Genomic DNA, 55,889 nt, shown 5'->3' with positions numbered 1-55,889 from the left:
CCGCGTCGAACTCTCCCCCCTTGATGGCCCGCACGAAGACGGTATCCGAGGGCACGGGGCCGGTCACGTTAATCCCTTGGGATTTGGCGATTTCGATGGCGGGCGCGATCACCTCGTCATCCTCGTGGCCAAAGTTGCCGCCATCCCCGGCATGCGGGTTGAGCGCGGCCACGCCGATGCGCGGATTGGGGATGCCCGCAGCGGTCATCACGTCCGAGGTGAGTTGCAGGCTGTTGGCCACCCGCTCTGTGGTGATCGTGGCCGCGACCTTGCTCAGCGGGATGTGCGAGGTCACCCGGGCGTTCCACACCTCGTCGAGCACGTTGAATTCGCGGCCCGACTGCTCGGCCTCGATCACCGCGTCGACGAAACCGATTTCGTCGACGTAGCTCGACCGGGCGAGGCGCATCGAATGCTTGTTGAACGGGGTGAAGGCGCAGACACCCGCGATCCCGGCCTTGCCGAGCAGCAGCGCGGTGGCGAAGTTCTGCAGCGAGGCGCGGCCCCCGGCCTCCGAGGATTTGCCCGGCGGCACCGCGGCCGGATCGCAGTTGCCCAGATCGAGCAGAACCGATCCTGCGGGCAGGGGCTTTGCGAGATCCGCGGTGGAGATCACCGGCAGATCGACCTTCACCCCGGCGACCTGCGCGCCCTTTGCCAGCAGCCGTGCATCCCCGATGACGATCAGGTCGCCAAGGTTCGCCTGCGCGTCCGCCACGATCTTCGCGGCCAGTTCAGGCCCGATCCCGGCGGCATCCCCGATCGCCAATGCGACTCGCATATTCGATTCTCCTCCACATGTATTTTGTATATTTTGTTTTCCGATACGGTATCGCATGGCAAGGAAAAACTTGCTAACCTATGAAAAAGAGCAATCCCGGAGGTGTCATGGACCTGTCGTCTTCCTCGGCCATGCCATTGCAAATAAAGAAGGAATCCCTGCACGATCAGGTCGCGAACCGGATCCGGGATTTGATCATCGAGGGCTATCTCGAGCCCGGCAGCCGCATCGACGAGGTGCAGCTTCTGGAGCAGTTGGGCGTGTCACGCACCCCGTTCCGCGAGGCGTTGCGCACGCTGGCGGCCGAGGGGCTGATCGTCATCCAGCCGTCGCGGGGGGCGACCGTGCGCAAGCTCTCGCCGCAGGATGTGTTCTCCATGCTCGAGGTGCTGGGGCATCTCGAAAAGCTCGCGGGGCAGACCGCCTGCGCGCGGGCCAGCGACGAGGACATCGCCGGGATGCGGGCGCTGCACGAGGAGATGCTGGGCTACTACCGCAAGCGCGACCGGCTGCCCTATTACAAGCTCAACCAGGAATTCCACTCGCGTCTCGCGGCGCTTTCGGGAAATGAGACGCTGCAGGAGATCCAGCAGAATATCCAGGGACGGCTCAAGCGCATCCGTTTCGTCGGCAATGGCACCGAGGACTATTGGGCCGAGGCGGTCGCCGAGCACGAGCAGATGATCGCCGCGCTGGAGGCGCGCGACGGCGACCGGTTGGGCGAGGTCATGTCGCGCCACCTGACCAATACGTGGGACCGGGTGAAGGACTCGCTCTGAGCGGTAGCGGTCCCAGAGGACTTTGCGGGGACTTACCAGAAGCCGCGGTGGCCCTCGGCGACCTCTTCCTCGATCTCGGCGAAGGGGCCCCGGGTCTCGACCCGGCGCTGCCCCGCCTCGAACACCGCCTCGCAGGGCAGGTCGAGCGTCAGGTTCTCGGGATTGTCGCCGGTGAGCACGGCGAGGCGCTTCTCGGTCATGCCGTAGACCACCGTCCCGATACCGGCCCAGTAGCAGGCCCCAGCGCACATGCAACAGGGTTCGACCGAAGTATAGAGCGTGCAGCCCTCGAGGAATTCCGGCGTGTAGAGGCGGCTCGCCTCCTGCGCGACCAGCAGCTCGGCATGTGCGACGCCCTTGCCCTGCTGGTAGGCATTGCCTTGGCGGAGCAGCACCGCGCCATCCGGTCCCGTCAGCAGCGCGCCGAAGGGATGGTTGCCTGCCGCGCGGCTCTCCTGCGCAATGCGGATGGTTTCCCGCAGATGGCCGAGATCGATGTCTTTCATGTGGACCCCTTGTGTCTGTGCCGCGAGCATAGCGTCTCGCGCGGTGCGAGGGGGACGGAATCTCGCGCGCGGCCCGTTCGGAAACTGCGCGCGGTGGCTGCGGGTCCCGCCCCGCTTTGGCATGACACGCGTACTGCGACGGTTTAGCCTCATCAGGATTGAGCCGGTTTCCGGAGATGTTTTGATGAAGACGATTGTACGCTGCCTTGTCGGCCTCCTGGCCGCGCTATCCCTGACCGCACCCGCCGTGAGCGCCGAGGAACAGGCGCCCTTCTGGGTACGGGGGGCACAGATCTCGCCCGACGGGTCCACCATCGCCTTCACCTACCGGGGCCAGATATGGATCGTGCCCAGCGAGGGCGGCGAGGCCGTGCCGCTCACGGAGCGGCAGTTCCGCAGCACTTCTCCGGTCTGGTCGCCGGACAGCTCCCGCATCGCCTTTGCCTCTGATCGATTCAACCTGGCCGACGTTTTCGTCATGCCGGTCGCGGGCGGCGAGATCACCCGGCTGACCCGGCATTCCGGTGCCGAGCACCCGCTGGCCTTCAGCGCCGATGGCGCCGAGGTCCTCTTCTCCGCGGACCGGCTCGGCACGCCGACCGCAGATCACCTGACCGGGCTCGGACTGATCGCGGGCGTGGTGATGCGCGTGTCGGTCACGGGCGGGCGCCCCCGGCTGGTGATGCCCCTGCCCAGCGGGCAGCTCGACGTCAGCCCCGATGGCCGGACGCTGGCCTATGTCGACCGCACCTCTCCCGAGGTGCCCTGGCGCAAGCGCGAGATTTCGGACGGGACCAGCGATATCTGGCTGTACGACATCCAGGCCGGCACACACCGCCGCTTCACGCGCTACCGCGGCAGCGACCGCAGCCCGGCCTTCTCGGCGGACGGTTCAGAGCTTTTCTGGGCGACCGAGATGCCCGAGGCTGGGATCGGCGATCCGGACGCGGCGCCCGAGACCTTCAACATCTGGCGCATGCCGCTGGCAGGCGAAGGGGCGCCCACCCGCGTGACCTCGCACGACCGGCTGCCCGTGCGCTTCGTTTCAGCAGCCGATGACGGCACGCTGGCCTATACCTATGACACGCAAATTTGGCGGCTGGACCCCGGGGCGGCGGCCCCGGTTCAGGTGCCGCTGCGCATCCGGCAGGGCACGCTGCTCAAGGGCGAGGTCTATGGCGATCTCGGGGATCAGATCACCGAGACGTCGGTGTCTCCCGACGGCAGCGAGCTGGCCGTGGTGGCGCGCGGTGACATCTTCGTGCTGTCGCCGCTGTCGGGCGAGGTCCGCCGCATCACCGACACCCCGCAGGCCGAGCGATCGGTCAGCTATGGTCCGGACGGGCGCCGCCTGCTCTATGCTGCCGAGCGCGAGGGGGACTGGGACATCTACCAGACCGCCCTGACCCGAGAGGAAGACGAAAACTTCCTCTCGGCGCTGGCACTGGAGGAGGTGCAGCTTATCGACACCGGAACCGACGCGCTGCAGCCGGCCTATGCTCCGGACGGCATCAGGATTGCCTATCGCGACGACCGCAACGCCATCCGCATCTGGGACAGCAGGACGGGCGAGAGCTCCGAGATCCTGCCCGACAGTGCCACCTATTTCTACGGCGAGGCGGAGTTCGACTTCGCGTGGTCGCCGGACGGGCGGTACATCCTCACCACCACCGGTTTCGGCTCGGCCAATACCGAGGTGGAGCTGATCGAGACCACGGGCGCGCACCTGCGCCACAATCTCTCGGATTCCGGCTTCGGAGATCACGGTGCGGGTTTCAGCCCCGATGGCTCGGTGGTGTTCTGGGCCACCGACCGTTTCTCGGAACGCAACCTCGACGAGAATGGCGGCACGCAGGACGTGATGGCCGCCTATCTGACACCCGAGGGCTACCTGCAGCGCGAACTGGGCGAAGCGGCCCCGATCCCGCCCACCGGCGCCGAGCCCTCATCCGAGGGCAAGGAAGAGGCGGCGCCTCCGCTCGAACCCGACTTCGAGGGGTTGCCCTACCGTCGCAGCCGCATCACAGGCGCATCGGTCGTGCCAGTCCTGGCCGAGATGACCCCGGACAATGCGGGGATGGTGCTGGTCACCTTCCAGCCGACGATCGGTGTGCTGACAGGCTCGGTGATCGACATGGCCTCGCGCCACCCGCGACAGGTCTTCGCGACCTCGCCGGCGGGCATCGTCGACATCGCGATAAGCCCGGACCGGGGAACGCTGTATCTCATGCACGCGGATGGGGTCGAGATCGTCGATGTGGCCAGCGGCGCCAGCGCCCCGGTTCCGTTCAGCCTGCAGGCCAGCTACGATCCGGTGGCCGAGATGGAGTATCTCTTCGAGCACCATTGGCGTTTCGTGCAGTCGAAGTTCTACGACGCCGGCATGCACGGGGTGGATTGGCCGGGGGTACGCGACATCTACGCCCGTTACCTGCCGCATCTGTCGCATTGGGAGGATTTCGCCGAGCTGATGGCCGAGATGCTGGGGGAGCTGAACGCCTCGCATCTGAACACCCGCTTTGCATCGGACAGCCCGAGCTGGGACAGCACCGCCGAGCTGGGGCTCTATTACGACACGTTGCACGAGGGCCCCGGAGTGCGCATTGCGGCGACGCTGCCGGGCGGTCCGGCGGCACTGCTCGGCCCGTCCTTGGCCGAAGGCGCGGTGATCCTCGCGGTGGATGGCGAGGAGATCGGACCGGAGGCGGATATCACCCCGCTGCTGAACCGCCGGGCGGGCGATCTGTTGCGGCTGACCGTGCAGCCGGCAGATGGCGGCGCAGCCAGAGATATGACCCTGCGCGCCGCGCCGCCCGGCACCGAGCCCGAGCTGGCCTATGCCCATTGGGTCACCACCCGTCGCGCCATGGTCGAGGAGCTCTCCGGGGGGCGTCTCGGCTATACCCACGTGCGGAGCATGGATGATGCGTCCTTCCGGCAGGTCTATTCCGACCTGATGGGCAAGGCGCGTGACAAGGAGGGGGCCATCGTCGATCAGCGCTTCAACTTCGGCGGCTTCCTGCACGACCAGCTCACCGCCTTCCTCACCGGGAGCCGGCATTCGGGGCTGGTGACCCGCAACGGCGTCGACCTCGGGACCACGCCTTACACCCGCTGGGCAAAGCCCACGGCGCTGGTGGTGAACAGCTGGGACTACTCGGATGCCTCGGTGTTTCCCTACTACTACATCCACGAGGGCCTCGGCCCCTCGGTCGGTGACATGGTGCCGGGCACCGGCACGGCGGTGCTGCGCCCGCCACTGCTCGAGCCGCGGTTGGTGCTGGGCGTGCCGCAGCTCGGCTTTCGGACGGTCGAGGGCGACTTCTTCGAGAACCGCGAGATCGTGCCGGAGGAGATCGTCCGCGTCACCCCGGAGGACATCGAGGCGGGGCGGGACCCGCAGCTCGCGGCCGCGGTTGCGGCGCTTCTGCGCGACATCGATGACTAGCGCCCGGGCCTAGCGGGCAAAGACCTCTGCGGTGATCGCCCGCGCCAGCGCCGCATCCACCGGCTGACCGTTGAGCAGCCGGTACCAGAAGGCGCCGTGGACGAAGGCCGAGAGCATCTCGGGGTCGCGCGTCTTGCCCAGCTCGCCGCGTGCCTGCGCCCGGCGCAGCAGGTCCGTCACGATCTGCTCCCTCGGCAGTACGAAGCGCTCGCGAAAGGCGGTGCGAAATGCCGTGTCCTCCTGTGCCGCCGCGATCAGGGCGCGCAGGGGATCGCCGTCCACGGCCAGATGATCGAACACCTCGACAAGGAAGGCCTCGAGCTGCGCGGCACAGGTCTCGCCGGTATCGGCGGGTGGGATCGTGGAAAAGCGCCCGGTCTCCTCGAAGACCGCGTCAAGCACCAGGTCGGCCTTGGTGTTCCAGCGGTTGTAGAGCGTCTGGCGCGCCACGCCCGCGGCGCTGGCAATGGCGGCGATGGAGACCTTGGCGTAGCCCCGCTCACGCACCAGCTGAAGCGCCGCAAGCTTCAGTGACCGCCCGGCAGCGGCGTCCACCGGCCGGCCTCCCTGCTTTTTCTCCCCGCTCATGCACAGCTCCTGTCTACCTCCGCACAGGGCGGGTGCATTGATTTATAGACTGCAGTCTATTAACTGTTCCTCATCCCATCATAGAGCGCCTCGCCCCGACGTGGAACGGGCTCGGGCCCAAGCCGCAGGACATGGCATGCAGACAGAACAGCTTACCGCCCGGCGCGCCACGGCGATCACCGCCGTGCTTGGCCTGTTGTCGATCTTCCCGCCGCTGGCGACCGACATGTATCTCTCCGCCATGGGGGACCTGGCCGCGGCAATGCATGCCGAGCAGTCCGCCGCCGAACTTTCGTTGTCGATTTTCTTTCTCGGGCTCTGCCTTGGTCAGCTGATGATGGGGCCGCTGATCGACGGCTACGGGCGCAAGGGGCCGCTGCTGGCGGGCACGGCGCTCTTCGCGGTGACCTCGCTCATCCTGCCGACGCTGCACGACATCGCGGTGTTCAACGGGCTGCGCTTCCTGCAGGCGATCGGCGCGAGCGTTGGCATGGTGGTCGGCCGGGCCGTGGTCAACGACCTCTACGAGGGCCAGCGGGCAGCGAAGGCGATGACCGTGCTGGTCATGCTGCTGACCATTGGCCCGATCGTTTCGCCGACTCTGGGCAGCTTGCTGCTGGAAGCCTTCGGCTGGCGCTCGATCTTCGTCTTCATGGCCGGGGTGAGCCTGCTCGCCCTCGGCCTGTCGCTGTCGCTGGTCCCCGAGACGCTGCCGAAGGCGCGGCGCACGGCGCGCCCGTTCCGCTCGGGCATGCGGACCGCGGCGGCCTTGCTGTCGCGCCGGGAGTTCCTCAGGGCGGCGCTGGTCGCGGGCCTGGTGCAGGGCGGGATGTTTGCCTTCATCACCGGCTCCTCCGGCGTCTTCCAGGGGGTCTACGGCCTGAGTTCGCTGGCCTATGGCCTCGTCTTCGCGCTGATCGCGGCGGCGCTCGTGCTGTTCGGCCAGATCAACAACCTGCTGCTCGACTCTTATCCACCCGCGCAGATCCTGCGCCGGGGACTGCCGGTTTTCGGCCTGCTGACGCTCGCGCTCGTGCTTGTGTCGGGCAGATCGCCGGTCTGGCTGTTCGTGCCGCTCCTCTGGGGTGCTGTCGGGATGATCGGCTTGCTGTCGGCGAATGCCATGACGCTGGCCATGTCCGAGGCCCGGGACGGCGCGGGAATGGGCTCTGCGGTGCTTGGGGCCATCCAGTTCGGTATCGCCTTCACCGTTTCGGGCTGCGTGGCGCTGGGGGGCACGGGCACGCCGCTTCCTATGAGCCTCGGGCTGCTTCTGCCGGCGATCCTCGCGCTGGGTCTGTCACTGGTGGGGCGCCGCCGCCCTGAGGGTGGCATGCCCGATGCCGGCGACGCCCAGCCCCCGAGTGCCTGAGGCGGCGGGCCTGTTCGTCTGAGCACCCGTCGCCTGAACTTGCGCGATCGGGTCGGAATTCGGACCTTTTCACGCAGGCGTCACCGCGTGGCGCCGGGCTTTCACGCTCGGTTCACGCCGCCTCTGCAAATTCACTTAACGTAAGGTTAACTGTCGATCCGACCGCGGGTCGTGCGCTGCAGAGGAGGGGAGGTCATGACAGATCGGACCGAAATGGACAGGCCGAAATTCCGGGTAATCACCGGAGGCCGCCGTCGCGGCGGAGCCGTGGCGCCCTGCCTGATGCTGCCGCCGCCTCCGGACATGGGGCCATCGGAACTTGCCGCCGAGATCGCCGAACTCTACGCGCTCGCTTTGATCCGTGACGTGCCCTTTGCGGCGTTGAAGGACCCGCACCACGCGGTCTGGGTCGACGGCAGCACCCGGTTCACGCTGCATGAGCTGCTGTGCGAGATGCGCAGCCTGGCCTGGTACGACACGCGCGGGGGCATTCTGTCCGCGCAGACGGTGTCGGATGCGGCGCTGCAGCGCCGTGCGCAGCGGCTCAATGGCGAGGGCCAGCTGACGCTGAACGGCTTGTTCCGCGGTGTGGTCCCTGGGCAGGCTGCCAAGGGGCCGCTGTCGCTCTACCACTGGATCGACCGGAGCGCCCCCGAGCAGCGCGAGATCGCTGGCGCAGCCCCGGACGCGGAGGCACCGATGTCCGCCTGGGTGGAGTGGGTGGCGCGGCAGTCCGGCGCGGTGCTGGCGATGCCGACCGCCACGGCAGATGACCTGTCGCCGCTTGCCACGCCGCGCCAGCTTGTCGCGCGGCTGCAGGACAGCCATCCGTGCCGCATCCACTACAACGCCGCCCTGATGCTGCTGGCGCGGGGCACCGCCTTCGATCCGGGTCTGGGGGCGGGTCTCTGGCCGGAGGGCGAGGATGACCCCGTCACCGCGCAGCGCGTGCTGGCGCTGATGACCGAAGCGGCGGACCGGGCCTTCGAGGCGGTGATGCGCCGTCAGGCGCGGGCTGACCGGCTCAGCCCTCCGGCGGTGACGGCGGCGCGGCTCGGCGGCCTTCTGGCGCGCAGCGAACTCCGTGCCGAGGGCGGCGAGCAGCTGCGCGAAGTCGCCGATGAGCTGCAGACCTACGCGCCGAACCTCCTGCATTGGATCACCCGGCTGAACCGGCAGTCGCCGAACGGCCTGCGCGGTGCCATGCGCTACCTCCTGCCGGATATGTCCCCCGACGAGATCCCGCCCCAGCCCTCGGACTGCGCCCTGCAAGTGGTCGTCGCGGGCGCGCTCTCGACGCTGTTCAAGGCGCTCTTTGACACCCGGCCCGCGCCGCGGCTGCGCATGGCGACCGACCCCGAGCCGGGCGTCGACATCGGTGCGGAGGCAGATCGGCTCGCGGCGGACATCGCCCTGTCGCGCACTCTGAGCGGCGCGCAGCTTCCGGCGGAGACGCACCAGAATCTGCGCATCGGCGAGGCATTGGCGTTGCAGGTGCTCCAGGGCTGGATGCTCACGCTGGGACACGGCGTGTCGATGGACCTGGTCGATTTCGACGGCGGCGCCCTGCGGCTCGAGAGCCACCCGCGACACGCTGGCGACATGGCTGTGGCGCTGCGCCGCGACGGCCGCCCGGTCCGCTTTCCGATGGTGGCCGAGCGGGCGAGCGTCCATCTCGCGGTGATCTGAGATGCGCTTGATGCCGATCAAGGCGCGGCGGCAGACGGGGCGGCATGGTCGGGGGTGAAAGGAGCCCCGATCATGCAAACCATTCTCTTTCTCGCCGCAATGGTGACTCTCGCGCTGCCGCTCCGCGCTGCCGTCGCACAGGAGGTCGACCGGGGCGGGGCGCTCTACGTCGCCCATTGTGCTACCTGCCACGGCCTCGACGGGCGCGGTGACGGTCCCATGGCCGGCGTGTTGATGATCAAGCCGGTCAACCTGACCGAACTCGCGGCGGCGAATGGCGGGGCGTTTCCGCTTGAACGCGTGGTCAAGCGGATCGACGGGCGCGACCCGCTGGTCAGCCATGGCTCGCCGATGCCGGTCTACGGGCAGTTCTTCGATTTCGACGCCGAGGCAGCGCTTTCGGGAGAAGTTCCCACGGTGCAGCCGGTTGCCGACCTGGTGAGCTACCTGCAGGGGCTGCAACGCGCCGAGTGATGCGCGGAAAGGCGCCCTGTCATGCAAAAAGTCGCGGCCGGATGGTGGAACCGCGCCGCGGCCCTGGGGGTTTTATCGGTACATGAAACCTCAGGAGGACCCGTCATGAACTGGGACCAGATCGAAGGCAACTGGAAGGAACTGAAAGGCAAGGCCCGCGAGCAATGGGGTGAGCTGACCGACGATGAGGTTCAGCAGGCCAAAGGCGATCGCGAGCAGCTTGCCGGCCTGATCCAGAAGAAATACGGCATCGCCAAGGAAGAGGCCGAAGAGCAGGTCGCGGCCTGGCAGAAACAGCTCTGATCCAGCGCCAAGACCCGTAAACGCAACGTCGGCGGGGCCATCCGGTCCCGCTTTTTGCTGCGCGTGTCAGTGGCAGATGTTCTCGATCTCCGCGTCCTTCCAAGGGATGATCACATCGGTGCCGCCGAGCGCGTCATCCAGCCCGGCGATGGGCATCGCCTCGGAGATCATTGCCCGCAGTCGCGCGGTGCGCGGCGCCTCGGGATCGAGCAGCTGGCAGCAGACGTATTCCTCGACGATCGCCCCCTGCTGCTCGTAGCCGTGATCGAGGAAACGGGCCGTGGTGTCGGGGTCGATCAGGTAGGGATCCGCATGGGTCTGGTGCTCGGTGGCGGCCTTGAGCGGGCTGTAGCCGGTGAGCTTGCGGTTCTGCCATTGCCAGACGTGGGTCATCTCATGCGCAAAGAGCATCGCCGCGTAGAGGTTCACCCGCTCGGGGTAGCGCGGCAGGTAGTCGTCGAGATAGACGTCCTCCCGATAGAAGATGTGGTTGAACAGGGTCAGAGCGGCGGGAGAGACGGTGACCGTCTCACCCTTGGACGGCGGCCAGATGCGCTCGGTGCAGGCGAGGCGCGGGCGGATCGGGCGCTCGAACGTCACCGCGCGCGAGGCCAGTCCGTCATGGAAGCGCACCCGGCTCTGATCGAGCTGCGGCCCTTGCATGGCGTCGAGGAAATCGGACTCGTTCGGGGTGAGCGGACGGCCGCAGGCGGCAAGGGTGAGCAGGAGCACCAGGCTGAACAGGATACGCATGTGGACAGGCTGAGCCGTTTTTCCGGATGTGTTCAAGGGGATTACTCCGCGGACGCGAAGCTGGGACCGGGCAGGGCGGAGATCTCGAGGATGAGCTTCTTCTTCACGGCATCGGCAAATTTCGTGCTGATGTCGGCGGTAACGACGAAGGCGCCTATGCCGCCGATGATGTGCTCTTCGTAGAGCTGTTCGAGGTTGGCGTGGGCGCGGCCAGGGTCGTCGCGGCGCAGGATCGGTAGGGCGTTGATCGTCACCCCGGCCTCGAGCACCTGGGCGCGCGCCTCCTCGATGCTGGGCCCGGCCCAGCTGTTGGCGCTGTCGCCCGAGAAGTCGATGACCCGGCGCCAGCCCTCGATGTCGTTCTCCTCCATCAGGCGCAGCCCCTCCAGCAGCGCCGAGCCGATGGCGTTGCGCCCGTATGCCTGGCGCGGCTCGTCCAGCAGCGCGGCGGCAAAGTCCCTGGCGGCCTCGGGGCTATCGATCAGCGTCCAGTCGACCACCTGCGCCTGGTTCGCCGCCCATTCCACGTAGGTCACCGCGATATGGCCGTAGGCGGTGCCGGCGATCACCGCGAGCACCTCGGGGTCGGTGATCGCCTGCGCGTAGCCCTCGCGCTGGAACTGCAGCTCGCCGGGGGTGATGGAGCCCGACGCGTCGGCCAGCAGCACGAGTTCAAGATCGGTGTCCTGAGCGAGGGCAGGGGTGGCAAGGCAGGCAAGGATCAGGCTCGGTAAGCGGGCGCGCATCGATGACTCCTTGCGTTGCAGGCAGTTACCTCAGCCTGCCATCGCTCGGCCGCAAAAGAAAGTCACAGGCCCGTAAGACACGGCAAGATTGCGCCACGGGTCCGGATGCGGCAGTCTGGGAACATGCCGCCGGCCCCGGTTCCCGGGGTATGGCCCGGGAACGCGGGTCGCCGGCTGAAAGGATCACCGCGGGACACGCCAGATGACCAGCCCCGAGAAATCGCTGCTCGCCGCGGAGCTCGTGCTCGGCCTGCTGCCTCCGCAGGAGCAGGCAGATGGGCTGCGCGCCGTGGCCCGCGATCCCGAACTCGCGGGGGAAATGGCGTTCTGGCAGAGCCGCTTCATCGGCTTCATGGGGCCGGTCGAGGAAGAGGTGCCCTCTCCGCAGGTCTTCGACGCGCTGCAGGCGCGGCTGTTCGGCGAGGCCCCGCGGCGTAGCTTCTGGCAGGAGATCTTGGCCCCGGAAAACCGCGGCCTGCTGGTGCTGGTCCTCGCGGTTAAGCTGGGTGTGCTCGCGCTGCTGCTTTACGCGCTTTTCTGAGCCGGGGTCGCGGCGCCGCCAAGGTCGCCGCCAAGCGCGCGGCCCAGTGTCATCCAGATCGCGACGGCTGCCACCACCGTGGCGAGCAGGGCGACCACGAGCAGGTCGAGCCTGCCGGATACGCCGTTCGTCAGCGCGTAGAGTACAAGGGCGAAAAGCGGGATATGCGCCAGCACGAAGCTGGTGATCTGGAGGCGCAGGAGCGTCGATTTGGTCATGGGCTAGGTGTTCGTCTGTCGTGAATGGAACACCCATAGGGTGTGCCATCCGCGGGCGGAAAACAACCTTTTCGGATACAGGTTTCCCGCCGCGCGGTGTGACGCTGGGTCAGACGTCCAGTTCTTCCACGAAACGGGCGTTTTCCTGGATGTACTGGAAGCGCAGCTCGGGCTTCTTGCCCATCAGCCGTTCCACCAGATCACCGGTCTCGCCGGGCTCGTCCTCGTCGATGGTCACGCGGATCAGCTTGCGCGTCGCCGGATCCATCGTCGTTTCCTTCAGGTCCTTGGCATCCATCTCGCCGAGACCCTTGAAGCGCTGCACGTCGATCTTGCCCTTGCCGCCGAGCCCCTTGGCCAGCATCAGCTCTTTCTCGGCATCGTCGGCGACGTAGATGCGCCGCGCGCCCTGGGTCAGCCGGTAGAGCGGCGGGCAGGCAAGGTAGAGGTGGCCATTGTCGATCAGCGGCCGCATCTGGGTGAAGAAGAAGGTCATGAGCAGCGAGGCGATATGGGCGCCGTCGACGTCCGCATCGGTCATGATGATGATCTTCTCGTAGCGCAGATCGTCAATGTTGAATTTGGTGCCGAGGCCGACGCCGAGCGCCTCGCAGAGGTCGCGGATCTCGGCGTTGGAGCCGAGCTTGTTCGACGCCGCGCCCAGAACGTTGAGGATCTTGCCCTTCAGCGGCAGCAGCGCCTGCGTCTCGCGGAAGCGCGCGCCCTTTGCCGAGCCGCCGGCCGAGTCGCCCTCGACGATGAACAGCTCGGTGCCCTCGCGGCTCTTGGCGGTACAGTCGGTCAGCTTGCCCGGCAGGCGCAGCTTCTTGGTGGCCGACTTGCGGGCGGTTTCTTTTTCCTGCCGGCGGCGCAGCCGCTCCTCGGCGCGAAGCACGAGGAAGTCGAGGATCGCGCCGGCCGACTTGGTGTCGGAGGCCAGCCAGTTGTCGAAGTGGTCGCGCACCGCGCCCTCGACGAGGCGCTGTGCCTCGGTGGTGGCGAGGCGGTCCTTGGTCTGGCCGACGAATTCGGGCTCGCGGATGAAGCAGGACACCAGCGCGCAGCCGCCGGTCATCAGGTCATCGCGGGTGATGTTGTTGGCCTTCTTGTTGTTGACCAGCTCGCCGTAGGCGCGGATGCCCTTGAGGATCGCGGCCCAGAAGCCGGCCTCGTGGGTGCCACCCTCTGGGGTGGGGACGGTGTTACAGTAGGACTGGATGAACCCGTCACGCGAGGGCGTCCAGTTGATTGCCCATTCCACCTTGCCCGGCGCGTTGAACTTCTCGCGGAAGTCGACGGTGCCCGAGAAGGGCTTGTCGGCATAGGTGCTGGCGGTGCCCAGAGTCTCGGTCAGGTAATCGGCGAGGCCGCCGGGGAAGTGGAAGGTCGCTTCCATCGGCGTGTCGCCGTCGGGGATGGCGGATTTCCAGCGGATCTCGACGCCCGAGAACAGATACGCCTTGGAGCGCACCATCTTCAGCATGCGCGCGGGCTTGTAGCGGTGGTGGCCGAAGATTTCCTCGTCGGCGTGGAAGGTTACCGTGGTGCCGCGGCGGTTCGGGGCAGCGCCGACCTTTTCGACCGGGCCCTGCGGGATGCCGCGCGAGAAACGCTGCTCGAAGAGCTCCTTGTTGCGCGCCACCTGCACGACCATGGAATCCGACAGCGCGTTCACCACCGACGCGCCGACGCCGTGCAGGCCGCCCGAGGTCTCGTAGGCGTCGCCCGAGAATTTGCCGCCCGCGTGCAGGGTGCACAGGATCACCTCGAGCGCCGACTTGCCCGGGAACTTGGGGTGGGGGTCGATCGGGATGCCGCGACCGTTGTCGCGGATGCTGACCGAGTAATCCGCGTGGAGCTCAACCTCGATGCGGTTGGCGTGTCCGGCGACGGCCTCGTCCATCGAGTTGTCGAGGATCTCGGCAACCATGTGGTGCAGGGCCCGCTCGTCGGTGCCGCCGATGTACATGCCGGGGCGTTTGCGGACCGGCTCGAGCCCCTCGAGAACCTCGATCGAGGAGGCGTCGTAAGAGGCGGCTTCGGTTGCGGCGAGGAGGTCGTCGGCCATGTGTTGCTGCTCGTTCCCGGATTCTGGTTGGCCCCGAGTATGGCAGAGCGAGGCTGGCTGGAAAAGCCCCGCACCCCATCATCATGGGGATGACGCTGTGGATCAGGCCGGATCTTGTGGTTGCATGCTGGACCAATGGGCGCCCATGGCGACGATGCAGGAGGTCCCGGAGGCATAGGCGATGACCATGGTCCAGTTGTCGCGCGGGTCGAGCCAGAGCTCGAGCACCTCGTCGGGGCTGCGCAGGCCGGTGGAGGCAAGTGTCGCCCCCTGCTGCCGTTTCAGCCGCTGGGTCATGCGCGGCGAGGGCTCGCAGATCACCTCGGCGATCGGGGATTGCGCCATCGCAGGTCCAGAGCCGACACCCCCGCCGAGAGCCGAGAGGAGGCCCGCAAGCAAAGCCGGAATGGGAATCGGAACGCTGCGCCACATGCATCAGAGTGTAACGCTTTCATGACGAAATCCCTAACGCCGTGGATCGGCGGTGCATCTGCAGGCCCAGACATAACAAAAGCCCGGCCTCGCGAGGAGGCCGGGCCGGTGTTGCTGGGCGGTGCCCTGCAATCGCCTGGATCAGAAGCGGTAGTTCAGCGAGACGTTGAACTGGGTGTTCTTCAGGTCCATGTCGTCGGCGTCGTCGAAATCGGTGAACTCGTTGTAGATCACCTCGGTGCCGACGGTCCAGTTGTCGGTCAGGAAGGTCTCGGTGCCGACGCCTGCGAAGTAGCCGTTGGAGTCGCCGGCGTCATCGGTGAAGGCCTTGGCGTAGCCGCCGGTGCCGTAGACCATGGTGTCACCCATGTCGTAGCCGAGACGTGCGCCAGCGCGCATGATGGCATCCATGTCACCTGCGTCGCCGAGGTCTGCGTCGGTCCAGTCGTACTGGAGACCACCGCCGAGAACCCAATCGCCGAAGTCATAGTCGTAGTACGACTTCAGGCCGTAGGTCATCGCCTCTTCATAGTCGTCCGGGGTGCCGTCGGTGTCGAACGAGCCGTAGCCCAGCTGAACGCCGCCGGAGAAGCCGGTCCAGTCGCGGCCGGTGGCGACGGGGACGGGAACCGGGGTCACGACGGGCTCGACCACGGTCGGCTCGAGGCTGCCGGCGAAGGCGGGGAGGGCCACGGAACCTGCAAGCAGGGCGGGGAGGGCGATACGAGCGAATTTCATAGGGTCTGCTCCATATTCTTCGTGTTTCGTCATGTGTTGTCCATGCTCGCTTCGGAGCGTGTGACTGAGGATACAACCAAACTTTCGTCCGGAACGATCCACACATAGTGGTCACATGAACGTGCTGTGGCGGAACCACCACGAAAATCGACCGCTCGGAGGGGGCTCGGCCAAATGCAGCCTGAGCGTGCGCTGAAACCGGCAGAAACTGGCTCATGATTGCAGAGGGTTGGAACCTTTTTCGATCACGTTACGCTACGGAAATGTCAGACTTCACACGGCCGCGTGAATGGGTTGGGGCGTTTGCAGGTGGCGGGATACCTTGCGTGCGCGACTCACGGACATGCTAGGCGCGGGTTCCACGCGCGCCGCCAGGAACCAGGATCCTTCGCCAAGCTGGGTGCGCGCCGATACCACGCCCAGATGGTAAGACCGGAAGGAGCCACCCATGCGCCGCAATCCGGCTGAGATGACGAGGGTCGCGTGGATCAGCGTTCAACAGGCGGTGGACGCAATGGAGAGGGTCGCGCGACCTCATGCGCTCGGAACTGGTCGAGGAGCAGGCTCGCAAAGAGCGCACCCGCTGGGGTGAAGCGCAGAACGATATCGTACGGGCCGAAATGGCGCCGGACCCGACGCGACATTTGAATGGGCGAGGGCGTGTGAAAAATTCGAAACCACAGTGGTTTGGGTCCCGCCCATAGAAAGAATTCTTCTTTGATTTGCCGAGAATCTAGCGCGGATTTCTGCTTGGGTGGGAGGTTGGGGAAGATTTTGTGGATTTGCTCTAATCTCTGTGGCTCAATAAATGGGGCGGGACATATCATTTGGTGGAGATGAAATTGAAAGCCTTGACTATCATACTTGTCGTCTATTTGCTTGCAGGGAGTTTGAGTGCGCAGCAATCTTGTGACGCTCTGGCGCCGACCCCGAGTCAGGATGTATCCGAATCTTTTAAGGGTGAAATTGAGGGGGAGTTGAAGGGGGTGATAGGGAAGATCGCTGGTGGCGCGCTCGATATAGATGGCGAGTATTCAATAATTGAAAGCGATACTTTGTATAAGTATGGTGATAGTCATAGAGTATATGTTTGGCAGAGAATAATTTACCTCGCCTGCGTAAGTCCGGACATCGATATTGATCTTAACAAACTCTTTGAGCTCTATCTGATTGGTCCGACTTCCACAGAGGATGGTGCTGCTCTGAAGGATAGGATGCTGCGCGGTCTGATTGTTTCAGACGATCTGCCCGTGCCGGGTGATAGCTATTCAAACGAATGGTTGGGGGAGAAGGAGTTCATCAGTATCCCCGAAAAAGTGTTCTTTGGGAGTGAGATTCTGCAGGGAAGTTTTGAACGCTACCGGCGGCTTAGATTTGATGCTTTCGAAGAGTCCAATGGGTATGTAGATGAATCTGGCGTTATGGTCGCCGTTTCAAAGACATATTATTGCAGGACCCCTACTAAGCCACCAGTTTGCGAGTTTCACTATAATCGCTGGAGAAGTTCACTCAGCGATATGCTCGGAGTTGGAGTTGGAAGCGATTCGAATATGAGGTTCCCAGTTTCTGGAGGTGAAGGGCGGCAAGGATCTGTGCCAGCTCACGTGTCCGCGGTGCTGTTTTTCGGGAGTCCTTGGCGGGCAAGGCTTCAATTTGCCAGAAGCGAAGCAGATCCGCGAATTTCGGCATGGGTTACCTTATTGATAACTCGAGAAATATGAAAAAAGTTACATATGTTTTCGTGCCGCGAGTATTGTCTTTCCCTGAGGTCATCAAGGACGTGGCGATGCATTCCGCACCAATTCCCGCACCACACATTCCGGCCCCTCGCCGCCCAGCTCCTTCCGCCCCAATTCTCGCCATTCTGCCTCGTCAAAGGCCGGGAAGAAGGCATCCGCGCCGTCGATCTTCAGATCGACCTCGGTGACCAGCAGCCGGTCGGCGCGGGGCAGCAGGCCCTCGTACACCGACGTCCCGCCCATGCCATAGACGCGGAAATAGCCCTCGGCGCGGGCCAATTCCAAAGCCTCCTCGAGCGAACCCACGACGTGCTCGGTCAGCGAGGTGTCTCGCGAGACCACGATATTCAGGCGGTTCTTCAGCGGCTTGACCGGCAGGCTCTCCCAGGTGCGGCGGCCCATGATGAGCGCGCCGCCCGAGGTCTCGCGCTGGAACATCTTCAGATCCTCGGGCTTGAACCAGGGGATGTCATTGTCCCGGCCGATGGCGCCGTTCTTTGCGCGGGCGACGATCAGGGTCAGCATCAGACCGCCACCGGCGCCTTGATCCCGGGCTCGGGCGCATAGTTCTCGATGATGAAATCCTCGAAGCGGAAATCGAAGAGCGAAGGCACGTCGCGGGCCAGCTTCAGTTGCGGCAGCGCGTGGGGCGTGCGCGCGAGTTGCGTTTCCACCTGCTCGAGGTGGTTGAGGTAGATATGCGCGTCGCCGATCGAATGGATGAAATCGCCGGGCTCGTAGCCAGTCACATGCGCGAGCATCACCGTCAGCAGCGCGTAGGAGGCGATGTTGAACGGCACGCCGAGGAACATGTCCGCGGAACGCTGGTAGAGCTGCAGGTGCAGCTTGCCGCCGATGATGCGCACCTGCCAGAGCGTGTGGCAGGGCGGCAGGGCCATCTCGCCGATCTCGCCGGGGTTCCAGGCCGAAACGATGAGCCGGCGGCTGTCGGGGCTGGTCTTGATCATCTCGACCAGCTGGGCGATCTGGTCGACCTCGCCGAGCAGCACGCGGGAGGCACCGTCGTCGCCGATCTCCTTGCGGATGGTGGGAAAGTGCCGCCACTGGTGACCGTAGACCGGGCCGAGATCGCCGTTCTCGTCGGCCCACTCATCCCAGATCGAGACACCGTTGTCCTTGAGATACTTGATGTTGGTGTCGCCGGCGAGGAACCAGAGCAGCTCGTGGATGATCGAGCGCAGGTGCAGCTTCTTGGTGGTGACCAGCGGGAAGCCTTCGGCGAGCGGGTAGCGGCACTGCATCCCGAAATAGGAGATGGTGCCTGTGCCGGTGCGGTCGGTCGAGCGGGTGCCGAGATCGCGCACGGTGCGCAGGGCGTCGAGATACTGGCGCATGGGGCCTCCGGGCTGGTCAAATTGTCCCTCAGGGATAGCGGATCGGCGCGGCGAGGCAAAGCAGGTAACCGCGTCTGTAGGGCAGTTTTTGGCAAGATGTTGGGGCTGCTCCGCGAAATGAAGCGAGATGATGTGGCGCGCGGAAAAGATTGATCGAAGGGCCGTTCTTCCCGTAGCCTTCGGGGGTGGCACGCGGACGGGATCCGGGGGCAATTTTTATGAGAACACTTTGTATTTCGATGACATTCTTGCTGCTGTTGACGGCCTGTGGTGGTGGCGGCGACGGCGAGAACCCCTTGCAGGATGACGAGGAGTGCATCCGCGACAACCCGCTGCAGGACTGTGAGGACCCGGATGCCAGCGGCGGCGGGACAACCGCCAGCGGCGTCCCGGAGGAGCTGTCCGGTTCTCTCGCCCGCTTCAGCTTTGCCTCGGACATGCGGAGCGTGACCGTCACCATCAACGGCCTCGATTCCGGCAGTGCCGATGCGGTCTACGCACGTAACGACGCGCTCACCGCAGCTCTGGGGCTGGACGAGTACATCGCCTATTCGCTGCAGGAAGATCCGCTCGACCGGTTCTTCATGGCGTTGGGGGCAACCAGTTCCGACGGCAGCGTCGCGGCGGCGGCGGTGGGCTCTGGTGGCCAGTTCGGCGCGCAGTATCAGGGCGGCACCTATGCCCGCGACGGCGGTTACGATCCGCCCGGCGTGGGCGAGGATCAGCTCGTCACCTACGTCGGCGACTACGCCGCGATCACCAACCTCAGCACGCGGGACGGGACAGAGCTCAAGGACCCGGGGACGCTGCCGCCGGGGTATGACGAGCTCGACCTGCCGGGGCAGCCGGCGATGATCCGGGGGGCGATCTTTCTCAACGTGAGCTTCGTCGACAACGAGGTGAACGGGCAGATCTTCAACCGCGATGTCATCGACCCCCGGAACACAAGCACGACGCAGCGGGTGAACGACGTGATGCTGCAGCTGGCGCAGATCGACTCCGGCGGAGAATTCCTCGGCAGCGCGGTCAACGCCTCGGGGGATTCCCCGTCCATCAGCGGCTCTTACGGCGGGATCTTCGGCGGCAGCGATGCCGCCTATGTCGCGGGCCTGACCAACCTCGAGTGGGACGCGACCGGGGTGCTGGGGGCCTCGGGGGGGACGGCGGAAGAGGTCGGCATGTTCGTTCTCACGCAATGTGGCAAGCCCGGTGCCGTCGCAGCGCTCTGCCCGTAGCGCAGGGGGCGGGGTCACCGGCATGACTCGGGGGCTGTGCCTTTGGCTGGCCTTGGCGCTTGCCGCACCGTCGCTGCGCGCTGAGCCTGAGAGTTCGACTGCAGCGGTTTCCGCCGAGGCGGCCTCGGCACTCGCGGGGATGACGCTCGGCACGACGCAGCTGCGCATCGCGGCGCTGCAGGCGGTGCAGGCCGGGCAGTTCGGCTTGGCCATCGAGCTGGGCGGGCTGCTGCTGAGGGCCGATCCGACCGATCCCTATGGCCATTTCGTCATCGCCCAGGCAGAGCTGCGGGGCGGCAATGCGGCCAGCGCCCGCAGGGCAGCGCGGCAGGCGCTGCGCTATGCCCGCAGCGATGTGCAGCGGCACGAGGCGGCGCGGGTGATGGCGGCGGCCTATGCGCTCGACGAGCGCTATTTCCTGTCGCAGATCTGGATGCGCCGGGCGCTGATCGACGCCCCCGACGGCGCTTTCGAAGAGCGCGCAGGGCGCGAGTACAGGGCGATGCGCGGGATGGCCCGCTTCGGCCTGTCGCTGGAGCTGACCGTCGCGCCCTCGTCGAACGTCAACGGCGGTGCCTCCGAGGAGATCAGCACGGTGGACGGGCTGCCGCTGGTCGGCATCCTTTCGCCCTCGGCGCAGGCGCTTTCTGGGACAGAGGCGCGCGGCGCGATCTCGCTGGGATATGCGCTGCACCGGGGGCCGACGTCGGAGACGGCCCTGCGCGGCTACGCCACCGCCCGCCGGGTCTGGCTCAGCCCCGAGGCGCAGGACAAGGCCCCCGGGGTGGAGAACTCGGATCTCGCCTCCTCCTCGCTCGAGGTCGGGATCCAGCACCGGCGCAGTCTGGGCGAGGCCGGACCTGTCATCTCGGCCAGCGCCACGATTGGCCGGTCCTGGTACGGCGGACCGCGGGCCTACGATTACACCCGCACGGCGCTTGGTCTCGTGCAGCCGCTGGGCACCAGCACCGCGCTCAGCGGCGGGGTGTCCTGGCAGCACCAGCGCGATGCGGACAGCGCCTTCAACGACGTCGAAACGGTCGGCTATCAACTGGGCGTGATCCACGACCTTGGCGCGCCGGGCACGGTGTCGGCGTTCCTGATCGGCGGCGCGGCGGAGTCGGACAATGGCCAGATCACCCGCGACACTCGTGGGCTGCGCCTCGGATATGCGCCGGCGGACCCCGTGGGGCCGGTGCGGCTGGCCTTCGAGCTGTCGGCCTTCGAACACCGGTTTCCCGACTATCGTGTGCTTTTTCCAGTGCCCGGCGGACGCGAGGACCGGGTCCGGCGCGCCGGGGTCGAGGTAGTCTTCGAGCGGCTCGACTACGCCGGCTTCGTGCCGGTGCTCGACCTCAGCGCCGAGCGTTCCGAGAGCAACGTGAGCCGCTTCGAGACGGAAACCCTCGCCGTCAGTCTCGGCTTCAAATCGCGCTTCTGAATGTGAAGTCTCGACAAGTGGGCGGGGCCTGCTAGCCTAGTGTCCAAAGACTCCAAGACTACGAGGAAAGGGCAAGAAATGCCGATCCGCTACCTGCACACCATGGTCCGCGTGAAGGACCTGGATGCCTCGATCGCCTTTTACGAACTTCTGGGGCTGAAGGAACGTCGCCGGACCGAGAGCGAGAAGGGCCGGTTCACCCTCGTCTTCCTCTGCCCGCCCGAGCAGGACGACGGCACCGCCGATGTCGAGCTGACCTACAACTGGGACGGTGACGATGGGCTGCCCTCGGATTCGCGCCACTTCGGCCATCTCGCCTATTCCGTGCCCGATATCTACGAGGCCTGCCAGACACTCATGGATGCAGGCGTGACGATCAATCGCCCGCCGCGTGACGGTCACATGGCTTTTGTCCGTTCGCCGGACAACGTCTCGATTGAGTTGCTGCAGCAGGGCGATGCCAAGGAGCCTGCCGAACCCTGGGCAAGCATGCCCAACACCGGCCACTGGTGAGCGGGTGGGCGCGCGTCTCGCCGCTGCCCTGAGCGTGGGGCTGGGCCTCTGGTCCGGCTCCGCCGCCTTGGCGCAGGAGACGCCGTGCCGGCTGGCACTCTTGCTGGCGCTTGACGTGTCCTCCTCGGTCGATGACCAGGAGTATCGTCTTCAAAAAGAGGGACTTGCGGGCGCGCTGCGCGACCCCGACGTGCGCCGCGCAATCCTCGATGGCGGCGGGCTGGTTGCGCTCTCTGCCTATGAATGGAGCGGCCGCAACCAGTCGCAACTGGTGCTGGACTGGGTGCTGCTGCAGGACGAGGCGGCGATCGACGCCGCTGTGGTGCGCCTGCTGAGCGCGCCGCGCAGCTACAACCGCTATCCCACCGCCATGGGTTACGCGCTGGGCTTCGGCGCGGGCATTCTCGAGGCGGCACCCGCCTGCGAGCGGCAGGTGATCGACGTGTCGGGCGATGGCATCACCAACGACGGCTTCCGCCCGCAGCAGGCCTATTCGCATTACCCCTTCGAAGGGGTGACGGTGAACGGACTGGCGGTGATGGGCTCGGACCCGCGGGTCGTCGAATATTTCGAGGGCGAGGTGCGGCACGGGCCGGGAGCCTTCGTCGAGATCGCCTCGGGCTACGAGGATTTCCTGCGCGCCATGTCGCGCAAGCTGTTCCGCGAACTGAACGACATGATGGTGGGCGAATTGGTGCCCATCCCGGGGCCGGCCGCGCCCGAGGTCACCGAGCTGCGCTGAGCGCCGCTTGGCGTGTCCCGGGGTCGCGCCTATATCTGCGGCAACTGCCTGCTTTCGGAGAGATGCCATGGGATATGCGAAGACGGCCCTGCTGATGGCCGCGATGACCGCCCTGTTCATGGGGCTCGGCTACCTGATCGGCGGCAGCTCGGGCATGGTGATCGCGCTGATCTTCGCCGGGGGGATGAACGCCTTCACCTGGTGGAATTCCGACAAGATGGTTCTGCGCATGCATGGCGCGCAGCCGCTCTCGCCGGGGGACCGCTTCGGGCTGCACGACATGGTGGCAGAGCTGGCGCGCAATGCCGGGCTGCCGATGCCCAGGGTCTACCTGATGGACAACCCGCAGCCCAATGCCTTTGCCACCGGGCGCAACCCGCAGAATGCCGCCGTGGCAGTGACCTCGGGCCTGATGCGGAGCCTCTCGCGCGAGGAACTTGCCGGGGTGGTGGCGCATGAGCTGGCGCATATCCGCAACCACGACACGGCGATCATGACGGTCACCGCGACCTTCGCGGGGGCAATCTCGATGCTGGCCAATTTTGCCTTCTTCTTCGGTGGCTCGCGCGATGAGAACCGCATGGGGATCGTCGGCACGCTGGCGATGATGTTCCTCGCGCCGATGGCGGCGGGCCTGGTGCAGATGGCGATCAGCCGGACGCGCGAATACGCCGCCGACAAGGCCGGTGCGGAGATCTGCGGCAACCCGCTGTGGCTGGCCTCGGCGCTGGCGCAGATCCAGCGCGGTGCGGCGCGGATCGACAACCTGCGGGCCGAGGCAAACCCGGCCACCGCCCACATGTTCATCATCAACCCGCTGCACATGCACAAGCGTGACAACCTTTTCGCCACTCACCCGGCGACCGAGAACCGCATCGCGGCGCTGCAGAAACTGGCCGCGCAGGGCGGCTATGGCCAGCAGCGCCCCGTGCATCAGCCTCGCAGCGGCGATGACTGGGCCGGCTCGGGCAGCGAGTTCGCCGGGCGCTTCGAGGGGCGCGAGGTGATCGAGGATGATCCGGCCCGTCCCAGCGTTGCGGGCCGTCCGCGCCCCGTGCGCCGCAAGCGCCGTGAAGAGGGGCGTGACGAGGGCGAGGGGCCGTGGAGCTGAGCCCTGTGTGGGGATGAAGTTTAGTAGATGTAGCGGATCTGGTCGGTCCAGAAGCGTTCGAGACGGCGCAGCCCGCTGTTGACGTCCTCGAGACCCTGAAGGTCGACGATCTGCCGGGCCTCCAGCCCCTCGGAGTGGCGGTGGAACAGCTCGTCCACCAGAGTACGGATATTGCGGCCCTTCTCGGTCAGGCGCACGCGCACCGAGCGGCGGTCAATCTCGCACCTCTGGTGGTGCATGTAGCCCATGTCGACCAGCTTCTTGAGATTGTAGCTGACGTTCGAGCCCTGGTAGTAGCCGCGCGATTTCAGCTCGCCGGCCGTCACCTCGTTGTCGCCGATGTTGAACAGCAGCAGCGCCTGCACGGCGTTGATCTCGAGGATGTTGACGCGTTCGAACTCGTCCTTGATCACGTCGAGCAGCAATCGGTGCAGCCGTTCGAGCAACGACAGGGTTTCGAGATAGCCCGCCACGTAACCGGTGACAGGTTTCCTTCCAAGGGGGGCGTGGATGCTCATGACTGTCTCCGCCAGAACCGAATGACCGAAGGTTCTGGCGGGAAAAGACCAAGAATAGGTTAAATCTAGGCAGATGTGCCGAAAAGCGCGGAGACCGCGCGCGCCGAAAATGCGCAAGTCCCCCGCGGGCCGGATCAGCCGTTCGCGGCGACCTTTGCGATCTCGGCGATCAGCGGGCGCAATTCCTCGGGCGCGGGGCGCTGGCCGGAGATCCACTGGTAGAGATCGGGGTCATATTCGTCGAGCAGCGCCTCGTAGGCGTCGAGCTCGGTCGCGGTCATCGTGTCGAGGCGCGCGTCGGTGTAGCGCACGAGGATGATGTCCATCTCCTTGGTGCCGCGGCGCATGGAGCGCATGCGGAGCCGCTTGAGACGGTTCTCGCGGGTCTCGCCGGTGATCTCACCCGTGGTTTCAGCGGTCATCTCTCAGGCCCCTTCCTTGAGCATCTTGCGCAACTTCTTCTCGAGGCGGCCGAGACGCTCGCCTGCTGCGCGCATTTCGCCGCGCAGGGCGCGAAGTTCAAGCAGCGTTTCGTCGAAGTCCGGGGAAAGCTGTGGCGCGTCTTCATCCGGGGCCGACAACCCGTCGCCCTCGCCGGTGATCAGCCAGACCATCGGCACGTTGAGCAGCCCGGCCAGCATCTGCAGCCGGTTGGCGCGCGGCTCGGACAGGTCATTCTCCCAGCCCTGGAGCGTTTTCAGCCGCACGCCCAGCCGTTTGGCCAGCGCCTCCTGGTCCATGCCCGCAGTCTCGCGCGAGGCGGCCAGACGGTCGCCAAAGGTTGCCGCATCCGGGCCGTACCAGTCGTTGTCGTCCATCGTGACTCTCCTTTCGCGGCTTTCGTGCCACCGGGTCCGGCGACGCGGGGGAAGCCGCTTGAACGGTGTCGGGGCGCAGCCTATGACATGAGGCGCAGCAATACAAACGGTGCCCCAATGCCCTTTCTCTCCGAGACCCTCTCCCGCGTGAAACCCTCGCCGACCGTGGCGGTGACCCAGCTTGCCAACGAGCTGAAGGCGGCCGGGAAGGACGTGATCGGCCTTGGTGCCGGCGAGCCGGATTTCGACACGCCCGATCACATCAAGGCCGCGGCCAAGGCCGCCATCGACGCGGGCAAGACCAAGTACACCGCCCCCGATGGCATCATCGAGCTGAAGCAGGCGATCTGCGCCAAGTTCGAGCGCGAGAACGGGCTGAGCTACAAGCCGTCGCAGATCTCGGTCTCGACCGGCGGCAAGCAGGTGCTGTTCAACGCCTTCATGGCGACGCTGAACCCGGGCGACGAGGTGGTCATCCCCGCGCCCTACTGGGTGAGCTACCCGGACATGGTGAAGCTGGGGCAGGGCGAGCCGGTGATCATCGAGGGCGCGCCCGAGATGGGCTACAAGATCACGCCCGAGCAGCTCGAGGCGGCGATCACCCCGAAGACCAAGTGGTTCCTGTTCAACTCGCCGTCGAACCCCACCGGCGCGGGCTACTCGCGCGCCGAGCTGAAGGCGCTGACCGACGTGCTGATGAAGCACCCGCACGTCTGGATCATGTCCGACGACATGTACGAGCACCTCGCCTATGACGGCTTCGAGTTCTGCACTCCGGCGGAGGTCGAGCCGGCGCTCTACGAGCGCACGCTGACCTGCAACGGCGTGTCGAAGGCCTACGCGATGACCGGCTGGCGTATCGGTTACGCCGGCGGGCCGGAGCCGCTGATCGCCGCCATGCGCAAGATCCAGTCGCAGAGCACCACCAACCCCTGCTCGATCAGCCAGTGGGCGGCGGTCGAGGCGCTGAACGGGCCGCAGGAGTTCCTCGGCGAGTGGGTCGAGGTGTTCAAGCGCCGCCGCAACCTCGTGGTCGAGGCGCTGAACGCCATCGACGGCATCGAATGCCCGACCCCGGAGGGCGCTTTCTACGTCTACCCGACGATCGGCGGGTTGCTGGGCAAGACCTCGGCGGGCGGCAAGAAGATCGACACCGACGAGGATTTCGCCACGGCGCTGCTGGAAGAGAACGGCGTGGCCGTGGTCTTCGGCGCGGCCTTCGGTTTGTCGCCGGCGTTCCGCATCTCCTACGCCACCTCGGACGCAGCGCTGACCGAGGCCTGCGAGCGCATCGCGGCCTTCTGCAAAGGTCTGAAGTAATGGCCGGGGCGCTGCCGGAGTTCTTCTTCCGCACCCGCGACAACGGGGCCCTCGTGTTCCGTGTGGACGGCGAGAACCGGCAGCGCCGCATCGAGATGACCCAGATCGCCGTGGTCAACCTCGGCAAGCGCGAGGTGCGCCCGCACGGGGCGCATGTCCTCACCCCCGAGGAGACGCAGGCGATCACCGAGTGGATGGAGGCGCGCATCGCGCTTCTGGCGCGGCGCGGTGTCGACGAGATCCACCGGACCGTCGACCAGCTCAACCTCGCCGCGCAATGGGCGCAGTCGAAGGCCAGCGACGAGGAGCTGGACGCGGTGACCGACACGCTGCTGCTGGCCATGCACGACCTGCGCGGCGTGCTGGTGCGGCGGCGGGCCGAGAAATTCCGCCGCGAGGGCTGAGCGCCGGGCGCCGTGGCGCGCGCTCAGATTGCCCCGGACCGCCAGTCGTGGAAGCTTTCGGTGAAGCGCGCCCGGATCCAGTCGTAGACTGCGCGTACCTCCTCGCCGGGCTGGCGGGACATCATCCTCAGCATGTAGCCGCGCGGGCTTTCCTGCTCGTCGGGCAGGGCCGCGACCAAGGCGCCGGTCTCCAGCCGGCTGTCGATCAGCCCGCGCCAGCCGAGCGCCACGCCCAGCCCCTTTTCCGCTGCCTGTATCACATGGTCGTAGCTGTTGAAGCTGAGGCGGTCGCCGCCGCCGCGCGCCCCGGCGCCGGGGTCGAGCTGCGCCAGCCAGCTGGCCCAGGTGAACCATGGTGGCGTGCCTGCGGCGGTGAGCTCGATCAGCGGCAGGGCGCGTAGCTGTGCAGGGTCCAGCAGGTCGGGGTTCTCGGCGTGGAACCCGGGGCTGCAGACCGCCATCACCCGTTCGGCAAAGAGGCAGCATTCGCTCTCGGTCGCGTCGCGCTGCGGCTCCATGCGGATCATCAGATCGACCTCGGGGCCGGGATCGGCCTCGGGTAGCTGCCGGGTCAGCAGCGAGATGCCGAGGTCCGGGAAGGCGGCGCAGAGCGAGGGAAAGACCGGCAGGAAGCGCAGCCCGGCAAAGGCCAGATCGGTCTCGATGACGACCGTGCGGCGACGGACGGGCCGCTGGAAACGGGCAAAGCCGGCGGCGGCCTCGGGCAGATGCGGCACCAGCGCGGCGCGCAGCTCCTGCCCGGCGCGGGTCAGCGTGATGCCGCGCCGCTCGCGTTTCAGCAGCACCCGGCCAAGCGCCTCCTCGAGCGATTTCATCCGCTGGCTCAGTCGCGGCTGTGACAGGCCTGCCAGCTCCGCCGCGCGCGAAAGCTGTCCGCAATCGGCCACCAGCAGGAAGAGACTGAGGTCGGCGCTGTAGCGGGCGAATGTGCCATAAGGATTGTCAATATCAGGCATAAGTCGATTTCGCGGTTCATTTGACCGAAAGTCAACTACTCTTCACGAAACTTATATCACGACACCCAACGCCTTCGCCGTCCGAGCCGCACCCGACCGGGGCGCGCCGCGCGGCGCTGTGCGAGACACGCCCGCCCGCCGGCGGGCGCCAAGACGCGTGGAAAGGACAGCGCAGCGCATGAGCGACAAGAGCCGCCCCAATATCCTGATCTTCATGGTCGACCAGCTGAACGGGACGCTGTTCCCGGACGGGCCTGCAGACTGGCTCCATGCGCCTAACCTCAAGGCGCTGGCGGCGCGCTCCACCCGCTTTCGCAATGCCTACACCGCCTCGCCGCTCTGCGCGCCGGGGCGGGCGAGCTACATGTCGGGCCAGCTGCCCTCGCGCACCGGGGTCTATGACAATGCTGCCGAGTTCGCCTCGTCGATCCCCACCTACGCCCACCACCTGCGCCGCGCGGGCTACCAGACCTGCCTTTCGGGCAAGATGCATTTCGTCGGCCCGGACCAGCTGCACGGCTTCGAGGAACGGCTGACCACCGACATCTACCCGCCCGACTTCGGCTGGACCCCGGACTACCGCAAGCCCGGCGAGCGCATCGACTGGTGGTACCACAACATGGGCTCGGTCACCGGCTCGGGCGTGGCCGAGATCTCCAACCAGATGGAGTATGACGACGAGGTTGCCTACAACGCCACGCGCAAGGTCTACGACCTCGGCCGTGGCCACGACGCGCGCCCGTGGTGCCTGACCGTCAGCTTCACCCACCCGCATGATCCCTACGTGGCGCGGCGCAAGTACTGGGATCTCTACGAGGAGTGCGAGCACCTGCTGCCCGAGGTCGGGCCGATCCCCTACGACGAGCACGACCCGCATTCCAAACGCATCTTCGACGCCAACGACTGGCGCAGCTTCAACCTGACCGAGGATGACGTGCGCCGCTCGCGCCGTGCCTATTTCGCCAATATCTCCTACCTCGACGACAAGATCGGCGAGGTCATGGAGGCGCTGCGCGGCACCCGGCAGGAGGAGAACACCATCATCCTGCTGGTCTCGGACCATGGCGACATGCTGGGAGCGCGTGGCCTTTGGTTCAAGATGTCCTTCTTCGAGGGCTCGGCCCGGGTGCCGCTGATGATCGCCGCGCCGCAGATGCAGCCGGGGCGCGTCGACACGCCGGTCAGCAACATCGACGTCTGCTCGACGCTCTGCGACCTCGCGGGCGTGCCGATGGACGAGATCGCGCCCTGGACCGACGGCGAGAGCCTCGTGCCCTTGGGGCAGGGCGGAGCGCGGGGCACGCCGGTGGCGATGGAATACGCCGCCGAGGCCTCCTACGCGCCGCTGGTCTGCCTGCGACAGGGCCGCTGGAAGTACATCCGCTGCGCGCTAGATCCCGACCAGCTCTACGATCTTCAGGCGGACCCGGATGAACTGACCAACCTCGCGGACGACCCGCAGCACTCGGACACGCTGGAGACCTTCCGCACCGCCGCCGACGCCCGCTGGGACCTCGCGCGCTTCGACGCCGAGGTGCGCCAGAGCCAGGCGCGGCGCTGGATCGTCTACGAGGCGCTGCGCAACGGCAACTATTACCCCTGGGACTTCCAGCCGCTGCAGAAGGCCTCGGAGCGCTACATGCGCAACCACATGGATCTCAACGTCGTCGAGGAGAACGCACGGTTCCCCCGGGGCGAATGACCCGCGCGACCTCCCCCGCGCGCAAGACACCCGGCCGCCCTTAGGGCGCAGCGGCTGGGATCAACCCAAAGCCCGAACAACAGGGACAGACACGTATGGAAAAAATCAAACCTCCCCTCTCGGACCTGCCGATCAAGACGGCGGACAAGGGCTTCTACAACGGCTTCTCACTCGACGTGACGGTGACTTCCAAGCTCGCGGTGGGCGGGCTGGTGCTCTGGGCCGTCGCCTTCCCCGAGCAGGCCGGCGGCGTGCTCGGCGGGCTGAACACCTTCATCCTCGCCAACTTCGCCAGCTGGTACATCTACGTGATGGCCTTCTTCGTGATCGTCTGCCTGGCGCTGGCGGCCTGGCCGGCGGCGGGCAAGCTCCGGCTCGGCCATGACGACGAACGCCCCGAGTTCGACAACTTCTCTTGGTTTTCCATGATGTTCGGCGCGGGCATTGGGGTCGGCATGCTGACCTGGGCCGTCGCCGAGCCGATCTACCACTTCCGCAACAACCCCGAGGTGATCCAGGGGCTGGCCGACGGCGAGAGCATGAACAACTTCATGAACGCCTACAAGTACAGCTACCTGCACTGGGGCTTCTCGGCTTGGTCCTCCTATGCCATCGCCGGGCTGGCGCTGGGGTATTTCACCTACCGCCGCGGCCTGCCGCTGACCATCCGCTCGTCGCTGACGCCGCTTTTCGGCAAGGCGCTCTCCGGCCCGCTCGGACACCTCGTCGACATCGTGGCGGTGATCGCCACCATCCTCGGCGTGGCGCAGACGCTGGGCTTCGGCGTCGAACAGTTCGTCGCGGGCATGAGCAAGATTGGCATCGGTGACTGGCTGGTGACCGAAGAGGGCAACGCCTCCTCCGCCGGCATCGTCGTCGCGCTGGTGGTTATCATGGGCGCCTCGACGCTCTCGGCGCTCTCGGGCGTGGGCAAAGGCATCAAGTGGCTGTCCAACATCAACATGGCTCTGTCGATCTTCCTGCTCGCCTTCCTGATGATCTTCGGCTCCACCTGGTTCGGCATGCAGGCGCTGTTCATGGGGATGATCGACTACATCATCGCGCTGCCCAAGATGCTGTTCACCGTCTACCGCCCCGACGGCTCCGAGACCGGCGACGCGCTCTCGGGCTGGCAGGGTGCCTGGACGGTGTTCTACTGGGCCTGGTGGGTTGCCTTTGCGCCCTTCGTCGGCCTGTTCCTCGCACGCATCTCGCGGGGCCGGACCATCCGCGAGTTCGTGCTGGGCGCGATGATCGTGCCGTCGATCATGTGCTTCGTCTGGTTCTCCTTCGCCGGTGGCACCGCCATCGACATGGAACTCTCGGGAATCGCGAACGGCGAGATCTTCGCCTCCACCGATGGCGCCAAGATCTTCACCATGACCGGCATCATGCTGGGCGATGTGCTGGGCTGGTGCATGGCGGTGATCATCGTGATCCTGCTGATGACCTATCTCGTCACCTCGGCCGACTCGGCGGTGCTGATCGTCAACACGATCAACGCGGCGGGCGACGAGGGCCCGAAAGCCCGCCCGCACATCATCTTCTGGGGCGTGACGCTGGGCGTCGTGGTCGGGGCGCTGCTGCTGGTCGGCGGGCTGACCGCGATCCAGACAGCCATGGTGATCGGCGCGCTGCCCTTCTCGGTGGTGATGCTGCTGATGTGCTTCGGTCTGTTCAAGGCGATCTACCGCGACGGCCTGCGGGCGCGGCACGGCGTGCCTTCGGTGACCGTGGAGATGCCGCCGGCCGAGTGAGGGCGACGCGGTTCGGGGGCCCGGCTGGTGCAGAGATGCACCGGCCGGTGCCGTTTCTACCAGCCCGCCTGCAGGGACAATGCGGGGACGGTCCCCGAGATTATTTCCGGCTGGGCCGCATCGGGCGGTAAATGCGGCATAAATTTGACAAGTCCCTGCCACCTGCTAGCTTTCCTCACGGTCCCCGGTGGACTGCTATGCGAGGGATAGGATGCGAGTTTTCGATGTTTGCGCCGCGGTTGCGGCAGTTGCGATGACCACCGGCGCGGCATTGGCCGGCAGTCAGGGCTATCCGGGCGACATGTACATGCCGGGCTCGGCGGGCTTCGTGGCGGGGGGCACCGGTGGCCAGCCCTTGGTACAGGCCTATCCCGGCGGCAACATGTGCACCAACGGTCGGCAGCCGGTGATCGTCGGCGGCGAGATCAGCTGCGGCGTGCCCACGGGCGGCACCTACTACAACCCACCCAATCGCGTCTCGCGCGGCACCATGGCGCCGCTGCCCCGGGCCTATGCGCCGGCGGGTGAGAAAGGCGTCGCCAACCCGTAAGCGCCAAGGTCATACGGACTTGGCTTTTTCCGGCGAGCCGCGTATACGCGCGGCTTGAACCAATTCCGGGAAACATCGCCATGCAGGGCAGTGCCAATCTCAACATCATGATCAAGGCCGCGCGCAAGGCGGGCCGGTCGCTGGTCAAGGACTTCCGCGAGGTCGAAAACCTTCAGGTTTCGATGAAGGGCGCCGGCGACTTCGTGTCGCGCGCCGACATCGCCGCCGAGAAGATCCTCAAGGACGAGCTCCTTGGCGCGCGTCCGACCTACGGCTGGCTCGGTGAAGAGGGCGGCGGCCAGGACGGCGAGGATCCGACCCGTCGCTGGATCGTCGATCCGCTGGATGGCACCACCAACTTCCTGCACGGCCTGCCGCATTGGGCGATCTCCATCGCGCTCGAGCACAAGGGCAAGATCGTCGCCGGCGTGGTCTTCGACCCCGCCAAGGACGAGATGTTCTACGCCGAGAAGGGCGCCGGCGCCTGGCTCAACGACTCGCGCCGCCTGCGCGTCTCGGGCCGTCACCGGATGATCGAGGCGATCTTCGCCACCGGCGTGCCCTTCGCCGCCAAGAAGACCCTGCCGGCGACCCTCAAGGATCTCGCCCGCCTGATGCCCGAATGCGCCGGCGTGCGGCGCTGGGGCTCGGCGGCGCTCGACCTGGCCTACGTGGCCGCGGGCCGCTACGACGGCTACTGGGAGCGCGAGCTGAACATCTGGGACATCGCCGCGGGCGGGCTCATCGCCTCCGAGGCCGGTGCGCTGGTCGAAGGCATCCGCGAGGACCAGGACCCCTACGAGACCGGCTCGATCCTCTGCGCAAGCAACAACATCTTCGATCCCTTCGCCAAGACCATCCGCGAACTCTGAGCGCGGCAAGGATCGCAGACAGTCGAAAGCCCGGGTGCCCCTGCGCACGCCGGGCTTTTTCTGTTGCGCGAGGCCGGTGGGGCGCTGCACCGCGCCCGCTTTCACGGCAATGACGGCGCTCGGAGCGGCGCTGAGGGCATGTGCAAATGCAGCGGCACGCTTCTTCCAGTGAAGATCGCTGGTGACCCTTCCCATGGCCCGGGAGAGCCCGGATTGGCGTCCTGGTTCACCCGTGCACGCGGCTCGGGGGCTGCAACTTTGTATAGTTCCGCCGAAGGCTTCAGCTCGCTGTGCGCGTGACCCAGACAGGCTCGATGCCTGCCTGCTCGAAGCGCAGCGGCGCTGGTGGGATCACGAGAGAAACGGCACTGCTTTTCGCAGACAGGCGCTGCGCCAAGAAAGCAGCCCGCGGGACAAGGTGTCGACAGCCGCTGCGGTCCTGGTCGGCCGGCCAGTGATTGTCGTGGGCTGGGAGCGGTGGGCGCAAGCGAACGTCGATCCGCGGGTGATCCGAGGGCCCGCGAATGGCTCGCCTTGCCCTCGAAGTCCGTTGTCGTCGCCAAGGCCGGCCTCTCGCCCTTTGACATGCACCGGGAATTCCGGACTTTGGGGTGGAAAAGTCAAATGCCGTCCCGAGGCCCTGCTCTGCGGCGGCGGCATTTGCGCAAGGCGGCGGGCGCGCCGCAACGCGACCACCCAGAGGCTCCTTGGCCCGCAAGCGCAGCCTACGCCCTTCTTCTCTTTGAAAATACGCCCGCCGGAGGCGGTCCTGCCCGTGCCTCCCGCTCAGCGGTCCGAGGGATGGTTCACCCCGTCCGACCAGGCGATCGGCTCGTGCTCGGCCGGGTTCACCCCCTCGATGCCGCCCATGTTCACCCCGAACTCGTTCGGGTTCGAGCGACGCCGGTGGTACATGTAGATGCCGCAGACCGAGCAGAAGTAATGCTGCGCGGTGTTGGTGCCGAACTGGTAGAGCGTCATCGTCTCGGCACCCTTCACCACCTCGACCCCGTCCTTCGGCGCGGTCACCGCCGCGGCGCCGCGGCGGCGGCAGAAGGAGCAGTCGCAGCGGCGGGCGGTGTTCAGCCCATCGCTCAGCGTCACCCGCAGCTCGCAGGCGCCGCAGTGGCAGGTGACCTTCACCGGCCCGTCCGTCAGTGTCTCGACCATGGACCCTTCCTTCCGTTCTGGCGGGCTCCGGCGCGCGGGATATGGGTGCGGCCGATGGCGTAGTTGGCTGCGGGATGCGGCGGCACGCCGTGGGTGCGGTTCCAGAAGGCCGGGCCGCCGCGCGCCAGCCAGACCGGGGCGATCATCACGAGGCCCGCGACGAAGCCGCCCACATGCGCCCAGTAGGCAACGCCGCCCTCGGCCCCGGCGCTGCCGATGCCGCTGAAGATCTGCATGCCGAACCAGACCGCCAGCAACAGCCAGGCGGGGATCGGCAGCACCTTGAAGATGATGATCAGGATGATGAGGATATCGACCCGCGCCTTCGGGAAAAGCAGCAGGTAGGCCCCCATTACCCCGGCGATCGCCCCAGAAGCGCCGACCGTGGGCACCGCAGAGCCGGGGTCGGCAACATATTGCAGCAGCGCCGCCGCGACGCCCGAGGCGAGGTAGAACAGCAGGTAGCGCAGGTGCCCGAGCATGTCCTCGATATTGTCCCCGAAGATGAACAGGAACAGCATGTTGCCGAAGAGGTGCATGAAACCGCCATGCAGGAACATCGAGGTGAGGATGCCGGTGTAGCCGTAGCCTTCCGAGATATGCGACGGGAAGAGCGCCCACCGCTCGAAGAAGGCATCGAGCGCCCGGGGGTCGCTGAACAGCGACCAGTACCCGAGGAAGATCACCGTGTTGGCGATGATCAGCGCGTAGGTGACATAGGGCGTGCGCCCCGAGGGGTTGTGGTCGCGGATCGGAAACATGCAAGGCAGAGTGGCGCGCAGGGTTCTGGCGTCAAGTGCGGATCGTGTCGGGGCCCGGAAAAGCCTTCCGGAAAAGGTGGTCGTGTCATTTCCCTGCGGGCGAGCCGTCCCCGCGGGGACGGCAATCGGCGGGGGCACCGCGGGTGTTGCGCTGGTGTCTTGTCCCCGCTGGGAGGGGCGGTCTGGCGAGACCCTCCGCCCGTGTGTCCCCGCAGGGACGCGTCACGCCGCGGGGAGGCGGAGTGCCTGTCCGCGGCGGGAAGCGTGACGGCACTGGCCGGCCTCAGACTTCCTGTCCCCGCGGGGACGCGTGGTCTCGGAGGGCTTTGACCAGCGCCGCGACCTGCGCGGCATTGTCTTCCGCCGGGCTGCCGTCCGGGCGCTCGATGTTGTTCTCAAAGCCGATGCGCATCCCGCCGCCCAGCTCGGCGGCACGCAGCAAGCAGGCCTGCTCGCTGCGGCCGAAGGCGCAGGCGGCCCATTGCACGTCCTCGGGCAGGGCTGAGGCAGCCGCGAGGAAGCCGTCCAGCTCCTCGGGGCGGGCGAGGGTGGGCGGCGCGTAGCGGCCAAGCACGAAGAGCACCTGTCGCGGGGCCGGGATCAACCCCTCTGCCCAGAGCGACGCCAGCCGGGTCACCTGATCGGGTGCGTAGAGAATGTGCTGCAGCGCGATGCCGGCCTCCTCGGTCTCGGCGTAGAAGCGTTGCGCCTCGGCATCGGGGCCGGGGTCCGGCCACATCTCGCGCAGAGCGACGGAGACGCCCTCGGGCTGCACGTCGCGCACCAGCGCGCGCTGTTCGGCGGGGCTGTAGCGGCCCACAGCCTCTGTGGTGATCTGCACGGGCATCTCGGGGAGGACGCGGGCCATCTCGGCGAGCAGTTCGCGGTAGAGCCCGGCGTCGAGCACGTGGTGGGCCTCGGAGTCGCGGACGTGGGCGTGCAGGGCTTCCGCCCCGGCTTGATGTGCGGCCGTTGCTGCAGCAACGGTCTGCGCCACGGTCTCGGGCAGGGCAGGGTGGTCGGCGCGCGTGCGGCGCGCGCCGTTCGGGGCCAGCATGATGCGCGGCAGCGCGGCCAGTCGGCTCATGCGGCAATCGCCCGGTCTATCGCCCGCGAGAGCTTGCCCACCAGCTCGCCGATCTGCTCTTCGGAGATGATGAAGGGCGGGGCGAGCAACACGTGGTCGCCGTGCTTGCCGTCGAGCGTGCCGCCCGCCGGGTAGCAGATCAGCCCCTCGTCCATGGCGAAGCGCTTCACCTTAGCGTTGATCTTCAGCGCCGGGTCGAAGGGCGTCTTGGCATCGCGGTCGGCCACCAGTTCGACGCCGCGGAACAGCCCGCGGCCGCGGATGTCGCCGACGTGCGGGTGCTGGCCGAGCGTGTCAGTCAGCGCGGCCTGAAGATACGCGCCGCGTGCGCGTACCTGCGGCAGCAGGTTCCGCCCGAGGATGGCGGTCAGCACCGCGCGCCCGGCGGCGGCGGCCAGCGGGTGGCCGTGGTAGGTGTGGCCGTGCTGGAACGCGCCCGAGCCTTCCGCGATCGCCTCGTAGATCTGCGCGGTGCAGAGCATCGCGCCGATCGGCATGTAGCCCGCGCCGAGCCCCTTGGCGATGGTGACGATGTCGGGCGAGACCCCGTCCTGCTCGCAGGCAAAGAGCGTGCCGGTGCGGCCCATGCCGCACATTACCTCGTCGAGGATCAGCAGCACGCCGTGGCGATCGCAGATCTCGCGGATGCGCTTGAAATACCCCTCAACCGCCGGGACGGCGCCTGCCGTCGCTCCGACGACGGGCTCGGCGATGAAGGCCATCACGCTCTCCGCCCCGAGCCGCTGGATCTCGGCTTCGAGCTCGTCCGCCGCGCGCAGCCCGTAGGCCTCGGCGCTTTCGCCCTCTTCGCGCAGGCGGTACTCGTAGCAGGGCGCGATATGCGAGGTCTCGACCAGCAGCGGCGCGTATTTCTCGCGCCGCCAGGCGTTGCCGCCGGCGGCCAGCGCGCCGAGCGTGTTGCCGTGGTAGCTCTGGCGGCGGGCGATGACCCGGTGGCGCTGCGGCTGGCCGGTCTCGAGGAAATACTGGCGGGCGAGCTTGATCGCCGCCTCGACGGACTCCGAGCCGCCGGACAGCAGGTAGACCCGGTCGATGCCCTCGGGGGCGTGTTCGACCAGCAGGTCGGCGAGGCTTTCGGCGGCCTCCGAGGTGAAGAAACCGGTGTGGGCAAAGGCCAGCTGGTCGAGCTGGGCGTGGATCGCGGCACGCACGTCCGGGTCCGAATGCCCGAGGCAGGACACCGCAGCGCCGCCGGAGCCGTCGAGGTAGACGCGCCCTTCGGCGTCATGGATATAGCATCCCTCGCCGCGCACCGCCCTTGGCAGCTGCGCGTTGGAGCGTCCGAAGACATGTCCCATTCAAAGTTCTCCGATTATTCGCCGCGCACGACGAAGACAGACTGTTTGGCATGGCGGACCACCCGGGCGGCGTTCGGCCCCAGCAGGTAGTCGGCAAGCTCCGGGGTGTGCGACGAGAGCACGATGGCATCGACCTTCAGCTTGTCCGCCGCGTTCAAGATCTGGTCGTAGATGCGACCGTGCATGACATGCGGGTGCACCTCCACCGCGTCCGGTACATTGGCATTCACCCAGTCCTTGAGCTTGCCGCCGACTTCCTTGAGGGCGCCTTTCTCGAAGCCCTCCTTGAAGTAGCCCGAGACGACGGACATGCCGAAGTCGGGCACCACGGTCGCCACATGCAGCACCATGCCCTCGCCACCGAGCTGCAGCGCGGTGGGCAGCGCCTTGCTCCAGCTTGCGGGGGCCGAGAGGTCGATGGGAAGCAGGATCGTCTTGTACATCACGAGGCTCCTCAGAAGGCCGGCACGGTCTGGCGGCGGCGTTGCATCAGGATCACCAGCCCCAGCAGCAGCAGGGCGGGGATGTAGAAGACCTGCGCCGGCAGCCGGTCCTGTGGGACGAGCACCGAGGCGAGCTGCACCGGCTCATCGGCGTAGAAGTCGAAGTTCGCCAGCTTCTCGGCCGTGGGGGTGCCGAACATCGGCTCGTCGAGCTTCACCACGTCGCCCTCGGGGAAGAGCATCAGGCCGGAGTTGTCGATCCGCTCCTGCGCAGTCGCCCCATGGGCGTCCATGACCAGCGTGGTCGAGGCGGTCTGCCCGGTGTTGAAGTCCGGCCCGGCGATCTCCAGCCGGATGCGGCTGCCCTCGGGCAGGTCGGCGAGGACCTGCTCGAACTCCGCTGGCGGGATGTTGTGGAACGGGCTCTGCACCATGTTCAGCCAGACGTTGGGCACGAAGAGGGTGAAGGCCACGAGCAGCAGCGCGGCGCTTTCCCAGATCCGCGACCGGGCGAGGAAGTAGCCCTGTGTCGCGGCGGCAAAGAGCAGCATGGCGAAGGTGGCGACCACGAAGACGAAGGCCGCGTGCGCCACGCCCGAGGCGGTGCCGAGATCGACCCCGTAGAGGATCAGCGTCGGGTTGAAGATGAAGAGGAAGGGCAGGGCGACGGTCCGCAGGCTGTAGAAGAAGGCGGTGAAACCGGTCTTGATCGGATCGCCTCCCGAGACCGCCGCGGCGGCAAAGGACGCGAGGCCCACGGGCGGCGTCACGTCAGCCATGATGCCAAAGTAGAAGACGAAGAGGTGGGCCGCGATCAGCGGCACGATCAGCCCCTCCTGCGCCCCGAGCGAGACCACCACGTTGGCCATCAGCGAGGAGACCACGATGTAGTTGGCGGTGGTCGGAAGCCCCATGCCGAGGATCAGCGAGAAGAGACCCACGAGGATCAGCATGATGATCAGGCTGCCGCCCGAGAGCTGCTCGACGAGGCCGGCAAGCTCGGTGCCGATCGGCGTCTTGGTGACCGTGGCGACGATGATCCCCGCCGCCGCCGTGGCGACGCCGATGCCGATCATGTTGCGCGCCCCGGCGATGAGCCCGTCGATCAGGTCGTGCCAGCCGTTGCGGAACTCCTCGGCCATGCGGGCGCCCTCGCCGCGCATGATCGCCTTGAGCGGACGCTGGGTGATGATGATCAGCAGCATCAGCGCGGTGGCGTAGAAGGCGGATTTGGCGGGACTCTGGCGTTCGACCATGAGGAACCACACCAGCACGATGATCGGCAGGATGTAGTGCAGGCCGGTGGCATAGACCTCGCCGACGGTGGGCAGCTTGATGTTGGGATCGCTGGGGTCGTCCACCTCGAGGTCGGGGCGGCGCGCGGCGATGGCCAGGAGCCAGAGATAGACCGCCGCCAGCACCAGCATCATGATCGGGCCCGAGAGCCCGGGGGCGACCGACTTCAGCGCACCCACCGAGTAGATCAGCGCGGTGAAGCCCGCACCCGCCACGGCGAAGCCGATGAAGAACTTGAGGATCATGCCGGAGAAGGACTTCGCCTGCCCGAGCGCCGGCATGTTCTTCTTCAGCGCCTCGAGGTGCACGATGTAGACCAGCGCGATGTAGGAGATCACCGCCGGAATGAAGGCGTGCTTGATCACCTCGACGTAGGAGATCCCGATGAACTCGACCATCAGGAAGGCGGCGGCGCCCATCACCGGCGGCATGATCTGCCCGTTCACCGAGGAGGCGACCTCGACCGAACCGGCCTGTTCGCTGGTGAAGCCGACGCGTTTCATCAGCGGGATGGTGAAGGTGCCGGTGGTCACCACATTGGCGATCGACGAGCCCGAGATCAGGCCAGTCATGGCGGAGCCAACGACGGCAGCTTTCGCGGGACCGCCGCGCAGGTGGCCGAGCCCGGCGAAGGCGAGCTTGATGAAGTAGTTGCCGGCGCCTGCCTTATCCAGCAGCGAGCCGAAGAGCACGAAGAGGAAGACGAAGGCGGTCGAGACCCCGAGCGGGATGCCGAAGACCCCGGCGGTGTCGAGCCATTGCGCGTTGATCAGCGCGGTGAACGACAGGCCCTCGTGCTCGATCAGCTCGGGGATCAGCCAGCCGGTGCCCATGTAGGCATAGAGCAGGAAGAGCGCGCCGACGATGGTCAGCGCGGGCCCGAGCGCGCGGCGGCTGGCCTCGAGCAGGATCAGCAGGCCCACGGCGCCGATGATCACCTGGAACTGCGTCGGCAGGCCCGAGCGGGCGGTCATCGCCAGATGGTCGGAGAACAGGAAGACGTAGAAGGCGCAGAAGCCGCCGACGGCCATGAGGATCCAATCGGTGAGCGGCACGCGGTCGCGCGGCGAGGATTTCAGCGCCGGGTAGGCGAGGAAGGCCAGCAGGATTGCAAAGGTCAGGTGGATGGGCCGGGTCTGCGACGAGTTGAGCGCCGGGAAGACATCGGCGAACCAGAGCTGCGGCTGGGCGATCCAGAGCTGGAACAGCGACCAGGCCAGCGCCAGCCCGGCGATCAGCATCGCGACGGCGCGATTGGTCGGCGCGCGGGCACCGCTGTCGGTGCTGGCAACGAGATCCTGAAGCTCTTCGTCGCTGAACTGGCGACCGCCGTGGTCTTGTCCGCCCTGCTGTGGATTGTCGGTCATGCTGCGCGCCCCTCTGATGCCGCCTTCCTTGAAAGCCCGGGCGCTAGATCAGCGCCCGGGCCGGGTGTCACACGCTGTCGCGCGGGCTTACTCCATCAGGCCCGCTTCTTGGAAATAGCGCTCCGCCCCGGGGTGCAGCGGCGCCGAGAGGCCGGCGCTGGCCATCTCGGCCGGGTCGAGGTTGGCGAAAGCCGGGTGCAGGCCGCGGAACTGGTCGATGTTGTCGAAGACCGCCTTGACCACCTGATAGACGACCTCTTCCGGCACGTCCTCGGAGGTCACGAAGGTGGCGCCGACGCCGAAGGTGTGCACGTCCTCGTCATTGCCGCGGTACATGCCGCCGGGGATGGTGGCGGTGCGGTAGAACGGGTTGTCGGCAACCAGCTCGTCGATCGCCTCGCCCGAGACCTCGACCAGCACGGAATCGCAGGCGGTGGTGGCTTCCTGGATCGAGCCCGACGGGTGGCCGACGGTGTAGACCATGGCGTCGATGTTGTTGTCGCAGAGCGCCTGCGACTGTTCCGCCGCCTGCAGTTCGGAAGCCACGGCAAAGTCGTCCATGGTCCAGCCGAGCTTTTCCATCAGCACTTCCATGGTGCCGCGCTGGCCGGAGCCGGGGTTGCCGACGTTGACGCGCTTGCCCTTGAGGTCCTCGAAGGTCTTGATGCCGGCGTCGGCGCGGGCGACCACGGTGAAGGGTTCGGGGTGCACCGAGAACACCGCGCGCAGGCCCTCGAAGGGGCCGGTTTCCTCGAAGCGCGAGGTGCCGTTATAGGCGTGGTACTGCCAGTCCGACTGGGCGACACCGAATTCCAGTTCGCCGCCGCGGATCGCGTTGATGTTGAACACCGAGCCACCGGTCGACTCGACGCCGCAGCGGATGCCGTGCTCGGAGCGGCCGCGGTTCACCAGACGGCAGATCGCGCCGCCGGTCGGATAGTAGACGCCCGTCACGCCGCCGGTGCCGATCGAGATGAAGGTCTGCTCCTGTGCGGACGCCGCGCTCGCGCCGAGCGCGGTGGCGGCGGCAACAAGCGCGCCGATCAGAGGTTTGGTCATGTGGTGTGTCTCCCTGAAGTGGTCCGAGATTCGGCTCTCGCGTGTCAGTGAAACATTTCATTGCGTAGGGTCAAGGTAAACAATACAAATGTATCACGCCGGCCAACGCCACCACCTAAATCGAAATGTCTGTGCGTAAAGACCTCGGGAGGCCGAACTGCCGACACCTTCTTCCCTAGACGATCTCGCCCGCGCCCTGCGCCAGCTTGGGCGCAGCGGTACGCCGCGGGTCGCGGCGCTGGCGCGCTGGGCGTCCGACCAGCCGGAGGAGATTGCGCTGAACTCCGTGCGCGGCCTCGCGGACCGCTCGGGGGCCAATGCGAACACGGTCGTGCGGCTGTCGCAGGCGCTGGGATTCGCGGGCTACGAGGCCTGCCGCAACGCTTTTCAGGATGCGCTGCGGCAGGGCGGCGAGATCTACGGCAAGCGCGCCGAGGAGCTGTCGGGCAAGGACAGCGCCTCGGTGCTGGATGCGATCCGCGAGGCGGGGCATCGCAATCTGGACTCGGCCTTCACCGCTGAGAGCCGGGACGCGATCGACAAGGCGGCACGGCTGATGCTCGGGGCCCGGCAGGTCTACGTGGTGGGGGTGCGCAGCTGCTACGCCATCGCCGATTACCTCGGCTACACCGCCCGCATGGCGTTTGACAATTTCGCGCCGCGCGCCGGCACGCCGGGGGACATCCGCGACCGTATCGCGCTGGCCGGGCCCGAGGACGTGGTGCTGTCGATCAGCTTCCGGCACTACTCGGTCGAAACCATCGCGGCGCATGAGCTGGCGTTGCGGCAGGGCGCGCGGACGATTGCCATCACCGACGATCCCAAGGGGCCGCTGGCGCGCGGGGCCGACGTGGTGATGCTGCCCGAGATGCACGGGCCCCAGCCGCTGCCGAGCATGATAGGCACCTTTGCCCTCGCCGAGGCGCTGGTGGCGAGCATGGTGGTGCAGTCCGGGGAGGCGCTGGCCAACATCACCCGCTTCGAGCAGCGTCTCCAAGAGGCGGGAGCCTATCGCTAAAACGGTTGGAGCAGAGCGCTTCTGCGCCCGGAATCAAGCAGAAGGCACCGGGCGAGCGTCTGCCGGTCCCGGCGGGCTGGCGCTTTTTCATCGTCGCAAAGTGGTCGAAAGTCGCACCGGTTTGTCGAGCATAGCGCGCCCACTTCGCTCGTCGCAGCGCCATCCCGCGGGCAGCAGCCCGCCCGGCGCGCGCAGCGCTACTCGCAAGATCACTCCCGCGACAGCGCCACCACCGGGTCGAGCTTGGCGGCCGAGCGGGCGGGCAGGTAGCCGAAGATCACCCCGATCAGCGTCGCCGAGCCGAAGGCCGCGGCCACCGTCGCGCCCGAGTAGACCAGCCGCATCGACGGGGCGAGCACCCCCAGCACCGCGCCCAGCCCGTAGGCCAGCGCCACGCCGAGCGCGCCGCCGATCAGGCAGACCAGCACCGCCTCGATCAGGAATTGCGCGGTGATGTCCGAGCGCCGTGCGCCCACCGCCTTGCGGATGCCGATCTCGCGGGTGCGCTCGGTGACCGAGACCAGCATGATGTTCATCACCCCGATGCCCCCGACGAAGAGCGAGATCAGCGCGATGGCCGAGATCAGCCATGTGAGGGTCTTCGAGGTGCTCTGGATGGTCTCGCGGATCGTGTCCGTGTTGGTCAGGAAGAAGTCGACCTTGCCGTGGCGCCGGGTCAGGACCTCGGTGATCTCGGCCTCGGCCTGTGCCATGTCGTAGCCGTCGGCCACCTGCACCGAGATCGAGTCCACCGTGCGGCTGCCGGTGATGCGGGCCATGGCGGTGGTGTAGGGGGTGAAGACCTTGATCGACTGCGGCCCGAAGCTGGCGCCCGAGGAGGTCACCACGCCGATCACCTGCAGCGGGACGCGGCCGATCATCACCCGCTCGCCAATGGGGCTTTCGCTGCCAAAGAAGGTCTCGGCGGCGTCGCTGTCGAGCACGGCGACCTGAGCGCGGGCCTGAAGGTCGGCCTCGGTGAAGGCGGCGCCCTCGGTCACCGTGTAGGCGCCGAGCTGGAAGTAGCCCGCCGAGACGCCCTTGACCGAGGCCGAGGCGCTGGTGCCGCCGTGGATCACCGTGGCGCTGGTAGAGACCTCGGGGGAGACTGAGGCGGCGAAGTCCAGAGGTGCCAGCGCGTCGGCGTCGCCGCCAACCAGCGTGTCGACGCGGTTCGCCCGGCGGTCGCCGAAGCCGGTGCCGGGCCGGATGTCGATGGTCGAGGTGCCGATCGAGGCGATGTTTTCCAGCACGGTCTGCTGGCTGCCATTGCCGAGTGCCACCACCGAGACCACCGAGGTGATGCCGATGATGATCCCGAGCATGGTGAGGAACGAGCGCAGCTTGTGTGCCGACATGGATTTCAGCGCCATGCGGGTGGCCTCGCGCAGCCGGTCGGCAAGCGCGCCGAGGCCGGAAGCGGCGGGGTGGTCGGTCCCGACACGGGCGGGGGCGGCGTGTGGCCGCTTGCGGGTGTCGGCAACGATCTCGCCGTCGGAGATCTCGATCACCCGGTCGGCGGCCTCGGCGATCTGCGGATCATGGGTGACGAGGATCACCGTGTGCCCCTCTGCGTGCAGTTCGCGCAGGAGCTTCATCAATTCGGCCCCCGAGGCGCTGTCGAGCGCGCCGGTGGGCTCGTCTGCAAGGATCACCTCGCCGCCGTTGATCAGCGCCCGCGCCACCGAGACCCGCTGCTGCTGACCGCCCGAAAGCGCGCCGGGCTTGTTGCCGAGCCGCTCGCCGAGGCCGAGCCGGGTGAGCAGGTCCCTGGCCCGCTCGCGCCGCGCCTTGCGCGCGGCCCCGCGGTAGATGGCGGGGATTTCGACGTTGCCCACCGCATCCAGCTCGGCCATCAGCTGGTAGCGCTGGAAGATGAAGCCGAAATGGTCGCGGCGCAGCTCTGCAAGTTCGAGATCGCTCAGTGCCTGCACGTCGCGCCCGTCGAACCGGTAGCTGCCGGCGCTGGGGCGGTCGAGGCAGCCGAGGATGTTCATCAGCGTCGACTTGCCCGAGCCGGACTGACCGATGATCGCGACCATCTCGCCAGCCTCGATGGAAAGGTCGATGCCGCGCAGCACCCGCACCACCTGTTCCCCTGCCGTGAAAGACCGCTCGACGCCGGAAATCTCTATGAGTGCCATGGCGCGGACCTCACAGGCCCATCATCGGCGGAGGACCGCCACGGCCGCCGGAGCTGCGGGTGGAGCCCGCGGTCGCGGGGGCTGGGGCCGCACCCGTGGAGATGACCTGCTCTCCCGCCTCGAGGCCGGAGAGGATTTCGAAGCGTGTCGCGTCTTTCAGGCCGATCTTGATCTCGCGGAATTCCGGTTGGTCGCCGGTGCCGGGCACCTCGATCCGGTAAAGCCCGTCCCGTCCCTTGGCGGGCAGCAGCGAAAGCGGCAGCGTCGGCACATCCTCGGCGCGACCGAGGAAGATGGTGACGTCCGCGGACATGCCGATGCGCAGCAACCTGTCGTCGTTGTCGACGGTGAACCGCGCATTGTAGTAGATCGCGCTGTCGGTATCGATCTCGTCGCTGTCCTTGATCGACGAGGGTGCGGGTTCGACCGAGGCCAGCGTCGCGGTATAGGTCAGATCCGGCGCGCCGAGCAGGGTGAACTCCACCTCCTGACCGGGCTGCACGTTGACCACGTCGGCCTCGGAGATCTCGGCCTTCACCTCCATGCGGTCCAGCTGTGCCAGCTTGACGATGGTCGGTGCCTCCTGGGAGGCGTTCACCGTGGTGCCCTCGCCGTTGACCACGGCCACAACGGTGCCGTCGATGGGGGCGGTGATCTTCGTGCGTTCGAGATCCAGCTCGGCCGAGGAGACGGCGATCTCGGCGCGGGCCTGCTGCGCCTCGAGCGATTGCAGACCGGCGCGGGTCATCGCCAGCGTCGCCTCGGCGGCCTCCAGCTCGGAGGTGGCCGAGAGCTTCTTGGCGTTCAGCCCCTGCTGGCGTTCGAGGTCCAGCTCGGCCTGGCGGATCTCGGCGGTCTGGCTGTCGATCTCGGCCTCGATCTGCGCCAGCTCGGCCTTGGCCTGCGCCACGGAATTCTGCTGTTCGAGCGAGTCGATGCGGGCGATCAGATCGCCTTGGGCCACGTCGCTCCCGACCTCGACCGCCAGCTCCTCGATCAGCCCAGAGGTGCGGGCGCCGACCGAAACGAGGTCGGTGGCCTCGATCAGCCCTGTGGCGAGCACGGTGCTCGACACGGTGGCGCGGGTCACGGCCACGGTCTGTGGCGCGGCCTGGGCGGGTTCGGAGGTGCGGTCGAGATAGGCCCAACCCGCGCCCGCCCCGATGAGCGTGAGCACCCCGATGATCAGACCTGTCTTGCGAATGCTCATTGCGGACTCCTGAAGCCTTGCCCTTTGCGGCGTTCCCAAGCGGTTACACGGGCAGCGGCGGAATTCCCGTCGCAGAAATCTCCTAAGGTCTCCGCGCTAGTGGTCGCGGAAGAAATACTCGCTGCTGGAAACGGACACCGCCTCTTGAACCCGGAGGGGTTCTTGGACTGCAGTCCAGATAGGGGTCGCGGGCGCAGCGTTCAATGCGGCACCGCGCAGGGCTGCCATGCATGGGGAGGGCAGTTTCCGGCAACGGACACGAAAACACCGCGCCCGGGGGCGCGGTGTCCTTAACTTGCGGTGGGGATGGCTCAGAACCCGAGCGCCATGCCGTCCTTGCGGCTGTCGCTGCCGCCCGAGAGCAGGCCGCTCTCGGTATTGATGCGGATCGCCTGGCTGCCGCCGATGGGGCTGGTCATCACCTTGAGCTTGTGGCCGCGTTTCTCCAGCTCGGCGCGGGCCTCGGCCGAGACGCCCGGTTCGATCTGCAGCTCGCCGCCGTGCGCAAAGCTGCGCGGCGCGTCCATCGCCGCCTGCAGGTCGAGGCCGAGATCCAGAACGCCCGACAGGAAGGCCGCATGGCCCGCTGCCTGGTACTGCCCGCCCATGACGCCGAAGGGCATGACGACCTCGCCGTCCTTGCGCACCATGCCCGGGATGATCGTGTGCATCGGGCGCTTGTTCGGGGCGATGGCGTTGGGGTGGCCGTCGATCAGCCGGAACGACGCGCCGCGCGAGTGGAAGAGCACGCCGGTTTCCGGGTCGAGCCGGGTGGAGCCGAAGCCGTGGAAGATGGAGTTGATGAACGAGAGCGCGTTGCCCTCGGCATCGACGACGCAGAGGTAGATCGTGTCCTTGTGCTCGGGCTCGTCCCAGAGCGCAGGTGGAAGCGCGCGGGACATGTCGATGCGCGCGGCGAGCTTGTCGACCACCTCGTCCGAGAGCAGGGTCTCGACCACGTCCGGGCAGCTGGCCGGGTCGCCGATCAGCGCGTCACGGTGGTGGTAGCCGAGCTTGGTGGCCTCGGCGTGCAGGTGGATGCGGTCGGCCTCGGACATCTGCCGGCCCATGTCGAACTTCGACAGGATGCGCAGGATCAGCAGCGCGGCGAGGCCCTGGCCGTTGGGCGGGCATTCGACCACCTCGTGCCCGGCGTAGCTGGCCGAGATCGGGTCGGTCCAGAAAGCCGCATCGGTGGCCGCGTGGAAGTCCTCGACGGTGTGCAGCCCGCCGAGCGATTGCAGATGCGCCGCCATCTTCGCGGCGGTTTCGCCCTGATAGAAGCCCGCGGCCCCCTTCGCGGCAATCTCGCGCAGGCGGTCGGCGAGCAGCGGCTGGGCGTGGCGTTCGCCCGCGACGGGTGCGCGGCCGTTTGGCAGGAAGACCTTGGCGGCATGTTCGTCACCGCCGATCAGCGCGGCTTCCTCTGCCCAGTCCTGTGCCACGCGCGGGGTCACGGCGTAGCCGTTCTCGGCATAGCCGATGGCGCGGGCGAAGAGCCGGTCGAGCGGCATGGTGCCATGGTCGGCGTGCAGCAGGCACCAGGCCGAGATCGCGCCGGGAATGGTCACCGAATGCGGGCTGGTCTGCGGGATCTCGTCGGTGAGCCCCGCGTCCTTCAGCGCTGCGACCGTGGCGGCAGCGGGGGCGCGGCCCGAGCCGTTCAGCGCCTTCACCTCGCCGCCCTTCGGCGCATAGAGCGCGAAGCAGTCGCCGCCGATGCCGGTCATCAGCGGATCGACAACGCATTGCACCGCCACGGCGGCAAGGGCCGCATCGACCGCCGAGCCGCCGGCCGAGAGGATCTCGATCCCGGCCGCGGTCGAGAGCGGGTGCGAGGTGGCGATCATCGCCTGCGAAGCCAGCGTGCTAGGGCGTCGGGCGGAGAAGAAGTCAAACATGCGCGGGGTATCCTGTCGGTCGTGCAAAGTGCCGGTTGTCTTTTGCGAGAGAGATGGCGGTCTTCTCGGAGGCGCGTCAAGTGCGGGTTTCCGCAGCCGCCGGGTGGGGCGTCGCGCGTGCCGCGCAGAAACCGCGGCGGCATCGGGCAATTCTTCTGCAGGCGCCCTGCCACGCTGCGGCCGTCGATCCCGGCCCGGACTGTTTTTTTCGGCCCCTGCCTGATAGGTCTAGACCAGCATAGGGAGAGGGAGACGGCATGGCTTTGCTCACCGAAGCACATGAAATTTCGGACATTGCCTTTGGCTTCATGGCCTCCAAGGCGCTCTTTGCGGCGCTGGAGTTCGGCATCTTCGACACATTGGCCGAGGGCCCGCTGAGTGCCGAAGAGCTGGGTGCGGCCTGTGATCTGCACCCTGAGCGGGCGCGCACCTTGCTGACCGCGCTGGCCGGACTTGGGGTGGTCTCGGTGGAAGGCGATCGGTACTCCAACTCGCCCGCCGCGGCCTCCTTCCTGGTGAAAGGCGAGAAATACGATTTCAGCGACTACCTGCGGCTGCAGGTCGGGCGACAGATGTATCCGCTGATGAGCCAGCTGGAACCGGCGTTGAAGGACGCACTGCCCGAGGAGGCGACCGGCTCCTACGCCGAGTGGTTCGCCGACCCGGAGGAGGCACGGCTCTATTCCGACAGCCAGCACGCCGGATCTCTGGGGCCGGCGGGGGTGCTGGCCAAGCGGCTGGACCTGAGCGAAGCACGCAGCATGCTCGATGTGGGCGGCGGCACCGGGGCCTTCTCGATCACCTTCTGCAAGGCCTTTCCACACCTGCGCTCGACCATCGTGGATTTCCCCAACGTGGTGACGGTCGGGCGCGAGAAGGTGGCGGCAGCGGGGCTGTCGGAGCGGATCACCTATCTCGAGGCGGATGCGACCAGCCTCGACTGGCCGGACGGGCAGGACGTGGTGCTGATGTCCTACCTGCTGTCGGGCGTGCCTGCCGAGGCCCATGCGCCGCTCTTCGACGCGGCCTACCGGGCGCTGCGTCCGGGCGGGCAGCTGCTGCTGCATGACTTCATCGTGCGCGGCGACCGCAGCGGCCCGCATCTGACGGCGCTTTGGCAACTGCAGCATACCGCCTTCACCCCGCAGGCTGCCTCGCTGGATGCCGAGGGGCTGGCCGCGGCGCTGGAGGCGGCGGGGTTCGCCGAGGTCGGCGTGCGCGCGATGATCCCCGAGATGACCATGCTGGCCGAGGCCCGCCGCCCGGAGTGAGCTGCCGGGAAATTTGTCGCCATTGACCAAGGGGCATGGCACTCTCCACCCAGGCCGGTTATTTCGATGCCTGAAAGGATTTTGCCATGTATTCCAGAAGTCTCGCCTCCAGGGTGGCCCTCGTCACGCTTGCCTTGCTCGCGGTTGCGTCACCTGCACTTGCCCACACCGGAGAAGCGGCCGCTGGCGGTTTCGTCACCGGCTTCCTGCACCCGATCTTCGGCTGGGACCACGTGATCGCCATGGTCGCGGTGGGTCTTTGGGGGGCGTTCCTTGGCGCGCCAGCCGTCTGGCTGCTGCCGGTGACCTTTCCGCTGGTCATGGCGCTTGGCGGGATGCTCGGGGCCGCAGGCGTGCCGCTTCCGGGGATCGAGACCGGGATCGCCGCCTCTGGGCTGGTGATCGGCCTCGCGGTGCTCTTTGCGGCACGCCCGCCCTTGCCCGTCGCGGCGGTTATCGTGGCCTTCTTCGCGATCTTCCACGGCCATGCCCATGGTGCCGAGATGCCGGGTGCGGTGAGCCCGCTGGCCTATGCGGGGGGCTTCGTGATCGGCACCGGGCTGCTGCACCTCTGCGGCATCGCCTTCGGCGTGCTGACGCGTTCGCGCATCGGCGCCTTCGCGGTGCGCGGCGCGGGCGGGGTAATCGCGGCGCTCGGCGCAGGTTTCCTGACCGGCGCGCTCTGAACATGCGCATAGTGCTCCGGCGCACCCTTCCGGCCGCGGGGATTGCCCTGCTGCCGGGGGCGGCGCTGGCCCATGACGCCTTCGGGGATCTCGGGCCGTTCTACGGCGGGTTGCTGCATCCTGTCATGGCACCGGTGCAGACATTGCTGCTGGCCGCGGTGGCTATCCTGCTGGCGCGCCAGCCGCTGGCCTCGGTCCGGGTCGCCTATCCGGCGGCGGTGCTGGCCGGAGCGAGTGCCATCGTGCTCAACGGGGTCCTGCCGCAGCTGGCCCCCTCAGTACGGTTCGGCGCGATCGCCGCCGTCGCGACCGGAGGGCTTGCGCTTTGGGGCAGGCCGCTGCCACGCTCCCTGCTGCTTGCGGTGGTTATGGCCGTCACGGCGCTCGCCGCCTTTGCGGGTGATCCGGCGGTGCCGACACGCGAGGGCATGCTGGCGGCGCTCGGGGCGATCCTCGGGATCGGGGCCTTCGTGCTGCTGCTCTGGGGGGTCGCGGACATGGCGCAGTCTCGCCTCGGGCGCATCGCAGGTGCAGTGGCCGCCGCATGGCTCATCGCCATCGGCGCTATGGCGGCGGTGCTGCCGGGATGAAGAGGGGCTGACGTTCAGGCCGTTCCGACGGTCTCCGCAGTTTCGAGAGCGAGGCGCAGTCCGCTGGGGCTGATTGGCTTAAGGCAGCAGCCGGCCTGCGGGTATTTCGCGTGAATTTCGTCATCGTAGACATGGCCGGACTGGAACACGAGGCCGACACCCATCTCGCGCAAACGGTCGGCGAGGGGGAAGACCTCGCCATCCTTGAGGCGCACGTCGAGCAGCGCGATGTCGGGACGGCTGTCGCCGAGCGCCGCAAAGGCCTCGGCGAGGCCGGGGAAGGGGCCGATGACCTCATAGCCGAAATCCTCGACGAGCATCTGCAGGTCCATCGCGACGATCACTTCGTCCTCGCAGATCATCACGCGGCCACGGCCGGGGGTCTTCTCACCGCTCGTCAGGGACATAGCGTAGTATCATCCTTCTTTCGTTTTCGCCGAAGTCGACGGAGACCGTGCCACCCAGCTGTACGGCAGACAGTTGGACCAGCGTGGAGCCGAAGCCGGCTTCCCCGTCGTCAGGTTCAACCCGCTCTTCGTGAATTTCGTTCCACACAAGCTCGACAAATTCTCCGTCGCGTGTCCAGCCGACCTCGAGCCGCCCGGGCTTGTGTCCCAGCACGCCGTATTTCGCGGCGTTGGTGGACCATTCGTGCAGCAGCAGCGACAGCGAGGTCAGCTCGTGGGTGGCCACCGGTATGTTGGGGCCGCCGGGGATCAGCTCCATGTCGCCGCGGTAGGGCTCCAGCGAGGCGCGGATTGCATCTTCGAGGCCGAACTTGCGACCGTGCGGGGTCTTTTGCGTCAGGTCGTGCGAGCGTGCTAGGGCGTTGATCCGGGTCTGCACGCCCTCCACCAGATCGGGCACGGAGTCGGCTTTGCGACCGGCCATGCGCACCATGCTCGAGATGATCGAGAACATGTTCTTCACGCGGTGGTTCATCTCGCGCAGCATCATCTCGCGGACGTCCTTGGCGTCCTGCTCCTCGGTCACGTCGAAGATCACCCCGAGCACCCGTTCGGCACGCGGCGTCGAGATGCGGCGTCCGATGACCTGGAGCGAGCGGGCATTCGCGCCCATGGCGTTCATGCGGGCAATGACATCGATGGGTTCGCCGCCGGCGACCGCTTCGTCGATCGCGCGGCGCACGGCGTCGCGGCTGCCCTCGTCGATCGCCTTTAGCAGCGTGTCGAGTTGCAGGTTGTGATCCTCGACCCCGAGCAGGCTGCAGCCGGAATCGTCCACCGTGACCGTGCCAGCGCGCGGATCGCATTCCCAGACCGCCAGACCGGAGACGTCGAGCGCCAGCCGCAGGCGTTCGCCCTCGTGCTTCAGCGCCGCTTCGAGACGCAGCGCGTCGGTCACCTCGGTAAACACCAGCGTCGCGCCGTTCAGGTCGCCGTCGCGGCTGCGGTAGGGGGTGATGACCAGCGACCAGGTGCGCGCCTCGGTGCGGTCGCTGACCCGCAGGTGACGCAGCTCGCCGTTGCGCATCACCTCGCCGATGGCCTGCAGTACCTCTTCATTGCGGCGCAGCGACGAGGTGACCTCGGCCAGCGGCCGGCCCCGGTCGGTGCCGCGGAAGGGATAGATCGACTGGATGGCGTCGGTGAAGTTGCGGATCGCCATCTTCGAGTCGACCACCACCAGCGGCAGCGCGGTGGAGGCGAAGAAGTTGGTCAGGTCGGCATTGGCCACCGACAGCTCGTCGACCTTGCTCTTGAGCTCGTCGTTGACCGTGGAGAGCTCCTCGTTGGTCGACTGCAGCTCCTCGTTCATCGACATCATTTCTTCGTTGGAGCTCTTCAGCTCCTCGTTGGCGGTCTCCAGCTCCTCGACCGTGGTGTGCAGCCGGGCGCGGGTGTCGCGCAGCTCGTGCTCGAGACTCTGCACGTGGCTGTCGGTGGGGTCGAGGTCCTCGAAGCTGTCGTCCTCCAGCGGCTCGAAACGGTCGCGTTCGCGGAACACCAGAAGGATGCTGCCATCCTCCAGCGGGTCGGCGATCAGGTCGAAGGCCTGCGTGCCGAACTCGGACTGCGCTGAGAGATCGCGCGAGATCGTGCGCTTCTTGCTGCGCGCCACCTGCCGCAGGATCGCCGAAAGCGCCTCGCGCACGCCCGCGCGTGCGAGAGACGGCGCGAAATTGTCGCTGTCGGGGCCGGGGGTCACTTCGAGGTATTTCCCCAGCCGCCCGGTGGAGCGCAGGATCTCGCCCCGCAGCGTGACCCGCAGCGTCGGCGGCGCATAGGCCGAGAGGATGCGCTCGGCCACGTCGCTTTCCTGCCAGTCGAGCCGGGCGGGGGGCTCGGCATCCTCGGCGGCATGGCGGCGGCGTGAAGGCTGGCTGCGCTGTGCGCTGCGCAGGTGAAGCGGATACTCGGGGCGGCCATTGTTGCGCTGGAAGACGCGCGCGCTCTGGTCGAGCGGCTTGAAGACATGGTCGTAGCGGCCCACCGTCTCGGATGGGCCGAGGAAGAGCGTGGCGCCCGGCTTCAACGCGTAATGGAAGATCGGCAGCGCGGTCGCCTGCAGTTGGTCACCGAAGTAGATCAGCAGGTTTCGGCAGGAGATCAGGTCGATGTTGGAGAAGGGCGGATCGCGGACGATCGAATGCACCGAGAAGCGGATCATGTCGCGGATCTTGGCCGAGATCCGGAACCGCCCGTCGAGCGCGATGGTATAGAGGTCGCGCATCTCCTCGGGGATATCGGCCAGCGCCGACTGCGGGTAGGTCGCGTCGCGGGCGATGCGCAGCATCTGCTCGTCGATGTCGGTGGCAAAGATCTGGATTTTCGCCGACCGCTTCTGGAGGCGCGCTTCCTCAGCGAACATCATGGCGATCGAATAGGCTTCCTCGCCGCTCGAGCAGCCGGGGATCCAGACGCGGATCTCGTCCTCGTTACCGGAATTGCGCAGCAGCGGAGAGACGCAGAGCGCGCGCAGGCGCTCGAAATGCTCGGGATCGCGGAAGAAGCGGGTGACATTGATCAGCAGCTCACGGAACAGGATCTCGCATTCCTTGGGGTCGGAGCGCACCCGCTTGAGGTAGGCCGCGGCATCGTCGAGATCGAGCACCTGGATCCGGCGCTGCACGCGGCGGATCAGCGTAGACTTCTTGTAGCCGGAGAAGTCATGGCCGACAAAGTTGCGCACCACGCCGCAGATGTCCTCGAGGTGCGCCTCGACGGTATTGGCAAGCTCGCGGTCGGCGGTATCGACGATGGTATGCGCGTAGAATTGGGTGATCGCCTCGACGATCTCACCCGGGCGGCGGACGAAATCCACCAGACCGGTGTTCTGCGCCGAGGTCGGCATGCCGTCGTATTTCGCCGTGGCGGGCTCCTGCACGAGGCAAAGACCGCCGTGTTCCTTGATCGCGCGCAGCCCGGCGCTGCCATCCGCGCCGGTGCCCGAGAGAATGACGCAGGCGGCAAACCGGCCCTGATCCAGCGCGAGGCTCTCGAAGAAATCGTCGATCGGCCGCCGCAAGCCGCGTGGCTGGGCGAACTCTGTCAGGTTCAGCACCCCGTCCGAAACAGACAGCCCGTGGCCCGGGGGGATAATGTAGACGTTGCCGGCCGCGATCTTTTCGCCGCCCGACGCCTGTCGCACCCGCAATTCGGTGTGCCGCGCCAGCAGCTCGGCAAGCAGGCTCTCGTGGTTCGGGTCGAGGTGCTGGATCACCACATAGGCGAGGTTGTTCGAAGTGCGCGCCGCGGTCAGCATCTCGCGGATCGCCTCGAGCCCGCCCGCCGAGGCGCCGATGCCGACGATGCACAGCCGTTCCTTGTCTGCGCTGCCCTCGGCGTCCGCGGTCCCCGGCTGCTGCGTGTCCTTGTCTTTCATTCCCGTCCCGTCGTCCTTGCGCGCTGGCACTGTATCACTGGCTGTCTTCATCAAAGGACAGCCGTGCCATGATCGCAACGGAGTCCGCAATCATTTGCGCCGAACCGACCATCGCCAATCCGAATTCGCGACCGATCTGCTCCACATCGCTCAGTACCCGCTTCAGCTTCTCGTCATTCTGCGACAGGCCGGCGCGGCGCAGGGCCGAGGTCATGTCGAACTGCGAGGCGAGGATGTAGCGCGCCGCGCCGCTGCGGTCGCGCAGCCGCGTCATGAAGACGAAGTTGAAAAAGCTGCTGCCGTCCTTGCGGTAGTTGAGGATCGGGAAGCGGCCGCTGTCCGGTCCTTCGCCGAGGACAAAGTCATGCAGCGGGCGGCGCATCTCCTCGGTGGTGTCCTCGCCCTGCAGAAAGCGGCAGTTCTGGCCCAGCACGTCTTCCTCGGTGTAGCCGGTCAGCCGGCAGAAGGCATCGTTCACCAGGATCAGGGGGGCATCCGCTTCGACGGTCGACACGGCAAGCGCGATACCTGACCGCCGGATGTAGGCGTCGAGCGATCTGGGAAGGCTGTCTTGGGGAGTCATTTCGGCGATGTGGTCTGTTTGCGGAAGGCTGGGAGGGCGGAACGTCGGGCGGATCGCAGGTGGAGCAGGCGCATGGAGCCACCTCCGCCCATTAAATGCGGCACTTCACGTGCAGGGCAAGGCGCGGGCCGCAAAATATGTCTGGCGAGCTGAATGTGTCTGCCCTCCCGCAGGATGCGATTACCAACGGGCCTCCGCCCGCATGGCCACCGGGCCACGCTTGGCTGCGGTCCAGAGGTGCAGGACATCGCCGTCCTCGCGCGCATGGAGCATGAAGGGGCCGGTGTCGAAGATCGTGCCAAGGCTGCGGAAGTCGAACCGGGCGGGCGGTGCACCGCGCAGATCCGTCGCGAACTGCGCCAGCAGCGTGGCCTGCAGCGGTCCATGTACGATCAGCCCCGGATAGCCCTCCGTTCCGGTCGCATAGGGGGCATCATAGTGTATGCGGTGCCCGTTGAAGGTGAGCGCCGAGTAGCGGAACAGCAGCACCGGGTCGGGAATGACCTCGCGCTGCCTGTCGCCTCGCGGTGCAGGCTCGGCCAATGTCGCGGTCTTGCCGTCCTCCACACCCCGGTAGACGAGGTCCTGCCGCTCGGTGACGCAGGGCCCCCGCTCGCCCGAAATGTGATGCCGGACCTTAACAAAGCAGAGCCGGCCGCTTCTGCCCTCCTTGACCGACACATCCTCGATCACCGAGCGCCGGGTGATCGTCTCGCCGATCCGCGGTGCGGCGGCGAAGGAGAAGCCGCCCCCGGCCCACATGCGGCGGGGCAGGGGCATCGGTGGCAGAAAGCCGCCTCGGACCGGATGCCCGTCGGGGCCGAGCTCTGCGCCGGGTCGCGCGGGCTGGCACAGGCACAGGTGGATGAGCAAAGGAGCGATGGCCCCCTCGTGGACCGCCCCTTCTCGGCCGAAGGTCGCGTAAAAGCGTTGTACCAGGGCGGAGGTGAGCAGCTCGGACTGCCGCTCTTCCGTCCCGATCCAACTGCGCAGGTGTTCGAGGTCGATCTCCATGCCGAGAGTTGCGCACGGGGTCGTGGTTGCTGTCCACAAAATCCCGGCGCGATGGCCGTGTCCTGGTGTGAGAGCCGCCAAGTGACGGCCGCGCCGGTGCCCGGTCCGTTGCTTTGCAGTTCGGCGGGAGCATCGGGTTTTGCCTTGGGGCTCGGCTGGCTCAGCCCGGAGGCTCGCGCTGACTCGCCCTGAGACTCGGGTTGAACCGGTCCTGACTCGGGTCTGACTGTGGACAGGCTTGTTGATAACTCTGTGCGTGCCGCAAGATGTGGGTTTCGGGGCGTCTGGCGGACGCCGGGGAAGGCGCGCGGGGCGGCGGGGATGCGCAGAAAATTGCAGGTGTAAGTCCTTGTTTATAGGGTGGTTTGCGAGTTTTTTCGAAAAACCTTCGCACATCCCGGAAAATCCGCTTGCAGCCCCCCGGCACTGACCGTAAAAGCCCCTTCACCGGCGGCGCTGAGGCGCACAACGGGACGCCAGACGGGGCGGCGGCGGAGACGCCAGCGCAGACGAGGCGGTAAGAAATTCGAGAGACGGGCAGGCGGGCGCGCCGAAACTTAGGGCGCACTGGTCTTGTTTTGTCTCTCACGCTCTTTGACATCGCAGATATCTGAAGAGATATGCGGGCGGCACT

The 55,889-nt window shown here is 66.9% G+C and carries 52 protein-coding genes (1 of these 52 running past the window's edge); 23 read left to right on the top strand and 29 right to left on the bottom strand.

Going from position 1 to position 55,889, the window contains the following annotated elements; all coding sequences use genetic code 11:
• On the bottom strand, positions 1 to 781 hold the 5' portion of the coding sequence (locus BM397_RS07595; protein ID WP_092422596.1) for a 4-hydroxythreonine-4-phosphate dehydrogenase PdxA. It extends 290 nt beyond the left edge of the window; only the first 781 of its 1,071 coding nucleotides appear in the window; it begins with the start codon at positions 779 to 781; its stop codon lies beyond the left edge, outside the window.
• A gap of 107 nt (positions 782 to 888) precedes the next feature.
• Here BM397_RS07595 and BM397_RS07590 point away from each other — a divergent pair, with 107 nt between their 5' ends.
• On the top strand, positions 889 to 1,560 hold the full coding sequence (locus BM397_RS07590; RefSeq protein WP_092423251.1) for a GntR family transcriptional regulator: 672 nt from the start codon (positions 889 to 891) through the stop codon (positions 1,558 to 1,560).
• 32 nt (positions 1,561 to 1,592) lie between these two features.
• Here BM397_RS07590 and BM397_RS07585 read toward each other — a convergent pair whose 3' ends face one another.
• A complete protein-coding gene (locus BM397_RS07585) occupies positions 1,593 to 2,066 on the bottom strand; it encodes a nucleoside deaminase (protein WP_092423248.1) in 474 nt (157 codons plus the stop codon).
• A 184-nt stretch (positions 2,067 to 2,250) separates the two neighbouring features.
• On the opposite strand from BM397_RS07585, the gene BM397_RS07580 reads away from it, so the two are divergent.
• Positions 2,251 to 5,514, top strand: a complete 3,264-nt coding sequence (locus BM397_RS07580; protein WP_176806541.1) for a S41 family peptidase — start codon at positions 2,251 to 2,253, stop codon at positions 5,512 to 5,514.
• A 9-nt stretch (positions 5,515 to 5,523) separates the two neighbouring features.
• On the opposite strand, the gene BM397_RS07575 is transcribed toward BM397_RS07580, so the two are convergent.
• Positions 5,524 to 6,102, bottom strand: a complete 579-nt coding sequence (locus BM397_RS07575; protein ID WP_092422589.1) for a TetR-like C-terminal domain-containing protein — start codon at positions 6,100 to 6,102, stop codon at positions 5,524 to 5,526.
• Positions 6,103 to 6,238: 136 nt separating this feature from the next.
• Here BM397_RS07575 and BM397_RS07570 point away from each other — a divergent pair, with 136 nt between their 5' ends.
• The 4 genes from BM397_RS07570 (at position 6,239) to BM397_RS07555 (ending at position 9,940) form a co-directional block, all read left to right on the top strand.
• Positions 6,239 to 7,474: a multidrug effflux MFS transporter gene (locus tag BM397_RS07570; RefSeq protein ID WP_092422586.1), complete on the top strand. Its 1,236-nt coding sequence runs from the start codon at positions 6,239 to 6,241 to the stop codon at positions 7,472 to 7,474.
• 195 nt (positions 7,475 to 7,669) lie between these two features.
• Positions 7,670 to 9,163 (top strand): bromoperoxidase, encoded by a 1,494-nt coding sequence (locus tag BM397_RS07565; RefSeq protein ID WP_245696018.1) that lies wholly within the window; start codon positions 7,670 to 7,672, stop codon positions 9,161 to 9,163.
• Between the two features lie 72 nt (positions 9,164 to 9,235).
• A complete protein-coding gene (locus BM397_RS07560; protein WP_092422583.1) occupies positions 9,236 to 9,637 on the top strand; it encodes a c-type cytochrome in 402 nt (133 codons plus the stop codon).
• 21 nt (positions 9,638 to 9,658) lie between these two features.
• A complete protein-coding gene (locus BM397_RS07555) occupies positions 9,659 to 9,940 on the top strand; it encodes a CsbD family protein (protein ID WP_439895877.1) in 282 nt (93 codons plus the stop codon).
• A 66-nt stretch (positions 9,941 to 10,006) separates the two neighbouring features.
• Here the strand turns inward: BM397_RS07555 and BM397_RS07550 are convergent, their stop codons facing one another.
• Both BM397_RS07550 and BM397_RS07545 read right to left on the bottom strand, forming a co-directional pair.
• Entirely contained in the window at positions 10,007 to 10,693 is a 687-nt protein-coding gene (locus BM397_RS07550) for a hypothetical protein (RefSeq protein ID WP_092422577.1), read from the bottom strand.
• 41 nt (positions 10,694 to 10,734) lie between these two features.
• Positions 10,735 to 11,439: a DUF1194 domain-containing protein gene (locus tag BM397_RS07545; protein ID WP_092422574.1), complete on the bottom strand. Its 705-nt coding sequence runs from the start codon at positions 11,437 to 11,439 to the stop codon at positions 10,735 to 10,737.
• 202 nt (positions 11,440 to 11,641) lie between these two features.
• Between BM397_RS07545 and BM397_RS07540 the strand changes: the two genes are divergently transcribed.
• Complete coding sequence (locus BM397_RS07540) at positions 11,642 to 11,980, top strand: hypothetical protein (protein ID WP_092422571.1); 339 nt, start codon at positions 11,642 to 11,644, stop codon at positions 11,978 to 11,980.
• On the opposite strand, the gene BM397_RS07535 is transcribed toward BM397_RS07540, so the two are convergent.
• The 4 genes from BM397_RS07535 to BM397_RS07520 all read right to left on the bottom strand — a co-directional run bounded on the left by BM397_RS07535 (position 11,965) and on the right by BM397_RS07520 (position 15,436).
• Positions 11,965 to 12,198: a hypothetical protein gene (locus BM397_RS07535; RefSeq protein ID WP_092422568.1), complete on the bottom strand. Its 234-nt coding sequence runs from the start codon at positions 12,196 to 12,198 to the stop codon at positions 11,965 to 11,967. The genes BM397_RS07540 and BM397_RS07535 overlap by 16 nt on opposite strands.
• Positions 12,199 to 12,307: 109 nt before the next feature.
• Complete coding sequence (parE, locus tag BM397_RS07530) at positions 12,308 to 14,266, bottom strand: DNA topoisomerase IV subunit B (protein ID WP_092422565.1); 1,959 nt, start codon at positions 14,264 to 14,266, stop codon at positions 12,308 to 12,310.
• 102 nt (positions 14,267 to 14,368) lie between these two features.
• Positions 14,369 to 14,611 (bottom strand): hypothetical protein, encoded by a 243-nt coding sequence (locus tag BM397_RS07525; RefSeq protein WP_092422562.1) that lies wholly within the window; start codon positions 14,609 to 14,611, stop codon positions 14,369 to 14,371.
• Between the two features lie 228 nt (positions 14,612 to 14,839).
• On the bottom strand, positions 14,840 to 15,436 hold the full coding sequence (locus BM397_RS07520) for an outer membrane protein (RefSeq protein ID WP_092422559.1): 597 nt from the start codon (positions 15,434 to 15,436) through the stop codon (positions 14,840 to 14,842).
• A gap of 827 nt (positions 15,437 to 16,263) precedes the next feature.
• Here BM397_RS07520 and BM397_RS28940 point away from each other — a divergent pair.
• Positions 16,264 to 17,157 carry a hypothetical protein gene (locus BM397_RS28940; protein ID WP_143187057.1) on the top strand — a complete coding sequence of 298 codons (894 nt, stop codon included), beginning with the start codon at positions 16,264 to 16,266 and terminating at the stop codon, positions 17,155 to 17,157.
• A gap of 51 nt (positions 17,158 to 17,208) precedes the next feature.
• On the opposite strand, the gene BM397_RS07515 is transcribed toward BM397_RS28940, so the two are convergent.
• Positions 17,209 to 17,700 (bottom strand): dihydrofolate reductase, encoded by a 492-nt coding sequence (locus tag BM397_RS07515; RefSeq protein WP_092422556.1) that lies wholly within the window; start codon positions 17,698 to 17,700, stop codon positions 17,209 to 17,211.
• Positions 17,700 to 18,530 (bottom strand): thymidylate synthase, encoded by an 831-nt coding sequence (locus tag BM397_RS07510; protein WP_092422553.1) that lies wholly within the window; start codon positions 18,528 to 18,530, stop codon positions 17,700 to 17,702. The genes BM397_RS07515 and BM397_RS07510 overlap by 1 nt, the downstream gene beginning before the upstream one ends.
• Positions 18,531 to 18,769: 239 nt before the next feature.
• Here BM397_RS07510 and BM397_RS07505 point away from each other — a divergent pair, with 239 nt between their 5' ends.
• The 5 genes from BM397_RS07505 to htpX all read left to right on the top strand — a co-directional run bounded on the left by BM397_RS07505 (position 18,770) and on the right by htpX (position 23,572).
• Complete coding sequence (locus BM397_RS07505) at positions 18,770 to 19,765, top strand: hypothetical protein (RefSeq protein ID WP_092422550.1); 996 nt, start codon at positions 18,770 to 18,772, stop codon at positions 19,763 to 19,765.
• Positions 19,766 to 19,787: 22 nt separating this feature from the next.
• Positions 19,788 to 21,206 (top strand): hypothetical protein, encoded by a 1,419-nt coding sequence (locus tag BM397_RS07500; RefSeq protein WP_143015351.1) that lies wholly within the window; start codon positions 19,788 to 19,790, stop codon positions 21,204 to 21,206.
• Positions 21,207 to 21,284: 78 nt separating this feature from the next.
• A complete protein-coding gene (locus tag BM397_RS07495; protein ID WP_092422544.1) occupies positions 21,285 to 21,719 on the top strand; it encodes a VOC family protein in 435 nt (144 codons plus the stop codon).
• A gap of 4 nt (positions 21,720 to 21,723) precedes the next feature.
• Entirely contained in the window at positions 21,724 to 22,461 is a 738-nt protein-coding gene (locus BM397_RS07490; protein ID WP_245696017.1) for a DUF1194 domain-containing protein, read from the top strand.
• Positions 22,462 to 22,528: 67 nt separating this feature from the next.
• The gene (gene htpX / locus BM397_RS07485; protein WP_092422538.1) at positions 22,529 to 23,572 is read left to right on the top strand and encodes a zinc metalloprotease HtpX; all 1,044 of its coding nucleotides are present in this window, start codon (positions 22,529 to 22,531) and stop codon (positions 23,570 to 23,572) included.
• A 20-nt stretch (positions 23,573 to 23,592) separates the two neighbouring features.
• Here htpX and BM397_RS07480 read toward each other — a convergent pair whose 3' ends face one another.
• The 3 genes from BM397_RS07480 to BM397_RS07470 form a co-directional block, all read right to left on the bottom strand.
• Positions 23,593 to 24,090, bottom strand: a complete 498-nt coding sequence (locus BM397_RS07480) for a MarR family winged helix-turn-helix transcriptional regulator (protein WP_092422535.1) — start codon at positions 24,088 to 24,090, stop codon at positions 23,593 to 23,595.
• 134 nt (positions 24,091 to 24,224) lie between these two features.
• Entirely contained in the window at positions 24,225 to 24,512 is a 288-nt protein-coding gene (locus BM397_RS07475; protein ID WP_092422532.1) for a succinate dehydrogenase assembly factor 2, read from the bottom strand.
• Positions 24,513 to 24,515: 3 nt separating this feature from the next.
• Complete coding sequence (locus BM397_RS07470; RefSeq protein ID WP_092422529.1) at positions 24,516 to 24,908, bottom strand: helix-turn-helix domain-containing protein; 393 nt, start codon at positions 24,906 to 24,908, stop codon at positions 24,516 to 24,518.
• Positions 24,909 to 25,025: 117 nt separating this feature from the next.
• Here BM397_RS07470 and BM397_RS07465 point away from each other — a divergent pair, with 117 nt between their 5' ends.
• Together BM397_RS07465 and BM397_RS07460 are read left to right on the top strand one after the other, a co-directional pair.
• Positions 25,026 to 26,228, top strand: a complete 1,203-nt coding sequence (locus BM397_RS07465) for a pyridoxal phosphate-dependent aminotransferase (protein WP_092422526.1) — start codon at positions 25,026 to 25,028, stop codon at positions 26,226 to 26,228.
• Positions 26,228 to 26,632, top strand: a complete 405-nt coding sequence (locus BM397_RS07460) for a hypothetical protein (protein WP_092422523.1) — start codon at positions 26,228 to 26,230, stop codon at positions 26,630 to 26,632. The genes BM397_RS07465 and BM397_RS07460 overlap by 1 nt, the downstream gene beginning before the upstream one ends.
• A 23-nt stretch (positions 26,633 to 26,655) precedes the next feature.
• Here the strand turns inward: BM397_RS07460 and BM397_RS07455 are convergent, their stop codons facing one another.
• Complete coding sequence (locus tag BM397_RS07455) at positions 26,656 to 27,609, bottom strand: LysR substrate-binding domain-containing protein (protein WP_092422520.1); 954 nt, start codon at positions 27,607 to 27,609, stop codon at positions 26,656 to 26,658.
• Positions 27,610 to 27,787: 178 nt separating this feature from the next.
• On the opposite strand from BM397_RS07455, the gene betC reads away from it, so the two are divergent.
• The 4 genes from betC (at position 27,788) to BM397_RS07435 (ending at position 32,490) form a co-directional block, all read left to right on the top strand.
• Positions 27,788 to 29,311 carry a choline-sulfatase gene (gene betC, locus BM397_RS07450; RefSeq protein WP_092422517.1) on the top strand — a complete coding sequence of 508 codons (1,524 nt, stop codon included), beginning with the start codon at positions 27,788 to 27,790 and terminating at the stop codon, positions 29,309 to 29,311.
• Between the two features lie 95 nt (positions 29,312 to 29,406).
• Complete coding sequence (locus tag BM397_RS07445; RefSeq protein ID WP_092422514.1) at positions 29,407 to 31,068, top strand: BCCT family transporter; 1,662 nt, start codon at positions 29,407 to 29,409, stop codon at positions 31,066 to 31,068.
• 211 nt (positions 31,069 to 31,279) lie between these two features.
• Positions 31,280 to 31,618 carry a hypothetical protein gene (locus BM397_RS07440; RefSeq protein ID WP_092422511.1) on the top strand — a complete coding sequence of 113 codons (339 nt, stop codon included), beginning with the start codon at positions 31,280 to 31,282 and terminating at the stop codon, positions 31,616 to 31,618.
• An 80-nt stretch (positions 31,619 to 31,698) separates the two neighbouring features.
• On the top strand, positions 31,699 to 32,490 hold the full coding sequence (locus tag BM397_RS07435) for an inositol monophosphatase family protein (RefSeq protein ID WP_092422508.1): 792 nt from the start codon (positions 31,699 to 31,701) through the stop codon (positions 32,488 to 32,490).
• 786 nt (positions 32,491 to 33,276) lie between these two features.
• Here the strand turns inward: BM397_RS07435 and BM397_RS07430 are convergent.
• The 7 genes from BM397_RS07430 to BM397_RS07400 all read right to left on the bottom strand — a co-directional run bounded on the left by BM397_RS07430 (position 33,277) and on the right by BM397_RS07400 (position 40,992).
• Positions 33,277 to 33,660 (bottom strand): GFA family protein, encoded by a 384-nt coding sequence (locus BM397_RS07430; protein ID WP_092422505.1) that lies wholly within the window; start codon positions 33,658 to 33,660, stop codon positions 33,277 to 33,279.
• A complete protein-coding gene (locus BM397_RS07425) occupies positions 33,645 to 34,421 on the bottom strand; it encodes a rhomboid family intramembrane serine protease (protein WP_092422502.1) in 777 nt (258 codons plus the stop codon). Before BM397_RS07425 ends, BM397_RS07430 begins: the two co-directional genes overlap by 16 nt.
• Positions 34,422 to 34,704: 283 nt before the next feature.
• Complete coding sequence (locus tag BM397_RS07420; protein WP_342707608.1) at positions 34,705 to 35,508, bottom strand: beta-keto acid cleavage family enzyme; 804 nt, start codon at positions 35,506 to 35,508, stop codon at positions 34,705 to 34,707.
• On the bottom strand, positions 35,505 to 36,827 hold the full coding sequence (locus BM397_RS07415) for an aspartate aminotransferase family protein (RefSeq protein WP_092422499.1): 1,323 nt from the start codon (positions 36,825 to 36,827) through the stop codon (positions 35,505 to 35,507). Before BM397_RS07415 ends, BM397_RS07420 begins: the two co-directional genes overlap by 4 nt.
• A gap of 14 nt (positions 36,828 to 36,841) precedes the next feature.
• Entirely contained in the window at positions 36,842 to 37,270 is a 429-nt protein-coding gene (locus BM397_RS07410) for a universal stress protein (RefSeq protein WP_092422496.1), read from the bottom strand.
• A gap of 11 nt (positions 37,271 to 37,281) precedes the next feature.
• Positions 37,282 to 39,933 carry a TRAP transporter permease gene (locus BM397_RS07405; protein ID WP_092422493.1) on the bottom strand — a complete coding sequence of 884 codons (2,652 nt, stop codon included), beginning with the start codon at positions 39,931 to 39,933 and terminating at the stop codon, positions 37,282 to 37,284.
• An 87-nt stretch (positions 39,934 to 40,020) separates the two neighbouring features.
• Positions 40,021 to 40,992, bottom strand: a complete 972-nt coding sequence (locus tag BM397_RS07400) for a TAXI family TRAP transporter solute-binding subunit (RefSeq protein ID WP_092422491.1) — start codon at positions 40,990 to 40,992, stop codon at positions 40,021 to 40,023.
• A 286-nt stretch (positions 40,993 to 41,278) separates the two neighbouring features.
• Here BM397_RS07400 and BM397_RS07395 point away from each other — a divergent pair, with 286 nt between their 5' ends.
• Positions 41,279 to 42,010: a MurR/RpiR family transcriptional regulator gene (locus tag BM397_RS07395; RefSeq protein ID WP_092422488.1), complete on the top strand. Its 732-nt coding sequence runs from the start codon at positions 41,279 to 41,281 to the stop codon at positions 42,008 to 42,010.
• 209 nt (positions 42,011 to 42,219) lie between these two features.
• On the opposite strand, the gene BM397_RS07390 is transcribed toward BM397_RS07395, so the two are convergent.
• From BM397_RS07390 to BM397_RS07380, 3 genes are all read right to left on the bottom strand, one after another.
• Positions 42,220 to 44,154: a MacB family efflux pump subunit gene (locus tag BM397_RS07390; RefSeq protein ID WP_092422485.1), complete on the bottom strand. Its 1,935-nt coding sequence runs from the start codon at positions 44,152 to 44,154 to the stop codon at positions 42,220 to 42,222.
• Between the two features lie 10 nt (positions 44,155 to 44,164).
• Positions 44,165 to 45,364 carry an efflux RND transporter periplasmic adaptor subunit gene (locus tag BM397_RS07385; protein WP_092422482.1) on the bottom strand — a complete coding sequence of 400 codons (1,200 nt, stop codon included), beginning with the start codon at positions 45,362 to 45,364 and terminating at the stop codon, positions 44,165 to 44,167.
• Between the two features lie 311 nt (positions 45,365 to 45,675).
• A complete protein-coding gene (locus BM397_RS07380) occupies positions 45,676 to 47,265 on the bottom strand; it encodes a gamma-glutamyltransferase family protein (protein WP_092422479.1) in 1,590 nt (529 codons plus the stop codon).
• Positions 47,266 to 47,522: 257 nt separating this feature from the next.
• On the opposite strand from BM397_RS07380, the gene BM397_RS07375 reads away from it, so the two are divergent.
• The 3 genes from BM397_RS07375 (at position 47,523) to BM397_RS07365 (ending at position 49,812) form a co-directional block, all read left to right on the top strand.
• Positions 47,523 to 48,536, top strand: a complete 1,014-nt coding sequence (locus tag BM397_RS07375) for a methyltransferase (protein ID WP_092422476.1) — start codon at positions 47,523 to 47,525, stop codon at positions 48,534 to 48,536.
• An 86-nt stretch (positions 48,537 to 48,622) separates the two neighbouring features.
• Positions 48,623 to 49,222 carry a HupE/UreJ family protein gene (locus BM397_RS07370; RefSeq protein ID WP_092422472.1) on the top strand — a complete coding sequence of 200 codons (600 nt, stop codon included), beginning with the start codon at positions 48,623 to 48,625 and terminating at the stop codon, positions 49,220 to 49,222.
• Between the two features lie 2 nt (positions 49,223 to 49,224).
• Positions 49,225 to 49,812, top strand: coding sequence for a hypothetical protein (locus tag BM397_RS07365; RefSeq protein WP_092422469.1), 588 nt, complete (start codon positions 49,225 to 49,227; stop codon positions 49,810 to 49,812).
• A 14-nt stretch (positions 49,813 to 49,826) separates the two neighbouring features.
• Here the strand turns inward: BM397_RS07365 and BM397_RS07360 are convergent, their stop codons facing one another.
• From BM397_RS07360 to BM397_RS07345, 4 genes are all read right to left on the bottom strand, one after another.
• A complete protein-coding gene (locus BM397_RS07360; RefSeq protein ID WP_092422466.1) occupies positions 49,827 to 50,219 on the bottom strand; it encodes a response regulator in 393 nt (130 codons plus the stop codon).
• Positions 50,200 to 53,658 (bottom strand): chemotaxis protein CheB, encoded by a 3,459-nt coding sequence (locus BM397_RS07355; protein WP_092422463.1) that lies wholly within the window; start codon positions 53,656 to 53,658, stop codon positions 50,200 to 50,202. The genes BM397_RS07360 and BM397_RS07355 overlap by 20 nt, the downstream gene beginning before the upstream one ends.
• A gap of 34 nt (positions 53,659 to 53,692) precedes the next feature.
• Positions 53,693 to 54,241, bottom strand: a complete 549-nt coding sequence (locus BM397_RS07350) for a PAS domain-containing protein (RefSeq protein ID WP_092422460.1) — start codon at positions 54,239 to 54,241, stop codon at positions 53,693 to 53,695.
• Between the two features lie 180 nt (positions 54,242 to 54,421).
• The gene (locus BM397_RS07345) at positions 54,422 to 55,255 is read right to left on the bottom strand and encodes an HTD2 family dehydratase (protein WP_092422457.1); all 834 of its coding nucleotides are present in this window, start codon (positions 55,253 to 55,255) and stop codon (positions 54,422 to 54,424) included.
• Positions 55,256 to 55,889 lie beyond the last annotated feature (634 nt).

Origin of the sequence: Alloyangia pacifica, from assembly GCF_900116195.1 — a bacterium.
Classification (GTDB): domain Bacteria; phylum Pseudomonadota; class Alphaproteobacteria; order Rhodobacterales; family Rhodobacteraceae; genus Salipiger; species Salipiger pacificus.
The sequence above is the reverse complement of the archived record's forward strand: the minus strand, read 5'-3'. Positions and strand labels throughout refer to the sequence as shown.

Coding starts and splice junctions, on each gene's coding strand:
- BM397_RS07550 (WP_092422577.1), bottom strand. CDS start 10,693: ATGCGTATCCTGTTCAGCCTGGTGCTCCTGCTCACCCTTGCCGCCTGC.
- BM397_RS07505 (WP_092422550.1), top strand. CDS start 18,770: ATGACATTCTTGCTGCTGTTGACGGCCTGTGGTGGTGGCGGCGACGGC.
- BM397_RS07590 (WP_092423251.1), top strand. CDS start 889: ATGGACCTGTCGTCTTCCTCGGCCATGCCATTGCAAATAAAGAAGGAA.
- htpX (WP_092422538.1), top strand. CDS start 22,529: ATGGGATATGCGAAGACGGCCCTGCTGATGGCCGCGATGACCGCCCTG.
- BM397_RS07400 (WP_092422491.1), bottom strand. CDS start 40,992: ATGACCAAACCTCTGATCGGCGCGCTTGTTGCCGCCGCCACCGCGCTC.
- BM397_RS07510 (WP_092422553.1), bottom strand. CDS start 18,530: ATGCGCCAGTATCTCGACGCCCTGCGCACCGTGCGCGATCTCGGCACC.
- BM397_RS07420 (WP_342707608.1), bottom strand. CDS start 35,508: ATGAGCCGACTGGCCGCGCTGCCGCGCATCATGCTGGCCCCGAACGGC.
- BM397_RS07500 (WP_143015351.1), top strand. CDS start 19,788: ATGACTCGGGGGCTGTGCCTTTGGCTGGCCTTGGCGCTTGCCGCACCG.
- BM397_RS07470 (WP_092422529.1), bottom strand. CDS start 24,908: ATGGACGACAACGACTGGTACGGCCCGGATGCGGCAACCTTTGGCGAC.
- BM397_RS07520 (WP_092422559.1), bottom strand. CDS start 15,436: ATGAAATTCGCTCGTATCGCCCTCCCCGCCCTGCTTGCAGGTTCCGTG.
- BM397_RS07455 (WP_092422520.1), bottom strand. CDS start 27,609: ATGCCTGATATTGACAATCCTTATGGCACATTCGCCCGCTACAGCGCC.
- BM397_RS07370 (WP_092422472.1), top strand. CDS start 48,623: ATGTATTCCAGAAGTCTCGCCTCCAGGGTGGCCCTCGTCACGCTTGCC.
- BM397_RS07575 (WP_092422589.1), bottom strand. CDS start 6,102: ATGAGCGGGGAGAAAAAGCAGGGAGGCCGGCCGGTGGACGCCGCTGCC.
- BM397_RS07365 (WP_092422469.1), top strand. CDS start 49,225: ATGCGCATAGTGCTCCGGCGCACCCTTCCGGCCGCGGGGATTGCCCTG.
- BM397_RS07415 (WP_092422499.1), bottom strand. CDS start 36,827: ATGGGACATGTCTTCGGACGCTCCAACGCGCAGCTGCCAAGGGCGGTG.
- BM397_RS07440 (WP_092422511.1), top strand. CDS start 31,280: ATGCGAGTTTTCGATGTTTGCGCCGCGGTTGCGGCAGTTGCGATGACC.
- BM397_RS07560 (WP_092422583.1), top strand. CDS start 9,236: ATGCAAACCATTCTCTTTCTCGCCGCAATGGTGACTCTCGCGCTGCCG.
- BM397_RS07495 (WP_092422544.1), top strand. CDS start 21,285: ATGCCGATCCGCTACCTGCACACCATGGTCCGCGTGAAGGACCTGGAT.
- BM397_RS07380 (WP_092422479.1), bottom strand. CDS start 47,265: ATGTTTGACTTCTTCTCCGCCCGACGCCCTAGCACGCTGGCTTCGCAG.
- BM397_RS07435 (WP_092422508.1), top strand. CDS start 31,699: ATGCAGGGCAGTGCCAATCTCAACATCATGATCAAGGCCGCGCGCAAG.
- BM397_RS07480 (WP_092422535.1), bottom strand. CDS start 24,090: ATGAGCATCCACGCCCCCCTTGGAAGGAAACCTGTCACCGGTTACGTG.
- BM397_RS07465 (WP_092422526.1), top strand. CDS start 25,026: ATGCCCTTTCTCTCCGAGACCCTCTCCCGCGTGAAACCCTCGCCGACC.
- parE (WP_092422565.1), bottom strand. CDS start 14,266: ATGGCCGACGACCTCCTCGCCGCAACCGAAGCCGCCTCTTACGACGCC.
- BM397_RS07555 (WP_439895877.1), top strand. CDS start 9,659: ATGCAAAAAGTCGCGGCCGGATGGTGGAACCGCGCCGCGGCCCTGGGG.
- BM397_RS07425 (WP_092422502.1), bottom strand. CDS start 34,421: ATGTTTCCGATCCGCGACCACAACCCCTCGGGGCGCACGCCCTATGTC.
- BM397_RS07430 (WP_092422505.1), bottom strand. CDS start 33,660: ATGGTCGAGACACTGACGGACGGGCCGGTGAAGGTCACCTGCCACTGC.
- BM397_RS07345 (WP_092422457.1), bottom strand. CDS start 55,255: ATGGAGATCGACCTCGAACACCTGCGCAGTTGGATCGGGACGGAAGAG.
- BM397_RS07535 (WP_092422568.1), bottom strand. CDS start 12,198: ATGACCAAATCGACGCTCCTGCGCCTCCAGATCACCAGCTTCGTGCTG.
- BM397_RS07355 (WP_092422463.1), bottom strand. CDS start 53,658: ATGAAAGACAAGGACACGCAGCAGCCGGGGACCGCGGACGCCGAGGGC.
- BM397_RS07445 (WP_092422514.1), top strand. CDS start 29,407: ATGGAAAAAATCAAACCTCCCCTCTCGGACCTGCCGATCAAGACGGCG.
- BM397_RS07410 (WP_092422496.1), bottom strand. CDS start 37,270: ATGTACAAGACGATCCTGCTTCCCATCGACCTCTCGGCCCCCGCAAGC.
- BM397_RS07375 (WP_092422476.1), top strand. CDS start 47,523: ATGGCTTTGCTCACCGAAGCACATGAAATTTCGGACATTGCCTTTGGC.
- BM397_RS07565 (WP_245696018.1), top strand. CDS start 7,670: ATGACAGATCGGACCGAAATGGACAGGCCGAAATTCCGGGTAATCACC.
- betC (WP_092422517.1), top strand. CDS start 27,788: ATGAGCGACAAGAGCCGCCCCAATATCCTGATCTTCATGGTCGACCAG.
- BM397_RS07580 (WP_176806541.1), top strand. CDS start 2,251: ATGAAGACGATTGTACGCTGCCTTGTCGGCCTCCTGGCCGCGCTATCC.
- BM397_RS07385 (WP_092422482.1), bottom strand. CDS start 45,364: ATGAGCATTCGCAAGACAGGTCTGATCATCGGGGTGCTCACGCTCATC.
- BM397_RS07460 (WP_092422523.1), top strand. CDS start 26,228: ATGGCCGGGGCGCTGCCGGAGTTCTTCTTCCGCACCCGCGACAACGGG.
- BM397_RS07475 (WP_092422532.1), bottom strand. CDS start 24,512: ATGACCGCTGAAACCACGGGTGAGATCACCGGCGAGACCCGCGAGAAC.
- BM397_RS07525 (WP_092422562.1), bottom strand. CDS start 14,611: ATGGCGCAATCCCCGATCGCCGAGGTGATCTGCGAGCCCTCGCCGCGC.
- BM397_RS07515 (WP_092422556.1), bottom strand. CDS start 17,700: ATGCTGACCCTGATCGTCGCCCGCGCAAAGAACGGCGCCATCGGCCGG.
- BM397_RS07405 (WP_092422493.1), bottom strand. CDS start 39,933: ATGACCGACAATCCACAGCAGGGCGGACAAGACCACGGCGGTCGCCAG.
- BM397_RS07585 (WP_092423248.1), bottom strand. CDS start 2,066: ATGAAAGACATCGATCTCGGCCATCTGCGGGAAACCATCCGCATTGCG.
- BM397_RS07350 (WP_092422460.1), bottom strand. CDS start 54,241: ATGACTCCCCAAGACAGCCTTCCCAGATCGCTCGACGCCTACATCCGG.
- BM397_RS07545 (WP_092422574.1), bottom strand. CDS start 11,439: ATGCGCGCCCGCTTACCGAGCCTGATCCTTGCCTGCCTTGCCACCCCT.
- BM397_RS07570 (WP_092422586.1), top strand. CDS start 6,239: ATGCAGACAGAACAGCTTACCGCCCGGCGCGCCACGGCGATCACCGCC.
- BM397_RS07360 (WP_092422466.1), bottom strand. CDS start 50,219: ATGTCCCTGACGAGCGGTGAGAAGACCCCCGGCCGTGGCCGCGTGATG.
- BM397_RS07390 (WP_092422485.1), bottom strand. CDS start 44,154: ATGGCACTCATAGAGATTTCCGGCGTCGAGCGGTCTTTCACGGCAGGG.
- BM397_RS07540 (WP_092422571.1), top strand. CDS start 11,642: ATGACCAGCCCCGAGAAATCGCTGCTCGCCGCGGAGCTCGTGCTCGGC.